General features: G+C 73.0%; 46 protein-coding genes (2 of these 46 running past the window's edge). 22 read left to right on the top strand and 24 right to left on the bottom strand.

Annotated elements, in window-relative coordinates; translation table 11 throughout:
- Window positions 1-735, bottom strand: the start of a protein-coding gene (locus OG946_RS11500; RefSeq protein ID WP_326796034.1) for a pyridoxal phosphate-dependent decarboxylase family protein. Its footprint begins 867 nt before the window's first position; the window shows 735 of its 1,602 coding nt (coding positions 1-735); the start codon lies at window positions 733-735; the stop codon falls past the left edge of the window.
- A gap of 102 nt (window positions 736-837) precedes the next feature.
- Entirely contained in the window at window positions 838-1,728 is an 891-nt protein-coding gene (locus OG946_RS11495) for a siderophore-interacting protein (RefSeq protein WP_326796033.1), read from the bottom strand.
- A gap of 476 nt (window positions 1,729-2,204) precedes the next feature.
- Here OG946_RS11495 and OG946_RS11490 point away from each other — a divergent pair, with 476 nt between their 5' ends.
- Window positions 2,205-2,825, top strand: a complete 621-nt coding sequence (locus tag OG946_RS11490) for a hypothetical protein (RefSeq protein ID WP_326796032.1) — start codon at window positions 2,205-2,207, stop codon at window positions 2,823-2,825.
- Complete coding sequence (locus tag OG946_RS11485) at window positions 2,818-4,341, top strand: ABC transporter substrate-binding protein (RefSeq protein WP_326796031.1); 1,524 nt, start codon at window positions 2,818-2,820, stop codon at window positions 4,339-4,341. Before OG946_RS11490 ends, OG946_RS11485 begins: the two co-directional genes overlap by 8 nt.
- A 30-nt stretch (window positions 4,342-4,371) precedes the next feature.
- On the opposite strand, the gene OG946_RS11480 is transcribed toward OG946_RS11485, so the two are convergent.
- From OG946_RS11480 to OG946_RS11465, 4 genes are read right to left on the bottom strand one after another with little or no spacing between them, the layout of a single operon-like run.
- A complete protein-coding gene (locus OG946_RS11480) occupies window positions 4,372-5,550 on the bottom strand; it encodes an acyl-CoA dehydrogenase family protein (RefSeq protein WP_326796030.1) in 1,179 nt (392 codons plus the stop codon).
- A 5-nt stretch (window positions 5,551-5,555) separates the two neighbouring features.
- Window positions 5,556-6,506, bottom strand: coding sequence for a hydroxymethylglutaryl-CoA lyase (locus tag OG946_RS11475; RefSeq protein ID WP_326796029.1), 951 nt, complete (start codon window positions 6,504-6,506; stop codon window positions 5,556-5,558).
- Complete coding sequence (locus tag OG946_RS11470; RefSeq protein WP_326796028.1) at window positions 6,503-8,818, bottom strand: acetyl/propionyl/methylcrotonyl-CoA carboxylase subunit alpha; 2,316 nt, start codon at window positions 8,816-8,818, stop codon at window positions 6,503-6,505. The genes OG946_RS11475 and OG946_RS11470 overlap by 4 nt, the downstream gene beginning before the upstream one ends.
- 14 nt (window positions 8,819-8,832) lie before the next feature.
- Window positions 8,833-10,473: a carboxyl transferase domain-containing protein gene (locus OG946_RS11465; RefSeq protein ID WP_326796027.1), complete on the bottom strand. Its 1,641-nt coding sequence runs from the start codon at window positions 10,471-10,473 to the stop codon at window positions 8,833-8,835.
- 122 nt (window positions 10,474-10,595) lie between these two features.
- Here OG946_RS11465 and OG946_RS11460 point away from each other — a divergent pair, with 122 nt between their 5' ends.
- The 3 genes from OG946_RS11460 (at window position 10,596) to OG946_RS11450 (ending at window position 13,423) form a co-directional block, all read left to right on the top strand.
- Window positions 10,596-11,189 (top strand): SACE_7040 family transcriptional regulator, encoded by a 594-nt coding sequence (locus OG946_RS11460; protein WP_326796026.1) that lies wholly within the window; start codon window positions 10,596-10,598, stop codon window positions 11,187-11,189.
- A gap of 158 nt (window positions 11,190-11,347) precedes the next feature.
- Entirely contained in the window at window positions 11,348-12,505 is a 1,158-nt protein-coding gene (locus tag OG946_RS11455) for an acyl-CoA dehydrogenase family protein (protein WP_326796025.1), read from the top strand.
- A gap of 27 nt (window positions 12,506-12,532) precedes the next feature.
- Window positions 12,533-13,423: an acyl-CoA thioesterase gene (locus OG946_RS11450; protein WP_326796024.1), complete on the top strand. Its 891-nt coding sequence runs from the start codon at window positions 12,533-12,535 to the stop codon at window positions 13,421-13,423.
- A gap of 85 nt (window positions 13,424-13,508) precedes the next feature.
- Here OG946_RS11450 and OG946_RS11445 read toward each other — a convergent pair whose 3' ends face one another.
- The gene (locus tag OG946_RS11445) at window positions 13,509-14,330 is read right to left on the bottom strand and encodes a phosphatase (RefSeq protein ID WP_326796023.1); all 822 of its coding nucleotides are present in this window, start codon (window positions 14,328-14,330) and stop codon (window positions 13,509-13,511) included.
- Between the two features lie 91 nt (window positions 14,331-14,421).
- Here OG946_RS11445 and speB point away from each other — a divergent pair, with 91 nt between their 5' ends.
- Window positions 14,422-15,393, top strand: a complete 972-nt coding sequence (speB, locus tag OG946_RS11440; RefSeq protein WP_326796022.1) for an agmatinase — start codon at window positions 14,422-14,424, stop codon at window positions 15,391-15,393.
- A gap of 112 nt (window positions 15,394-15,505) precedes the next feature.
- Here the strand turns inward: speB and OG946_RS11435 are convergent, their stop codons facing one another.
- Together OG946_RS11435 and OG946_RS11430 are read right to left on the bottom strand one after the other, a co-directional pair.
- A complete protein-coding gene (locus OG946_RS11435; protein ID WP_326796021.1) occupies window positions 15,506-16,408 on the bottom strand; it encodes a helix-turn-helix domain-containing protein in 903 nt (300 codons plus the stop codon).
- Between the two features lie 84 nt (window positions 16,409-16,492).
- Complete coding sequence (locus OG946_RS11430) at window positions 16,493-16,753, bottom strand: DUF397 domain-containing protein (protein WP_101424414.1); 261 nt, start codon at window positions 16,751-16,753, stop codon at window positions 16,493-16,495.
- Between the two features lie 150 nt (window positions 16,754-16,903).
- On the opposite strand from OG946_RS11430, the gene OG946_RS11425 reads away from it, so the two are divergent.
- The 3 genes from OG946_RS11425 (at window position 16,904) to OG946_RS11415 (ending at window position 23,165) form a co-directional block, all read left to right on the top strand.
- Window positions 16,904-17,452, top strand: a complete 549-nt coding sequence (locus OG946_RS11425; protein ID WP_326796020.1) for an ATP-binding protein — start codon at window positions 16,904-16,906, stop codon at window positions 17,450-17,452.
- A 277-nt stretch (window positions 17,453-17,729) separates the two neighbouring features.
- Complete coding sequence (locus OG946_RS11420) at window positions 17,730-21,494, top strand: ABC transporter ATP-binding protein (RefSeq protein ID WP_326796019.1); 3,765 nt, start codon at window positions 17,730-17,732, stop codon at window positions 21,492-21,494.
- 252 nt (window positions 21,495-21,746) lie between these two features.
- Window positions 21,747-23,165 (top strand): S28 family serine protease, encoded by a 1,419-nt coding sequence (locus OG946_RS11415; protein WP_326796018.1) that lies wholly within the window; start codon window positions 21,747-21,749, stop codon window positions 23,163-23,165.
- Between the two features lie 118 nt (window positions 23,166-23,283).
- Here OG946_RS11415 and OG946_RS11410 read toward each other — a convergent pair whose 3' ends face one another.
- Entirely contained in the window at window positions 23,284-24,189 is a 906-nt protein-coding gene (locus OG946_RS11410; RefSeq protein WP_326796017.1) for a LysR family transcriptional regulator, read from the bottom strand.
- A gap of 88 nt (window positions 24,190-24,277) precedes the next feature.
- Between OG946_RS11410 and OG946_RS11405 the strand changes: the two genes are divergently transcribed.
- On the top strand, window positions 24,278-25,234 hold the full coding sequence (locus OG946_RS11405) for an EamA family transporter (RefSeq protein WP_326796016.1): 957 nt from the start codon (window positions 24,278-24,280) through the stop codon (window positions 25,232-25,234).
- Here OG946_RS11405 and OG946_RS11400 read toward each other — a convergent pair.
- The 5 genes from OG946_RS11400 to OG946_RS11380 form a co-directional block, all read right to left on the bottom strand.
- Entirely contained in the window at window positions 25,206-26,186 is a 981-nt protein-coding gene (locus tag OG946_RS11400; protein ID WP_326796015.1) for a hypothetical protein, read from the bottom strand. The genes OG946_RS11405 and OG946_RS11400 overlap by 29 nt on opposite strands.
- Window positions 26,171-26,830: a hypothetical protein gene (locus OG946_RS11395; RefSeq protein ID WP_326796014.1), complete on the bottom strand. Its 660-nt coding sequence runs from the start codon at window positions 26,828-26,830 to the stop codon at window positions 26,171-26,173. Before OG946_RS11395 ends, OG946_RS11400 begins: the two co-directional genes overlap by 16 nt.
- A 226-nt stretch (window positions 26,831-27,056) precedes the next feature.
- The gene (locus OG946_RS11390; RefSeq protein ID WP_326796013.1) at window positions 27,057-27,854 is read right to left on the bottom strand and encodes a sugar phosphate isomerase/epimerase family protein; all 798 of its coding nucleotides are present in this window, start codon (window positions 27,852-27,854) and stop codon (window positions 27,057-27,059) included.
- Window positions 27,855-28,121: 267 nt separating this feature from the next.
- Complete coding sequence (locus OG946_RS11385) at window positions 28,122-29,042, bottom strand: bifunctional helix-turn-helix transcriptional regulator/GNAT family N-acetyltransferase (RefSeq protein ID WP_326796012.1); 921 nt, start codon at window positions 29,040-29,042, stop codon at window positions 28,122-28,124.
- A gap of 128 nt (window positions 29,043-29,170) precedes the next feature.
- Window positions 29,171-30,214 carry a LacI family DNA-binding transcriptional regulator gene (locus tag OG946_RS11380; protein ID WP_326796011.1) on the bottom strand — a complete coding sequence of 348 codons (1,044 nt, stop codon included), beginning with the start codon at window positions 30,212-30,214 and terminating at the stop codon, window positions 29,171-29,173.
- 247 nt (window positions 30,215-30,461) lie between these two features.
- On the opposite strand from OG946_RS11380, the gene OG946_RS11375 reads away from it, so the two are divergent.
- Both OG946_RS11375 and OG946_RS11370 read left to right on the top strand, forming a co-directional pair.
- Window positions 30,462-31,631, top strand: a complete 1,170-nt coding sequence (locus tag OG946_RS11375; protein WP_326796010.1) for a Gfo/Idh/MocA family protein — start codon at window positions 30,462-30,464, stop codon at window positions 31,629-31,631.
- Window positions 31,628-32,803: a dihydrodipicolinate synthase family protein gene (locus tag OG946_RS11370; protein ID WP_326796009.1), complete on the top strand. Its 1,176-nt coding sequence runs from the start codon at window positions 31,628-31,630 to the stop codon at window positions 32,801-32,803. The genes OG946_RS11375 and OG946_RS11370 overlap by 4 nt, the downstream gene beginning before the upstream one ends.
- Before the next feature lie 17 nt (window positions 32,804-32,820).
- Here OG946_RS11370 and OG946_RS11365 read toward each other — a convergent pair whose 3' ends face one another.
- The gene (locus OG946_RS11365) at window positions 32,821-34,041 is read right to left on the bottom strand and encodes an IS110 family transposase (protein ID WP_326796008.1); all 1,221 of its coding nucleotides are present in this window, start codon (window positions 34,039-34,041) and stop codon (window positions 32,821-32,823) included.
- A 239-nt stretch (window positions 34,042-34,280) separates the two neighbouring features.
- On the opposite strand from OG946_RS11365, the gene OG946_RS11360 reads away from it, so the two are divergent.
- A complete protein-coding gene (locus tag OG946_RS11360; RefSeq protein WP_326796007.1) occupies window positions 34,281-35,132 on the top strand; it encodes a sugar phosphate isomerase/epimerase family protein in 852 nt (283 codons plus the stop codon).
- Between the two features lie 99 nt (window positions 35,133-35,231).
- Here OG946_RS11360 and OG946_RS11355 read toward each other — a convergent pair whose 3' ends face one another.
- Window positions 35,232-35,828: a DUF937 domain-containing protein gene (locus OG946_RS11355; protein ID WP_326796006.1), complete on the bottom strand. Its 597-nt coding sequence runs from the start codon at window positions 35,826-35,828 to the stop codon at window positions 35,232-35,234.
- A 281-nt stretch (window positions 35,829-36,109) separates the two neighbouring features.
- On the opposite strand from OG946_RS11355, the gene recD2 reads away from it, so the two are divergent.
- A complete protein-coding gene (recD2, locus tag OG946_RS11350) occupies window positions 36,110-38,326 on the top strand; it encodes an SF1B family DNA helicase RecD2 (RefSeq protein ID WP_326796005.1) in 2,217 nt (738 codons plus the stop codon).
- A gap of 169 nt (window positions 38,327-38,495) precedes the next feature.
- Entirely contained in the window at window positions 38,496-39,785 is a 1,290-nt protein-coding gene (locus OG946_RS11345) for a citrate synthase (protein ID WP_125934910.1), read from the top strand.
- Between the two features lie 372 nt (window positions 39,786-40,157).
- Here the strand turns inward: OG946_RS11345 and OG946_RS11340 are convergent, their stop codons facing one another.
- Together OG946_RS11340 and OG946_RS11335 are read right to left on the bottom strand one after the other, a co-directional pair.
- Window positions 40,158-40,385 (bottom strand): heavy-metal-associated domain-containing protein, encoded by a 228-nt coding sequence (locus OG946_RS11340; protein ID WP_326796004.1) that lies wholly within the window; start codon window positions 40,383-40,385, stop codon window positions 40,158-40,160.
- Between the two features lie 98 nt (window positions 40,386-40,483).
- The gene (locus OG946_RS11335) at window positions 40,484-41,152 is read right to left on the bottom strand and encodes a TetR/AcrR family transcriptional regulator (RefSeq protein WP_326796003.1); all 669 of its coding nucleotides are present in this window, start codon (window positions 41,150-41,152) and stop codon (window positions 40,484-40,486) included.
- A gap of 132 nt (window positions 41,153-41,284) precedes the next feature.
- Here OG946_RS11335 and OG946_RS11330 point away from each other — a divergent pair, with 132 nt between their 5' ends.
- Window positions 41,285-43,600: an MMPL family transporter gene (locus OG946_RS11330; protein ID WP_326796002.1), complete on the top strand. Its 2,316-nt coding sequence runs from the start codon at window positions 41,285-41,287 to the stop codon at window positions 43,598-43,600.
- 148 nt (window positions 43,601-43,748) lie between these two features.
- Here the strand turns inward: OG946_RS11330 and OG946_RS11325 are convergent, their stop codons facing one another.
- A complete protein-coding gene (locus tag OG946_RS11325) occupies window positions 43,749-43,949 on the bottom strand; it encodes a helix-turn-helix transcriptional regulator (RefSeq protein WP_047015878.1) in 201 nt (66 codons plus the stop codon).
- Between the two features lie 232 nt (window positions 43,950-44,181).
- Here OG946_RS11325 and OG946_RS11320 point away from each other — a divergent pair, with 232 nt between their 5' ends.
- The 5 genes from OG946_RS11320 (at window position 44,182) to OG946_RS11300 (ending at window position 51,998) form a co-directional block, all read left to right on the top strand.
- Window positions 44,182-45,675 carry a CoA-acylating methylmalonate-semialdehyde dehydrogenase gene (locus OG946_RS11320; protein WP_326796001.1) on the top strand — a complete coding sequence of 498 codons (1,494 nt, stop codon included), beginning with the start codon at window positions 44,182-44,184 and terminating at the stop codon, window positions 45,673-45,675.
- A 296-nt stretch (window positions 45,676-45,971) separates the two neighbouring features.
- A complete protein-coding gene (locus OG946_RS11315) occupies window positions 45,972-47,561 on the top strand; it encodes a vWA domain-containing protein (RefSeq protein WP_326800212.1) in 1,590 nt (529 codons plus the stop codon).
- Window positions 47,562-47,792: 231 nt separating this feature from the next.
- Window positions 47,793-48,911, top strand: a complete 1,119-nt coding sequence (locus OG946_RS11310; RefSeq protein WP_326796000.1) for a PucR family transcriptional regulator — start codon at window positions 47,793-47,795, stop codon at window positions 48,909-48,911.
- Between the two features lie 186 nt (window positions 48,912-49,097).
- Complete coding sequence (locus OG946_RS11305) at window positions 49,098-49,829, top strand: DedA family protein (protein WP_326795999.1); 732 nt, start codon at window positions 49,098-49,100, stop codon at window positions 49,827-49,829.
- A gap of 84 nt (window positions 49,830-49,913) precedes the next feature.
- Complete coding sequence (locus OG946_RS11300) at window positions 49,914-51,998, top strand: APC family permease (RefSeq protein WP_326795998.1); 2,085 nt, start codon at window positions 49,914-49,916, stop codon at window positions 51,996-51,998.
- Between the two features lie 19 nt (window positions 51,999-52,017).
- On the opposite strand, the gene OG946_RS11295 is transcribed toward OG946_RS11300, so the two are convergent.
- The 4 genes from OG946_RS11295 to OG946_RS11280 form a co-directional block, all read right to left on the bottom strand.
- The gene (locus OG946_RS11295; RefSeq protein WP_326795997.1) at window positions 52,018-52,740 is read right to left on the bottom strand and encodes a restriction endonuclease; all 723 of its coding nucleotides are present in this window, start codon (window positions 52,738-52,740) and stop codon (window positions 52,018-52,020) included.
- A gap of 178 nt (window positions 52,741-52,918) precedes the next feature.
- Complete coding sequence (locus OG946_RS11290) at window positions 52,919-54,235, bottom strand: hypothetical protein (RefSeq protein ID WP_326795996.1); 1,317 nt, start codon at window positions 54,233-54,235, stop codon at window positions 52,919-52,921.
- A gap of 152 nt (window positions 54,236-54,387) precedes the next feature.
- Entirely contained in the window at window positions 54,388-55,116 is a 729-nt protein-coding gene (locus tag OG946_RS11285) for a cupin domain-containing protein (RefSeq protein WP_326795995.1), read from the bottom strand.
- Between the two features lie 255 nt (window positions 55,117-55,371).
- Window positions 55,372-56,232, bottom strand: a complete 861-nt coding sequence (locus tag OG946_RS11280; RefSeq protein WP_326795994.1) for a polysaccharide deacetylase family protein — start codon at window positions 56,230-56,232, stop codon at window positions 55,372-55,374.
- A gap of 396 nt (window positions 56,233-56,628) precedes the next feature.
- Here OG946_RS11280 and OG946_RS11275 point away from each other — a divergent pair, with 396 nt between their 5' ends.
- Window positions 56,629-57,514 carry the 5' portion of a site-2 protease family protein gene (locus OG946_RS11275; RefSeq protein WP_326795993.1) on the top strand. Its footprint extends 254 nt past the window's final position, so the window shows 886 of its 1,140 coding nt (coding positions 1-886); it begins with the start codon at window positions 56,629-56,631; its stop codon lies off the right edge, out of view.

Here is a 57,514-nt window from a genome sequence, read left to right as displayed (position 1 = left end):
GGTGGCGACGACGGCCATGGGGACGAGGTCGTCGCGCTGGAGCTGCGCGAGCGCCGCGGCCAGCGCGGCGGGCCGCATCCGGCGCTCCGCGTCGCACGGCACCTCGACGACGGCCTCCTCGCCGAGGCCGAGCAGCGCGGCGGCCTTGCGGACGCTGAAGTGGCCGTGCGCGGAGGCGAGGATGCGCAGCCGGGGCAGGATCTCGGCGGTGCGCAGCCCGGCGCCCCGCTGTTTGCGTACGCCGTCGCACGCCTCCTCGCGGGCGAGCAGGAGCGCGTGCAGGTTGGACTGGGTGCCCCCGGAGGTGAACACGCCGTCCGCGGCCGGGCCGAGGCCGGTGCGGGCGGCGGTCCAGTCGATCAGGCGGCGCTCGATGAGGGTGGCGCCGGCGGACTGGTCCCAGGTGTCCAGGGAGGAGTTGACGGCGGAGAGCACCGCCTCGCCGAGGACGGCGGGGATGACGACGGGGCAGTTGAGGTGGGCGAGGTAGCGCGGGTGGTGGAAGTAGACGGCGTCGCGCAGGTAGAGCCGGTCCAGCTCGGCCAGCGCGGCGCCGGCGTCACCGAGGGGGAGGTCGAGGTCGACGGCGTCGACGACCGGGGCGAGGGCGGGGGGTGTGATGCCCGTGAACGGGCGGTCTGCATGGGCCAGTCGGGCCGCGATGTGCTCGACGCCTGCGGTGACCGTACGACGGTAGGCACCGGCGGTGCGGTCGTTGAGCAGGTGGGACCTCATGGATGGTGTCCTCACGACGGGGGCCAAAAACTTAGGGAAGCCTAACCTAAGTAATTGGTCCTAGGGCCCCCGCCCCCGTCGTTTCGGCCACGTGCCGCCGGTTCATCCGTCCGCGGCCGCACCGCCGTCGGCCCCGGCCTCGGCCTCGTAGCGGAACTGGTCCTCGGAGGCGCCGCGGCGCCAGTAGCCGGTGAAGGCGACCGCCCGGCGGTCGAACTTCCGCTCCCGTACGAGCTGGCGGCGCAGCTCCCGCACCATCCCCGCCTCGCCCGCGAGCCAGGCGTACGGGCTGCCCGCGGGCAGGTCCGCGGCGCGCAGCGCGTCGACCACGCCGGCGGCGGGGCCGGTCAGCCAGGTGATCTCGGCGTCCGCGGCGGTGTGCAACGCGATCGCGTCGTCGGGGTGCGGCACCCGTATCCACGCCTTCACCGGCAGCCCGGCGGGCAGCGACTCCAGGATCGCCGCGGCGGCCGGCAGCGCGGTCTCGTCGGCGGCGACGATGACGTGATCCGCGCCCTCGGGCAGCCGGAAGCGCACGCCGGTGTTGTCCGGCACGGCCGGGCCGAGCGCGATGATCCAGTCGCCGGGCTCGGCCTCGCTCGCCCACTGCGCGGCGGGGCCCGCGGGGTCGGTGTGCAGCACGAAGTCGATGTCGACCTCGCCGGGGCGCTGCGCGCGCACCGTGTACGAGCGCAGCACCGCCCGTACGCCGGGGTCGAGCGCGCGGTACTCGTCGAACCAGGCCGGGCCCGTGGGCATCACGGGCTCCGTCTGGCCGGGCTGGGGCAGGAACAGCGACAGGCTCTGGTCCCGGCCGCCGGAGGCGAATCCTTCGAGGCTGCCGGGGCCGCCGGTGCCGTCGTCGCCGAAGGTGATGCGCAGGAGGGTGGGGCTGAGCCGCCGGGTGCGGGCGACGTCGAGGCGGAAGAAGCGGAACGGCTCGGCGGCGTCGGGCGCCGGCTCCGCCGTCTGCGTGGTCGGTTCCGTGGTCACGTCGGGCTCACCTTCCGGGCGGGTGCGGGGGTCGCGGCCGCGTCCCGCGCACGGAAGGGCCGGCAACGCAGATTAGGCTAACCTAACCTAACTCCCGTGCACAGGTACCGGAATCAGGCCAGGAACCGGGAGCGCCGCGGGCTCGCGCGTCTGCTCCGTACGGTCGGCTACGTGCGTCCGCCTCTCCCGTGAGGTGGTTCACGAACCGGATCAGTCCGACAAGAAGCCGTCGGAAAAAGGTACGTTCACATAATCTGGTGCCCCGTCGACGTGGACGGGAACGAGGAGCTGCCGCATGGCCCAGGGGTGGGAGGGGCGCTCCCGGCGCGACCGGGGCGTGACGGAGTACGTGGGCGCCGCGCTGCGCCGCCGCCACCGACCTCGCCCGCGCCGTCGCCGCCGGACCGCTGTGGGCGGAGGGCGAGACGGCGCTGCGCAACGCCGTCGGCGCCTTCTCCGGCGACGTCCTGCAGACCATGCACGTACGCACCCGCGACAGCGCCGCCGACGGCCCGCTCCAGACCCTCCACCCGCTGCTGCGGCTCCTCCTCCTGCGCCGCCTGGAGGCCACCGGCGGCTGGCGGCACGCCCACGAGGCCCTGCGCCTGGATGCCGCGGAGCGCGGGCTGCCGGAGATCGAGGCGTACCACCGGCTCGCGCTTGAGGACCTGCACGCCGCCGCCCGCTTCCTCAACGACCGCTTCGGCGGCGCGGACACCGTCCGCTGGTGCCGCCTCCTCGTCCGGCTGCGCCGCGCGCCCGTACGCGCCCGGATCCACGCGCACGCCCCGCAGGCCGACTCGCCGCAGCAGCGGTACGAGGGGCTGCTCGGCTTCCTCAGCACCGACGAGGTCGAGAGCCGCGAGCGCACCGTGACCCGGCTGCTGGTGGCGAGCTGGATGGCGCCCGAGCCCGCCGAGTCGCCCGAGACCGACCACGTCGGCGATCCGTACCGCAATCCGCTCGAAGACCTCTACGGCCAGCTCTACGGCGAGATCAACGCCCGCTTCATGACGCTGGCGTACGGGCCCTTCGGCGGCGGCACACCCGCGCTGCTGGACCAGGCGCGGCAGTATGAGGAGAAGCCCGGTGAGTGACAGGCGGCTGGGGCGCGGCGGCACGACGCCCTGGGGAGCGGTGGTGCTCGTGGCCCTCGTCGCGGTCGGCGCGCTGGCCTGGTTCCTGCCGAAGACGCTCGGCGGCGACGAGAAGTGCGCGGCCGGGGTGGTGCGGCTGGGCGGCGAGTGCGTGGGCGTCACCGACGGGGCGTACTCCTTCGACGAGGAGCTGGACGAGGTCACCCGGCGGATCCGCGAGGAGAACGAGCGCGTCGAGCGCTCCGGCGCCGCGTCCGTGAGCATCGCGTACGTCGAGTCCATGACCCACGGCGCGGACGGCCGCCGCGGCGGCGAACGGGCCGACGACCGCGACCCGAGCGTCGTCCGGCAGGCGCTGGAGGGCGCGTACCTCGCCCAGCGCGCGCACAACCGGCTCGACGCCGCGGACCCGCGCGCCGACGAGGGCCCCTCGCCCAAGGTGCGGCTGCTGCTCGCGAACACCGGGGAGGGCGGGGCGCACTACGAGCGGGTCGTACGCGACCTGGAGGGGCTGGCGCGCGGCGACGAGCACCTGGTCGCCGTCACCGGCCTCGGCCAGAGCGTCGACTCCACCGTCGCGACGGTGGAGCGGCTGCGCCGCGCCGGGATACCCATGGTCGGCGCGACCGTCGCCGCCGACGAACTCGCCCGCAAGGACCCCGACTTCTTCCGCGTCTCCCAGCCCACCGCGCAGCAGGCCGCCATCGCCGCCCGCGAGCTGGCCGGGCGGCAGCGCGAGGACCCCGGCTACCGCGTCGACATCGTCAAGGACGTCAAGGAGGGGGACACGTACAACAAGTCGCTGCGCGACGGCTTCGAGAAGGCCGTCGCCGCGCGCGGCGTGCGGCTCGCCACCGCGGACGGCTACTCCTTCGAGTCCGGCCGGACCTCGACGGCCAGCGCGCTGACGTACATCGCCGACCAGGTCTGCCGCGCCAAGGAGGAGCTGGACGCCGTCTACTTCGCCGCGCGCGGGCGCGCCCTGCGGCAGTTCGTCCAGGCCCTCGGGCAGCAGCCCGGCTGCACGCTGGCCGTGGTGTCGGGATCCAGCGCCCTCGGCCTGTACTTCGACTCGCCCGACCTGCGGCGCTGGGGTGCCCAGGGACTGCGCATCCGGTACACGGCCTACGCGCACCCGAAGGCCGGCGACCCCGCCGCCCTCGCGGACTTCGCCGACCGCTACTGCGCCGACTTCCGCCCCGGCGCCCGCCGCGGCGCCTGCGCGGCGGGCGACGGGCCGCTGCAGAGCGGGCAGGCGATCATGGGGCACGACGCGATGCTGGCGCTGGTCAAGGCAGTGGAGTTCGCCACGGGGCCGGACGGCGGCGACCCCGTGGACGCGGGCGCGGTACGGCAGATGCTGCTGCAGCTCGGCACCACGAAGGAGGTACGGGGCCTCAGCGGACCCATCGGCTTCGACGCGTACGGGAACCCGAAGGGCCGGCCGATGGCGTACGTCGAGCTGCAGTGGCGGTCCGGCTTCCGGTACGTGCACAAGGCGCGGCTCTGGCCGTGACGGCCGGGTCTCCGGCCGGCCGGCCCGCCGTCAGGCCGTGGGCGGCAGGCCCAGTTCGCGGGCGATCAGCATGCGCTGCACCTCGCTCGTGCCCTCGCCGATCTCCAGGATCTTGGAGTCCCGCCACATCCGCGCCACCGGGTACTCGTTCATGAACCCGTACCCGCCGTGGATCTGCGTCGCCTCCCGCGCGTTGTCCACCGCCACCGTCGAGGTGTGCAGCTTCGCCAGCGCCGCCGCCTTCTTGAACGGCTCGCCGTGCACCAGCCGCGACGCCGCGTCCCGCCAGGAGAGGCGGGCGGTGTGGGCGCGCAGCTCCATGTCGGCGAGCTTGAACTGGATGGCCTGGTTGGCGCCGATGGGCCGGCCGAAGGCGTGGCGCTGCTCCGCGTACGCCAGCGACTCGTCCACGCAGCCCTGCGCGAGACCGGTGGCGAGCGCGGCGATGGCGATGCGGCCCTCGTCCAGGATCCGCAGGAACTGGGCGTAACCGCGGCCGCGTTCGCCCAGCAGGTTCGCGGCCGGGACGCGGACGTCGGAGAAGGACAGTTCGCGGGTGTCGGAGGCGTTCCAGCCGACCTTCGAGTACGGGGCGGCGACCGTGAATCCCGGCGTGCCGGACGGCACGATGATCGTGGAGATCTCCGGCTTGCCCGACTCGCTCCTGCCGGTGACGGCGGTGACGGTGACCAGACCGGTGATGTCCGTACCGGAGTTGGTGATGAAGCACTTCGTCCCGTTGATCACCCACTCGCCGGCGGCCTCGTCCAGGCGGGCGGTGGTGCGCGTACCGCCCGCGTCCGAGCCGCACTCCGGCTCCGTCAGCCCGAACGCGCCCAGCATCTCGCCGGAGCACAGCTTCGGCAGCCAGGTGCGCTTCTGCTCCTCCGTACCGAAGTGGTAGAGGGGCATCGCGCCCAGCGAGCAGGCCGCCTCCAGCGTGATCGCGACCGAGGAGTCGACGCGGGCCAGCTCCTCCAGCACGACGCCGAGCGCCAGGTAGTCGCCGCCCATGCCGCCGTACTCCTCCGGGAACGGCAGCCCGAACAGGCCCATGCGGCCCATCTCGCGCACGATGTCGTACGGGAACTCGTGCCGCTCGTAGTAGTCGCCGATCTTCGGCGCCACGACGTCGTGCGCGAACTCCTCGACGGTGCGGCGGAGCTGCTCCAGCTCGGGGGAGAGGCGGTGGTCGAGGCTGGGCGTCATCGGGGTCACTCCTTGTGGGAGAGGGCGGTCACGGTGCGGGACGGGCTCGGGCGGCCGAGGCGGTCGGCCATCCAGACGCTGGTGGCGACGAGCGCGTCGAGGTCGACGCCGGTCTCGACGCCGAGCCCCTGCAGCATCCACACGAGGTCTTCGGTGGCGAGGTTGCCGGTCGCGCTCCTGGCGAACGGGCAGCCGCCGAGGCCGCCTGCGGAGGCGTCGACGGTGGTGACGCCGTGCTGCAGCGCGGCGAGGGTGTTGGCCAGGGCCTGGCCGTACGTGTCGTGGAAGTGGACGCCGAGGCGGTCGACGGGGATGCCGTCCTGTGCGAGGGCGTCGAGTAGCGCGGCGACGTGGCCGGGGGTGGCGACGCCGATGGTGTCGCCGAGGCTCAGCTCGTCGCAGCCCATGTCGGCGAGCGCGCGGGCGGTCCGTACCACCTGGGGGAGGGGGACCCGGCCCTCCCAGGGGTCGCCGAAGCACATCGAGAGATAGCCGCGGACGTGCAGACCGTCGTTCTTGGCCTGCGCGACGACGGGGGCGAACATCGCGAGGGACTCGTCGACGGTGCGGTTGAGGTTGCGGCGGGCGAAGGTCTCGGTGGCGCTGGCGAAGACGGCGACGCGGCGGGCACCGAGGGCGGTGGCGCGCTCCAGGCCGCGGATGTTGGGGACGAGGACGGGGAGGTCGACGGCGCCTTCGGCGGTCAGGTCGGCGAGGCGGGGGTACAGGTCCTCGGCGTCGGCGAGCTGGGGGACCCACTTGGGGTGCACGAAGCTGGTCGCCTCGACGGTGGTGAGACCGGCGGCGGCGAGGCGGTGCACGAACGCGGCCTTGACGTCGGTGGGGACGGTGGCCTTCTCGTTCTGGAGGCCGTCGCGGGGGCCGACTTCGTGGATACGGACCCGGGCGGGCAGGCCGGCGGCGGGCACGCGCATGGGGAGGGGCTGGGGGGTCATCGCGGGTCCTCCTGTTCGACGGCCTGTCCGTCGCTCTGGCTGTCGCCCTGTCCGTCGTCCTGGCCGTCGTCCTGGCCGTCGTCCGGTACGACCAGGGCGAGGACCTGGTCCATGGCCACGGTCCCGCCGGCGACGACGTCCAGCTCGGCGACGGTGCCGGCGTGCGGGGCGGCGATGACGTGCTCCATCTTCATCGCCTCGACGACGAGCAGACTCTGCCCGGCGGCGACCCGGTCGCCCACGGCGGCCTTGACGACGGTCACGGTCCCGGGCATGGGCGCGGTGAGCGCGTCGGCCCCGGCGACGAGGGCACCGCCGCGGAGGGCGGCGTCGACGGGGTCGTGGTCGAGGAGATGCCAGACGTCGCCGTCGCGGCCGAGCCAGATCCCGCCGGGGGAGGCGGCGAGGCTGAACCGGTGGGTGACGCCGTCGAGTTCGAAGGTGACGGAGGAGTCGTCGGCGTGCGCGAGGCGGGCGCGAAGGGGGTTTTCCCCGATCCCGCCTCTTCCCGAAACCCGGGGGCGCCGCCCCGGGGACGCCCCGCGGGGCTGCGCCCCCGCACCCCCGCGGGGCTGCGCCCCTTCACCCTCGGCGGCGGCTTCGCCGCCCGCCGGGGCGGACGCCGACGCTCCGCGCGGCGCTGCGGCCGCCGGGGCACCCGACACCTCCGGGGTCTGGGGCGCAGCCCCGTGCGGGGTCTGGGGCACAGCCCCGGTGCAGATCTCCGCCGCCGACGTCAGGCCCCTGACCCGTACCTCCACCGGGTCCCCGCCCGCCCCGCGGAACCACCGCGTGGTCCAGGCCGGGGGGCCGCCCGGGCGCCAGCCCGACGGGTCCGCGAAGGGGTCCGTCCAGCCCGCCGGACCCGTCGGGCGGCGGGATGCCGACTCCAGGGCCGACTGCGCCAGCAGGGCCGCCGCCGCGTACGCCTCCGGTGGCACCGGGGCCGCCGCCAGGCTCGCTCCCGTGCGGTCCACCAGGCCCGTGTCCAGGTCGCCCGACGCCACCGCCGGGTGCGCCAGCAGACGGCGCAGGAAGCCCGTGTTGGTGTCCAGGCCCAGCACCACCGTCTCCGCCAGCGCCGCCCGCAGCCGCCGCAGCGCCGCGTCCCGGTCCGGGCCCCACGCGACGACCTTCGCCAGCATCGGGTCGTACGCCGTGCCGACCTCCGTGCCCTCCAGCAGCCCCGAGTCGACCCGCACCCCCGGCCCCGACGGCTCGCGCAGCAGCCGGACGCGGCCCGCGGACGGCAGGAAGTCGACCCGCTCGCCGCCCTCCGCCACCCGCGCCGTCTCCGCGTAGATCCGCGCCTCGACCGCGTGCCCCTTCAGCGGCACATCCGCGGACGTGAACGTCAGTTGCTCCCCGGCGGCCACCCGGAGCTGCCACTCCACCAGGTCGAGCCCCGTCACCAGCTCCGTGACCGGATGCTCGACCTGCAGCCGCGTGTTCATCTCCATGAAGTAGTAGGCGACCGGGCCCCCGCCGCCGCCCGGCACGATGAACTCCACCGTCCCCGCGCCCGCGTACCCGCACGACCGCGCCGCCTCCACCGCCGCCGCGCCCATCGCCGCCCGCGTCGCCTCGTCCAGCAGCGGCGACGGCGCCTCCTCGACGATCTTCTGGTGCCGGCGCTGCAGCGAGCACTCCCGCTCCGCGAGGTGCACCACGTTCCCGTGGCCGTCCGCCAGCACCTGGATCTCGATGTGCCGCGGCCGGTCGACCCACCGCTCCACCAGCAGCGTGTCGTCGCCGAACGAGCCCCGCGCCTCGCGCCGCGCCCCCGCGATCTCGTCGGCCAGCGCGCCCTCGTCCCGTACGAGCCGCATGCCCTTGCCGCCGCCGCCCGCCGAGGGCTTCAGCAGCACCGGCATGCCGATCTTCCGCGCCGCCGCCGCCAGTTCCGCGTCCGACAGGCCGCTGCCCGTCGAGCCCGGCACCACCGGCACGCCCGCCGCCCGTACCGTCTCCTTCGCGCGGATCTTGTCGCCCATCAGCTCGATCGCGTCCGCCGGCGGGCCGACGAAGACCAGCCCCGCCGTCGTGCACGCCCGCGCGAACTCCGCGTTCTCGGCGAGGAACCCGTACCCCGGGTGCACCGCCTCCGCGCCCGTCTCGCGCGCCGCGCGCAGCAGTTCGGCGGCCGACAGATAGCTCTCGATCCGCACGGCCGTGTCCGCCTCGCGGACGTGCCGCGCGTCCGCGTCCGCGTCGGTGAAGACCGCCGCGGAGCGGATGCCGAGCGCCCGCAGCGTACGGATGACCCGTACCGCGATCTCACCCCGGTTGGCCAGCAGCACCGTCTCGAACATCGCCACCCTCCCCCTCACATCCGGAAGACGCCGAAGCCCTGCGCCGCGCCGTCCCTGGCGGGCAGCGGCGCGTGGGCGCAGGCGGTCAGCGCGAGCCCGAGCACCCGGCGGGTGTCGAGCGGGTCGATGACGCCGTCGTCCCAGAGGCGGGCGGTCGCGTAGTAGGCGTTGCCCTGCGTCTCGTACTGCTCGCGGATGGGCGCCTTGAACTCCGTCTCCTCCGCCGCCGACCACTCCTCGCCGCGCGCCTCCAACTGGTCGCGCTTGACGGTCGCGAGGACCGACGCGGCCTGCTCGCCGCCCATGACGGAGATCTTCGCGTTGGGCCACATCCACAGGAAGCGGGGGGAGTAGGCCCGGCCGCACATCGAGTAGTTCCCGGCGCCGTACGAGCCGCCGATGACGACGGTCAGCTTCGGCACCCGCGTGCAGGCCACGGCGGTCACCATCTTGGCGCCGTGCTTGGCGATGCCGCCGGCCTCGTAGCTGCGGCCGACCATGAAGCCCGAGATGTTCTGCAGGAACAGCAGCGGAATGCCGCGCTGGTCGCACAGCTCGATGAAGTGGGCGCCCTTCTGGGCGGACTCGGAGAACAGGATGCCGTTGTTGGCGACGATGCCGACGGCGTGGCCGTGGATGCGGGCGAAGCCGGTGACCAGCGTCGTGCCGTACTCGGCCTTGAACTCCTGGAAGCGCGAGCCGTCGACCACCCGCGCGATGACCTCGCGCACGTCGTACGGCGTCCGCGAGTCGACTGGCACCACGCCGTAGAGGCCGGCGGGGTCGTGCTTGGGTTCCTCCGCGGCGCGTACGGACCAGGGGGGCGGGCCGGGTTCGGGGAGGGTGTCGACGATGCCGCGGACGATGCGCAGCGCGTGCGGGTCGTCCTCGGCGAGGTGGTCGGTGACGCCGGAGGTGCGCGCGTGCACCTCGCCGCCGCCCAGCTCCTCGGCGGTGACGACCTCGCCGGTGGCGGCCTTCACCAGGGGCGGGCCGCCGAGGAAGATCGTGCCCTGGTTGCGGACGATGACCGCCTCGTCGCTCATCGCCGGGACGTACGCGCCGCCCGCGGTGCAGGAGCCGAGGACGGCGGCGATCTGCGGGATGCCGGCGCCGGACATGCGGGCCTGGTTGTAGAAGATCCGGCCGAAGTGCTCGCGGTCGGGGAAGACCTCGTCCTGCATGGGCAGGAAAGCGCCGCCGGAGTCGACGAGGTAGACACAGGGCAGCCGGTTCTCCAGGGCGATCTCCTGGGCGCGCAGGTGCTTCTTGACCGTCATCGGGTAGTACGTGCCGCCCTTGACGGTGGCGTCGTTGGCGATGACGACGCAGGCCCGGCCGCTGACCCGGCCGATGCCGGCGATGACGCCGGCGGCGGGCGCGGCGCCGCCGTACATCCCGTCAGCGGCGAGCGGGGCCAGCTCCAGGAACGGCGAACCGGGGTCGAGCAGGCCGTCGACGCGGTCGCGGGGGAGCAGCTTGCCGCGGGCGGTGTGCCGGGCGCGGGCCTTCTCGCCGCCGCCGGCGCGGGCGGCGGCGAGCTTGTCGTACAGCTCGCCGGCGAGCGCGCGGTGCGCCGCCTCGTTGGTGCGCCATGCGGCGCCGGCCGGGCCCGCGGGGTCCGCGGCGGTCGTCAGCACGGGTGCGTGGTCCACGGGGGCGCGCCCTTCCCTAGATGAGCCCGTACGGCCGTACGGGCCGACAAGCAGGTTAGCTGTCGTTAACCCCGTGCGCCCAAGGTTAACGCTCACTAACCGGGCTGTCTACAATGGGCCGCATGAGTACCGAGGCCCCCGCCCCCACCCGACGTGAGCAGATCCTGAAGGAGGCCGCGCGCCTCTTCGCGGACCGCGGCTTCCACGGGGTCGGCGTGGACGAGATAGGCGCGGCGGTCGGCATCAGCGGCCCGGGTCTCTACCGGCACTTCGCCGGCAAGGACGCCATGCTCGCGGAGCTGCTGGTCGGCATCAGCGAGCGGCTGCTGGAGGCAGGCCGCGAGCGGGCGGCGGTGCACGGGGCGGACCCGGACGCGCCGCTGGACGCGCTGATCAGCGGGCACATCGACTTCGCGCTGGACGACCGCCCGCTGATCATCCTGCACGACCGCGAGCTGGACCGGCTGCGCGACGAGGACCGCAAGCTGGTGCGCCAGTTGCAGCGGCAGTACGTCGAGCTGTGGGTCGACGTCGTACGGGAGGTCTACCCGGCGCTGACCGAGGGCGCGGCCCGTACCGCGGTGCACGCGGTCTTCGGCCTCCTCAACTCCACCCCCCACCTCGGCGCCCGCGGCACCCTCCCCGACCGCACCGCCACCGCCGCGCTCCTCCACCGCCTGGCCCGCGGCGCCTTCGCGGCGGCGCCGCAGCCGTAGCCGCCCGGAGCCGGACCGGAGCCGTGACCGGAGCCGTGGCAGGGGCTGTGACGGCCGCCGCAGGGGCGCGGCCTGGACAGCCGTGGTGACCCGCAGGTAACTTCGACTGCGGGGCGCTGAGCAAGCGCTTAGTCGGAGCTGGCCGGGAGGCGAGGACCATGCGGCGGACGGTGTTCAACGAGGACCACGAGGCGTTCCGCGAGACCATCCGGGACTTCATCGCCGCCGAGGTCGTGCCGTACTACCACGACTGGATGGAGGCCGGCGTCGTCCCCCGCGAGCTGTACAAGAAGCTGGGCGAGCTGGGTGTCTTCGGCATCGAGGTGCCCGAGGAGTACGGCGGGGCCGGGGAGCACAGCTTCAAGTTCAACGCCGTGATCAGCGAGGAGTGCGCCCGCGCCGGCGTCTCCTTCGGCGGCTCCTCCGTCCACACCGCGCTCTGCCTGCCGTACCTGCTCAAGTACGGCAGCGAGGAGCAGAAGCGCCGCTGGCTGCCCTCCTTCGTCTCCGGCGACATGATGACCGCCATCGCCATGACCGAGCCCGGCACCGGCTCCGACCTCGCCGGCATGAAGACCACCGCGAAGCTCTCCGACGACGGCACGCACTACGTGCTCAACGGCGCCAAGACCTTCATCACCGGCGGCGTCCAGGCCGACCGCGTCCTGGTCTGCGCCCGCACCGCGCCGCCGACGCCCGAGGACCGCCGCGGCGGCATCTCCATCCTCGTCGTCGACACCTCCTCCGCGGGCTACGCGGTCGGGCGCAAGCTCGACAAGCTGGGGCTGAAGTCCTCCGACACCGCCGAGCTGAGCTTCACCGACGTCAAGGTGCCCGTCGGCGACCTGCTGGGCGAGGAGGGCAAGGCGTTCACGTACCTGACCCACAACCTCCCGCAGGAGCGCCTCGGCATCGCCGTCGGCGCGTACGCCCAGGCCGCCGCGGCCGTGCGGTTCGCGGTGGAGTACGTCAAGGAGCGCACCGTCTTCGGCCGGCCGGTGGCGGAGTTCCAGAACACCAAGTTCGTCCTCGCCGACTGCAAGGCCGAGGCCGACGCCATGGAGGCGTACGTCGACCGCGCGCTGGACGCGCACGACGCGGGCGACCTGAGCGTCGCCGACGCCGCCGCCGTCAAGCTCTTCTGCACCGAGCGCGCAGCCGTCGTCATCGACAAGTGCCTGCAACTGCACGGCGGCTACGGCTACATGCACGAGTACCCCATCTCCCGCCTCTACGCCGACACCCGCGTCACCCGCATCTACGGCGGCACCAGCGAGGTCATGCGCTCCATCGTCGCCAAGTCGATGGGCCTGTAGGGCCGCGGGCTCTGCGAGACTCGCACCATGGACGACGCCGCGCTCACCGCACTGGTCGACCTGCTGGACCTGGAGCAGATCGAGCAGGACATCTACCGCGGCCACTCCCGCGCCGCCGTCGTCCCGCGCGTCTTCGGCGGGCAGGTCGCCGCGCAGGCGCTGGTCGCCGCAGGCCGCACCGTGCCCGCCGACCGGCCGCCGCACTCGCTGCACGCCTACTTCCTGCGCCCCGGCGACCCCGGCGCGCCCCTCGTCTACACCGTCGACCGCATCCGCGACGGCCGCTCCTTCACCACCCGCCGCGTGGTCGCCGTCCAGCACGGCCAGCCGATCTTCAACCTTTCGGCGTCGTTCCAGCTCCACGAGGAGGGCCTGGAGCACCAGGTGCCCATGCCGGCGGCGCCCGACCCCGAGACGCTGCCCACCGCCGAGGAGGCGATGCCGCGCTACGCCGTCAACTTCCTCGACCCCGCCCTCGCGCGCCGGCTGCTGGAGGCGCGCGCCGCGGTCGACCTGCGGTACGCGGAGCCGCCGCCGTGGGGCGGCGAGGCCGGGGTGCCGCGGGAGCCGCGCTCGCAGGTGTGGTTCCGTACGAACGGCAAGCTCGCCGGCGCCATCGACACCCCGCTGCTGCACGTCTGCCTGATGACGTACGTCTCGGACATGACCCTGCTCGACTCCGTGCTGCTCGCGCACGGCCGCGGCGGCTGGGCCGTCGGCGACGTCGTGGGCGCGAGCCTGGACCACGCGATGTGGTTCCACCGGCCGTTCCGGGCGGACGAGTGGCTGCTGTACGACCAGGAGTCGCCGACGTCGCAGGGCGGGCGCGGGCTGAGCACGGGGCGGATCTTCACCCGCGACGGGCGGCTGGCGGCGTCGGTGATCCAGGAGGGCGTGATCCGCGTCCCGCGGACCTGACGGGCGCAGGGACCTGACGCCGTACGGACCGGGTTTGCCCGTAAGGACCGGGCGCCGCGGCGCTACGCGGCCGAGACCGACCCCGCTACGGCAGCTCCAGCCCCGCCGCCGCCAGCAGGTACGCCGTCATCGGCGCGTACGCCCCCGGATCCGTGACGTGGTCGTCCAGCGGCACCGCCACCGCGAGCGTGCCCTCCGCCTCGCCGAGGAACAGCGCCGGGTCGTTGCAGTCCGCGTACCCCACCGCGTGCACGCCGCGCTGAGCTGCGCCGCCCGCCCAGCCGTGATCGGCGATCACCAGGTCCGGCAGCGGCTCGCCGGCGCGCTCCAGCGCGTCGAGGATCTGCCGCACCGGCTGCGGCGCGTGCGTGTGCCACAGCGTCGCGCCCCGCTCCAGCACGGCCACGTCGCAGAACTGCTGGACGTTGCCGTACGTCCCGTCGTCGCCTTCGCCCGTCCGCAGCCCCGGCGGCACGGTGACGATGTCGCAGCCCGCCGCGCGCAGCGCCGCCGCCGTCCTGCTGTGCACCTCCAGCAGCCCGCCGGGGTGGCCCGTCGCCAGCAGCACCCGGCGCCGGCCCTCGGCGGCCTTGCGCAGCTCGGCCGCCATCCGGTCCAGGCCGTCCACGGTCAGCTCGGGGTCGATCCGGTCCTGGCCCTGGGTGTGCGCGGGGTCGGCGACGACGCCGACGCGCTCGGCCATGACGGCCAGCACGTCGCGCTCGTCGGTCCAGCGGTCGCCGAGGTCGAGGCCGAGCCAGAAGCGCAGGTTGCCCTGGCTGAGCTCGCGGTAGTGGCGCAGGTTTCCCTCGCGGGGCGTGGCGACATCGCCCGCGATCCGGGTGCGTACGAGGTGGTCGACGAGGGCGGGGCGGCTGGGTGCGTCAGGCAGGGACATGAGGGCCATGGTGTCATTGTCACCCGGACACATGTGCGGGGGAGTAAGTGTCCACTCTGTACAGCGGTCGCGGGGCTGCCCTGCGCTTATCGTCGGAGGCATGAGCAGCACCGGCACCCCTCGTGGCCCCGTCGACTCCTCCCGCGTCCCGCGCTACGCGGGCCCGGCCACGTTCGCCCGGCTGCCCCGCCTGGACGAGGTGGGGCGTACGGACGTCGCCGTCGTCGGCGTCCCCTTCGACAGCGGCGTCTCCTACCGCCCCGGCGCCCGCTTCGGCGGCAACGCGATCCGCGAGGCGTCCCGGCTGCTGCGCCCGTACAACCCGGCGCAGGACGCCGCGCCCTTCGCGCTGGCCCAGGTCGCGGACGCGGGGGACATCGCCGTCAACCCGTTCGACATCGGCGAGGCGGTGGCCACCGTCGAGGGCGCGGCCGACGAGCTGCTGGCCACCGGCGCCCGGCTGATGACCCTCGGCGGCGACCACACCATCGCGCTGCCGCTGCTGCGGGCCGTCGCCCGCCGGCACGGGCCGGTCGCGCTGCTGCACTTCGACGCGCACCTGGACACCTGGGACACCTACTTCGGCGCCGCGTACACCCACGGCACGCCGTTCCGGCGCGCGGTGGAGGAGGGCGTGGTCGACACCGCGGCGCTCTCGCACGTCGGCATCCGCGGGCCGCTCTACGGGCGCAAGGACCTGGACGACGACGAGAAGATGGGCTTCGGCATCGTCACCTCGGCGGACGTGATGCGGCGCGGCGTGGACGAGGTCACCGACCAGTTGCGGCAGCGGCTCGGGGACCGGCCGCTGTACGTGTCCGTCGACATCGACGTCCTGGACCCGGCGCACGCGCCGGGCACGGGCACCCCGGAGGCCGGCGGGCTCACCTCGCGCGAGCTGCTGGAGATCCTCCGCGGGCTGGCGGACTGCCGGCTGGTCTCCGCGGACCTGGTGGAGGTGGCGCCGGCGTACGACCACGCCGAGATCACGTCGGTGGCGGCGTCGCACACGGCGTACGAGCTGACGACGCTGATGGCGCGGCAGATCGCCGGTGAGCGGGACGCGGGCTAGGCACGACGCGGGCTGGAGCACCACGGACCAGGCGCCGCCGCGCCTGATCTCCTGATGCTGTGCGCGCAACCCTGCCGGGCGGGCCGTGGGTGCCTTACGTGCCGGGAGTCCGTCAGAACTCGTCGACCAGGCGCTCCAGTATCCGCATGCTGCCCGCGTGCGTCTCGGCAGTGGCGCAGAGCCGGTCCATGACCAGCTTGTAGTTCTCCACCTCGTCCGGCTTGTCCAGGTAGAGCGCGCTGGTGAGCTGCTCCAGATAGACGACGTCGGGCAGGTCGGGCTCGGTGAAGCGCATGATGTGTATCGGCCCGCCGGCCGCCGCGAGGCCACCGATGTCGAAGGGCGCGATCTGGATGGTGATGTTCTTCCGGGTGCCCATCTCCAGCAGGTGCCTGACCTGGCCCCGCATGACGTCCGCCCCGCCGAGCGGACGGCGCAGCGCGGCCTCGTCGACGACGACCCACAGCTTCGGCGCGTCCGGCCGGTCCAGCACCTGCTGGCGGCGCAGCCGCACGTCGACCTTGCGCTGGATCTCCTGCTCGGGCGCGCCCGCGTTGGCCAGCAGCGTGACGGCGCGGGCGTAGTCCGCGGTCTGCAGCAGCCCGGGGACGAACTGGACCTGGTAGTTACGGATCAGCCCCGCGGCCTCTTCGAGGCCGAGCAGCGTCTCGAACCAGCCCGGCAGCACGTCGCCGTACTTCTGCCACCAGCCGGGGGAGCTGGCGCGGCGGGCGAGGGCCAGGAACTCGGAGCGCTCCTGCTCGTCCGTGACGCCGTAGAGGCTGAGGAGGTCGGAGACGTCGCGCTCCTTGTACCCCACGCGGCCGAGCTCCAGGCGGCTGATCTTGGCGTGCGACGCCCGGATCGCATCACCGGCCGCCTCACGGGAGACGCCGGCGGCCTCCCGGAGCCGACGCAGGTGTGTGCCCAGCAGGATCCGAAGAACCGTGGGCCCTCCGTGCTGCTGAGAGAGTGCCCTGCGTACCGATGACGTCTGCTCCGGCGACGCTGACATCTGGCCTGCCCCTGTCCCGCGGTGTGGTGAATCGACCGCTCAGTCTCTCACTGTGGAGGGTTTGGTGTACAGCTACTACGGAGTTCAACCAGGACCCCTCGCCGCGCTGTTGACGATCAGATCGTCGAACTGGCCGTCCTTCGCGCCGAGCAGGAAGGCGGTGATCTCCGCCTGTGTGTAGATGAGGGCCGGTCCGCCCGGATCGCGCGAGTTGCGCATCGCGATGTCCCCGCCGGGGAGCCCGGCGACCTCCACACACTCGCCGTTCGGATTGCTGAAGCGGCTCTTCCGCCAGGTGATTCCGGCCAGTTGATCCGCCGGTACACCGTTCATGACCTGCTGCATCCTGTCTCCTTCTATGATCGCGACTCCAATGTACGTGCACCTGTTCTTGCGAATGAAATTGCATCCGTACTTGCAGCGGCAAGTGCACATCGATCACTATGGCATCGCAACCTGTTTCATCAACGTGCACGTGAGACTGGGGAGTTGGAGATGACCGCACCGGCTGAAGGGTGGGTGACCGCCTCCGAGTTCGCGGCGTGCACGCTCGAGGACGACCCCCGGTCGATATCCATCGCCCGCAACGTCGCCAGGGCGACACTCCGCGGGTGGGAGTTGGAGGACCTGGTCGACGACGTCGCCTCGGTCGCCTCCGAGCTGGTGGCCAACGCGCTGCGGCACGGTCTCTGCGAACCGTCCTGGAGCCAGGCCCCCCACCCGGTCGTCCTCAGCCTGCTGCGCCGCGGCTCGGAGGTCGTGTGCGCGGTCTTCGACCCCGGGACCGGCGTCCCGCGGGTGTGCGTCGCCGACCCCTTCGCGGAGTCCGGCCGCGGGATGCAGATCGTGGAGTCCCTCAGTGACAGTTGGGGCTGGAGCGAGCCGGGCCCCTACGGCAAGGCCGTCTGGGCCCGCTTCTCCGAGGGCGGCAGAGCCGCGGCCCCGGCGGAGGAACACGGCGTCGAGCAGCCCCTCACCCGGTTACTGGTACTCGTCGAGGTGCTCACGGGCAGTAGCCCGCCTCAATTGCAGGCAGTGGCCTGACCTGCGCCCGAGCGCCCGCGGCCGGCCGCGGGCAACATTCCGTACGCACCCGAGAAACAAAATCCGGCGCCCGTAGGTTGTGGATCCTGGACCAGGACCATCGACACTGAGGCGGAGGCGGCCGGTGGCGGAACCATCGGGGAAGATCCCTGCGGCACGGACCCCATCGGACGAGACCCCCTCGAACGGGAACACAGCCGGGCGGAAGCCTTCGCGGAACGCACCCGAGGGCTGGGCCCGGCGGCTCCTCCGGCACACTCTGCGCTATCGCCGCAACGTGCTGCTCTCCCTCGGCGCCTCCCTCGCCGGGATGGGCATCATGGCCCTCGTCCCGCTCATCCCCAAGCTGATCATCGACGACGTCATCGTCTCCGGCGACCGGCCGCTCGCGCCCCTGGCCGCCCTCATGGTCCTCGCCGCACTCGCCGTCTACGGCCTCACCTATGTCCGGCGCTACTACGGCGGCCGGCTCGCCCTCGACGTGCAGCACGACCTGCGCACCGAGATGTACGACGCGATCGTCCGGCTCGACGGCCGCCGCCAGGACGAGCTGTCCACCGGCCAGGTCGTCGGCCGCGGCACCACCGACCTGCAGCTCGTCCAGGGCCTGCTCTTCATGGTCCCGATGATGATCGGTAACGTGCTGCTCTTCGCGGTCTCCCTGGTCGTCATGATCGTGCTGTCCCCGACGCTGACCCTCGTCGCCCTGGGCGTCGCCCCCGCCCTGTGGTGGATAGCCAACCGCAGCCGCACCCGCCTTTTCCCCGCCACCTGGTACGCCCAGCAGCAGGCCGGCACCGTCGCCTCCGTCGTGGACGGCGCCGTCGGCGGCGTCCGCGTCGTCAAGGGCTTCGGCCAGGAGCGGCAGGAGACCGGCAAGCTCCGCGCCATCAGCCGGAAGCTCTACGCCGCCCGGCTGCGCACCGTCCGCATGAACGCCCGCTACACCCCCGCCCTCCAGGCCGTGCCCTCCCTCGGCCAGGTCGGGATGCTCGCGCTCGGCGGCTGGATGGCCACCCGCGGGCAGATCACCCTCGGCACCTTCGTCGCCTTCTCCACCTATCTCGCGCAGCTCGTCGGCCCGGTCCGGATGCTCGCGATGATGCTCACCGTAGGGCAGCAGGCCCGCGCGGGCGTGGAGCGGGTCTACGAACTGATCGACACCGAGCCGGAGCTGTCCGACGGGCCCGGCGCCCACGAGCTGCCGGCCGACGCCCCAGCCGACGTCGAGTTCGACGCCGTGACCTTCGGCTACGACCCCGACCACCCGGTCCTCGACGGGCTGACGCTGCGCGTCGAGCCCGGCGAGACGATGGCCGTCGTCGGCGCGTCCGGCAGCGGCAAGTCGACGCTGTCGATGCTGATACCCCGCTACTACGACGTCGCACCGGGCGGCGGCGCCGTCCGCATCGGCGGCCACGACGTACGCGACCTCACGTTGCCCTCCCTGCGGGCGGCCATCGGGCTCGTCCCCGAGAACAGCTTCCTGTTCTCCGAGTCCATCCGGGACAACATCGCCTACGGCAAGCCCGACGCCACCGACGAGGAGATCCGCGCCGCCGCCCGCGCCGCGCAGGCCGACGGCTTCATCACCGCGCTGGGCAACGGCGCCGCTGCCGCCCCCGGCGATGCCGCCCCCGGCGCCGCCGACGGCGGCCCCGGCACCGGCCTGCCGGAGGGTTACGACACCGTCGTCGGCGAGCAGGGAATGACCCTCTCCGGCGGCCAGCGCCAGCGCATCGCGCTGGCCCGCGCAATCCTCACCGACCCCCGGCTGCTGCTCCTGGACGACGCCACCTCCGCGGTCGACGCCCGCGTCGAGCACGAGATCCACGAGGCGCTCCGCAGCGTCATGGCAGGCCGCACCACCCTGCTCATCGCCCACCGCCAGTCCACCCTGGCGCTCGCCGACCGCATCGCCGTCCTCGACGGCGGCCGGCTGGTCGACGTCGGCACCCACGAGGAACTGCAGGGCCGCTGCCCGCTCTACCGGCGGCTGCTGACCGACCCGGACGAGCTGGCGGACCGCGAGCGCGACCCCGCGGGACAGGTCGCCGCCGACACCCACGCCAGCGTCGACGGGGTCACCCCCGACCTGTGGGTGCGCAAGGAGACCGGCGAGAAGAGCGCCGAAGGGGGCGGCAACTCCACGGCCTCCGCCGGCGACCCCTCCGGCTTCGCCGGCATGCTCGCCGGCTCGCCCGGCAGCCCGGAACTGCTGGCCAAGGTCGCCGCCCTGCCGCCCGCCACCGACACCCCCGACGTGGACGAGGACCAGGCCGAGGCGCCGGAGGTCTCGTACGGCCTGCGCCGGCTGCTGCGCGGCTTCGGCGGGCCGCTCGCCATCGCCCTGCTCTTCGTCGCCGGCGACGCGGTCGCCGGGCTGCTGCTGCCCGTCCTCATCCGGCACGGCATCGACGACGGCGTCCAGCGGCTCTCCCTCGGCGCCGTGTGGACGGCCGCGGGCCTCGCGCTCGCCGTCGTGCTCGGCCAGTGGGCGGCCCAGGTCGGCGCCACCCGGCTCACCGGCCGCACCGGCGAGCGGGTGCTCTACGCCCTGCGCGTCAAGATCTTCGCCCAGCTCCAGCGGCTCGGGCTCGACTACTACGAGCGCCATCTGACCGGCAAGATCATGACCCGGATGACCACGGACGTGGACGCCCTGTCCACGTTCCTGCAGACCGGCCTGGTCACCGCCGTCGTCTCGCTGCTCACCTTCTTCGGCATCCTGGTCGCGCTGCTGGTCATCGACCTCCAGCTCGCCCTGATCGTCTTCGCCACCCTGCCGCCGCTGATCGTCGGCACGTTCTTCTTCCGGCGGCAGAGCGTCAAGGCGTACGAGCTGGCGCGCGAGCGCGTCAGCGTCGTCAACGGCGACCTCCAGGAGTCGGTCGCCGGGCTGCGCATCGTGCAGGCGTTCCGGCGCGAGGACGGCGGCGCCGCCCGGTTCGCCGAGCGCAGCGACGGCTACCGCCAGGCCCGCGTACGCGGCCAGTGGCTCATCTCCGTCTACTTCCCGTTCGTGCAGCTCCTCGCCTCCTTTGCCACCGTCGGCGTGCTGTGGGCCGGTTCCGACCGGGTGGCCGCGGGGACCCTCACCGCGGGCGCGCTCGTCGCGTACCTGCTGTACATCGATCTTTTCTTCGCCCCCGTGCAGCAGCTCTCCCAGGTCTTCGACGGCTACCAGCAGGCGGCCGTCGCGCTCGGCCGCATCCAGGAACTGCTGCACGAGAAGCCGTCCACGCCGCTGCCCGCGAAGCCGCGGCCGGTCGCGCAATTGAGCGGCGAGATCGCCTTCGACGACGTGCACTTCGCGTACGACGGACAGACCGAGGGTGCCGCCGAGGCGGCGCTGACCGGGCTCGACCTGACGATCCCGGCCGGGCAGACCGTCGCGTTCGTCGGCGAGACCGGCGCCGGCAAGTCGACCCTGGTCAAGCTCGCCGCCCGGTTCTACGACCCGACCCGCGGCGCCGTCCGCGTCGACGGCACCGACCTGCGCGAACTCGACCTCACCGGCTACCGCCACCGCCTCGGCGTCGTCCCCCAGGAGTCGTACCTCTTCTCCGGCACCGTGCGCGACGCCATCGCCTACGGCCGCCCCGACGCCTCCGACGCCGAGGTAGAGGCCGCCGCGCGGGCCGTCGGCGCGCACGACATGATCGCCTCGCTGCCCGGCGGCTACCTCCACGACGTCGCCGAGCGGGGCCGCAACCTCTCCGCGGGCCAGCGCCAGCTCATCGCCCTGGCCCGCGCCGAGCTGGTCGACCCCGACATCCTGCTCCTCGACGAGGCCACCGCCGCGCTCGACCTCGCCACCGAGGCCGCGGTCAACAGCGCCACGGACCGGCTCGCCGGCCGCCGCACGACCCTTGTCGTCGCCCACCGCCTGACGACGGCGGCCCGCGCCGACCGCGTCGTGGTCCTCGACCACGGGCGCGTCGCCGAGGACGGGACACACGAGGAACTGCTCGCGCGCGGCGGCCGGTACGCGGAACTGTGGCGGACCTACGCGGGCTCGGTGGAACCCGCGGCGGCGTAGCCGGAGCCGGTGGAGCCGATCACGCAGCCGTCGCAGCCGGCGAAACCGTCGGCGTAGCTCGCGGAATCCCCCCGGGCGGTCCTGCACCATCGCTCGGCCCTGCCTTCCCTGTCCCAGACCCCTCATTCCGCTACTCAGCGTAATCGAAGCAGCGCAATGCGTGGAAAGTTATCCACAGGGGGCTCGGCGTTCTTCTTATGCGTGGCCAACGCGGCTAGGTTCCGAGGGTCATTGTGAATCCGGGGAGGGAAGATGCGCAGGAAGCTCGGATGGCTGCTGAGTCTGGCCGTGCTCACCGGCACGGCGGGGCTGGGCAGTTCGCCGGTCGGTGCCGCCACCGCGGACGAGGCCGACATCAAGGACCGGCTCCTCTCGATCAAGGGCATGAGCCTGATCGAGGAGAAGCCGGTCGACGGCTACCGCTACTTCGTTCTGAACTACACACAGCCGGTGGACCACCGGAAGCCGCACGGCCAGACCTTCCAGCAGCGGATCACCGTGCTGCACAAGGACACCGACCGGCCCACGGTCTTCTCCACCGGCGGCTACAACGTGTCCACGACGCCGTCGCGCAGCGAGCCCACGCAGATCATCGACGGCAACCAGGTCTCGATGGAGTACCGGTTCTTCACCCCGTCCCGGCCCGACCCCGCGGACTGGAAGAAGCTCGACATCTGGCAGGCCGCCAGCGACCAGCACCGCATCTTCCGGGCGCTGAACGACATCTACGACGAGAACTGGCTGGCCACCGGCGGCAGCAAGGGCGGCATGACCGCCACGTACTACGAGCGCTTCTACCCGCGCGACATGGACGGCGTCGTCGCCTACGTGGCGCCGAACGACGTGGTGAACCAGGAGGACTCGGCCTACGACCGGTTCTTCGAGCGGGTCGGGACCGAGGAGTGCCGCGACGCGCTCAACGCCGTGCAGCGCGAGGCGCTGGTGCGGCGGGACGCGCTGTCGGAGAAGTACGCGGCGTGGGCCGCGGAGTCGGGCGCGACGTTCACCACGATCGGCAGCCTGGACAAGGCGTTCGAGGCGACCGTCCTCGACCTCGTGTGGGGCTTCTGGCAGTACAGCTCGGCCGCCGACTGCGCCGACGTGCCGGACGCCGCCACCGTCTCCGACCAGGAGCTGTACGACTACGTCGACGCCATCGCCGGCTGGTCCTTCTACACCGACCAGGGACTCGCGCCGTACACGCCGTACTACTACCAGGCGGGCACCGAGCTGGGCGCGCCCACCATCCAGTTGCCGCACCTGAAGGACCTGAGCCGCTACGGCTACCAGCCGCCGCGGAACTTCGTCCCGCGCGACATCGACATGCGCTTCAAGCCGTCGGTGATGAACGACGTCGACAAGTGGGTGCGCAAGAACGCCGACCGGATGCTCTTCGTCTACGGCGAGAACGATCCGTGGGGCGCCGAGCCGTTCCGCCTCGGGAAGGGCGCGCACGACTCGTACGTCTACACCGCGCCCGGTGCCAACCACGGCGCCCGGGTCAGCCAGCTCCCGGAGGCGCAGCGCGCCAAGGCCACCGAGCGGATCCTCGACTGGGCCGGTGTCGAGGCCGAGGCCGGCACCACGAAGGCGAAGCGGCTGGCCACGTACGACAGCGGGCTGGACAAGGTGACGAAGAAGGAGCTGCGGGAGCAGTCGCTCCGGCCGTGATCCCGGGCCACTGAGCCGCACGAAGCCGCGCCCGCGGGTGTCACGGCCCGCGGGCGCGGCCGTGCGGCCCGGGGCGTGCGGGAGCGTGCAGGCGTACGGGACCGGTGGCCCCGTACCGTCAGCCGACCCGTTCCTTCCACTCCCGCTGCAGCAGCCGCACCGCCTCCCGGATCGCCGGCCGGCGCGCGGCGCCCGTACGCCACAGCGCGTACACCCGCCGCACCGGCACCGGCTCCAGCGGCACCGCGACCACCCCCGCGGGCAGCGGACCGCGGCCCAGCCGCGGCACCAGCGCGATGCCCAGACCGGCCGCGACCAGCGCGAGCTGCGAGGCGTACTCGGCGACCTGGTAGGCGAGATCCGGCTCGTGGCCGGAGGTACGCAGGGTGCGTACGAGCCAGTCGTGGCACGTCGAGCCCGGCGGCTGGCAGATCCAGCGCTCGCCCACGAGATCCGCCCGGACGAGCGCGTCGCGCCCGGCGAAGGGGTGGCCGGCCGGGACGCAGATGTCGCACAGGTCGTCGCCGACGGGCGCCAGCTCCATCCCCTCGGGGGTGGGCAGCGGGGCGCTGTCCCAGTCGTGCGCGACGGCGAGGTCGGCCACCCCGCGGGTGACCATGCCGGGGGAGAGATGCGGGTCGGCCTCCAGCATGCGGGTGTCGAGCGCGGGGTGCTCCGCGGAGAGCGCGGCGAGCGCCGCGGGCAGCAGTCCGCGGGCTGCGGTCGCGAAGCAGGCCACCGTCAGCCGCCCCATGGGCCGGCCGCGGCGCTCCTCCAGCGAGGTCTCGGCCTCCTCGACGATGGCGAGCAACTGCTCCGCCGTGGCGGCGAGGTGCTGGGCGGCGTCGGTGAGCGTCACCCCGCGGCCGCGGCGCTCCAGCAGCGGTGTGCGGGTCTCGCGCTCCAGCTTGGCGATCTGCTGGGAGACGGCGGACGGGGTGTAGCCGAGGGCGGCCGCGGCGGAGCCGACGGAGCCGTGGACGGCGACGGCGTGCAGCGCCCGGAGCCGGGACAGATCGAGCATGGCCACTCCCAGGTTTCAGCGTTACTACATCCAATCATGAAGTAATACATGCTGGTGCTTCACGGTCGTCCGGCCCGATCCTGGGTGCATGCGTCCGCTGCACATCGCACTCGCCGTCCTCGTCGCCTTCTTCTGGGGGCTGAACTTCGTCGTCATCGAGGTGGGCCTCGACCACTTCCCACCGCTGCTCTTCACCGCCCTGCGCTTCCTGGTGGCGGCGCTGCCCGCGGTGTTCCTCATCGGCCGGCCGCAGGTCGCGTTCAAGTGGATCCTGGCGGTCGGGCTGGTGCTGGGGGTGGCGAAGTTCGGGCTGCTGTTCGTCGGCATGGAGCGGGGGATGCCGCCGGGGCTGTCGTCGCTGGTGCTGCAGATCCAGGCGGTGTTCACGGCGTGCATCGCGGCGGTGGTGCTGGGGGAGCGGCCGGGGCGGGTGCGGCTGGCCGGCATGGGGGTGGCGCTGTGCGGGGTGGCGCTGGCCGCGGTGGACGAGGGCGGCTCCGGGCCGCTGGGGGCGTTCGCGATCGTGCTGGCGGCGGCGTTCTGCTGGGGCATCTCGAACGTCATCATGCGCAAGGCCGCGCCGCCGGACGGGCTGCGCTTCATGGTGTGGGTGTCCTGCGTGCCCGTGCTGCCGCTGCTCGCGCTGTCGCTGGTGTTCGAGGGGCCGGAGCGGGACTGGGAGGCGCTGCGGTCGCTGGACTGGGCAGGCGCCGGCGCGGTCGTCTACATCGCGTGGATCGTCACGATATTCGGCTTCGGGGTGTGGGGGTACCTGCTGCGTACGTACGACGCCTCGACGGTGGCGCCGTTCTCGCTGCTGGTGCCGGTCGCGGGGATGTCCTCGGCGGCGCTGTTCCTGGGCGAGGAGATCACGGGGCTGCGCTGGGTGGCGGCGCTGCTGCTGGTCGGCGGGGTGGCCGTGACGTCGCTGGGCGGCCGGCGGGCCGGCCGGAAGGGCGGCCCGCGGGACGGTGCCGTGCCGCACCGCCCCGCCGTACCGGCGCAGTCGGGCGGCGCTAGCGCACCACCGTCTGGATCTCCTTGACGGTCACCGGGATCTCGGTGGTGGACTGGCCGTCGGGGAAGTCCTCGTGCACGGGCGTCCCGTCCGGGCTCTCGGTCGGGTTCCAGTTGACGTTCCAGGTGAGCGAGGCTTCCAGCTCGTACGTCCCCTCGCCGGAGGACTTGCGGTACGTGATGTTGCAGCCGGCGTCCTCGGTGTCCACGGCGAAGCCGCCGCCCTTGCGCACGAGGTCGTACTCGCAGACGTTCGGGTCCGCGTACTCCGTGCCGGCCTCCAGCCGCAGCCGCTGCGGGGTGGCGACGGTGGTGGCGGCGATCCGGCCCATGCCCGGCGGGTCGATGGAGGCGGTGACCCAGACGCGCTGCAACTCGGCCGGGTCGAGCACGGCGAGGGTCTCCAGGTTCACCACCTGGCGGTCGGCGTTGGGCTTCAGGTCCACCGGCGGGGCGGGCAGTTCGGTCTCGTTGTACGCGAGCGCCGCCAGGGTCTCCGGGTCGATCACCCGGGTGTTCGGCTCCGCGGGCTCCTCGGGGCCGACGAACATGAAGGACTTCGTCGCCGGGCAGGCCTCGGCCGTCACCCCGTCGTCCTGGTAGACGAGCTGCCACCACAGCCCTTCCTTGTCCTTGCGGAGGTCGAAGGTGCTGTCGTCGGTGACGAGTTCGGAGATGGCCGCGGTGGCGTTGTGCTCGGCGTTGTAGTTCTCGTGGACGTAGTCGTCCATCTGGTCCGGCGTGTAACGCGGCTCGTACCAGCACACCGGCGGGGACCAACTGCCGCCGATCGGCGTCATGGGCGAGGTCTCGCCGGAGCCCGGGCTGCTGTGGTTGAAATCCACCCGGGAGCCGATCTGGTCGGAGCCGCCCTGGCCCGTCCCGTCGCCCGCCGTCGCGGGCCCGGTCGCCGCGAGGGCGAGGGCCGCGCCGGCTATGGACACCGCCGCCGTATGCCGGGTGCTCAGGAGGTTCCGCACTGCGCTGCTCCCTGTTCGTCGGACTCGTGGACCATCTGCCAGAGGCCGTCCGCCGTCTTGCGCATCGTCGAGACGTGCCGGATGAAGTCGTCGGCGCTCGGCTCGGTCTTCAGCACCTTGCCGGAGTCGGCGATCTTCGCGTACGAGTTCGTCTGGTCCTCGCAGTACACGACGGACGCCACGTCGCCCTTCTGCGAGGTGACTTCGCGGTCGTAGTAGCGCACGGTGCCGGAGACCGTCTTGCCGTCCGCGACGAACTCGTCGATGCCCGCGCGCCAGCCCAGCAGGGCGTCGCCGCCGAGGTACTGCTCCAGGACGTCCAGGCGCGGGTCCTGCTTCGCGTAGCCGAGGCGGATCGACTGCACGGCGTAGCCGTGGTCGCGCAGGATCGCGTCCTCGGCGGCGTCGCCCGTCGGCTCGCTCTCCACCTCCACCTTGACGTCTTCGGGGAAGTCGAACTCCGGTGCGCCGGCGCCGCCGTCGGCGGCCGGGGACGGCGAGGCGGAGGAGGATTCCTCCGACTCCGTCGCGGTTTCCTTCGCGCCCGTGATCCGGTCCGGTTTGTCGTCCGACGACCCGCACGCCGTCAGCAGCGTGATCGCCGCGGCCAGTGCCACGGCACTCGCCGGTGCGCTGAGCTTCATCACGGATCGAACCCCCGTTTCCCCGTGTGCATGTGCAAGTCGCGCCTCAGCGTAGGCAGCGGCGCAAGGATTAGGCCAGTCGGCCCCTTGGTTTCACAACCGTCCTGTGACACAAGGCCGTCGGAGCCACGGCTCCGACATCCGTGCCGAGGTGCGGAGTTGCGCGATCACCCGGGGTAGCGGGCCGCCCGCCGGTGCCCGGCGCGCGCCGCGGAGGGCCGCGTATTCAGGCCACGTCGGCCAGCAGCCGGAGCAGATGCTCGCGGCCTCCGGCCAGCAGCGGCGCGAGCTCCCGGGCCTCGGGGAACCAGCGCTTCTCGTACTCCCAGCACAGCCAGCCGTCCCAGCCCGCCTCCGTGAGCACCGCCAGGCACTCCGCCAGCGGCACCGTCCCCTCGCCCAGCGCCAGCGGCGCCAGCTCCTCCCGTGACGCCGCGTCCTTGACCTGCACGTAGCCGAGGTACGGGGAGAGGGCCGCGAACGACTCCTGCGGCTCCTCGCCGCCGAGCCAGGTCAGCATCACGTCCCACAGCGCGCCGGTGCTCTTGTGCCCGACGCGGTCCAGGATGCGGGCCACGTCCGCGCCGGTGCGGTGCGAGTCGTGCGTCTCCAGCAGCACGCGCACGCCGAGGTCCGCGGCGTACGGGGCCACGGCGGCGAGCCGCCGCGCGGCGGTGGGGTCCGCCTCCACGGCCGGCTGGTCCCCGCCGCGCGGGAAGACCCGGACGTGGGCGGCACCCAAGTCCCGGGCGAGTGCCAGCAACTCGCGCATCTCGGTGACCACCGGCTCGTCGTCCCCGGCCGTGGCGACGCCCGCGTAGCTCGCCAGCGTCAGGATCTCCACCCCGGCCGCGGTGAACTCCTCGACCACGTCGGCCCGCTCCCCGATCCCGAGCCCGGTGTGCACGGGCTCCTCGGGGTGGCACCGCAGCTCCACGCCCTGGTAGCCGCCGTCGCGGGCGAGCCGAGCTACCTCGGCGACGGGGAGCTGAGGCATGCCGAGGGTGGAAAAGGCGAGTCGCATGCCGTGAGTCGATCAGACCCCACCGCACCTGGCAACCCCGCAGCCACCTCCCCCGGAGCCCCGTCCGCACCCCCGTCGCACGCCGGGCCGCGCACGCCCGCAACGGGCCGCCGCGGGGACCGCCTCCGGAAGTTCAGCCGCCCGGCGGAAGCACCCGCGGTACGCCCTCGCCGGCCCTCGGAGCCGGACGGCCCCGCCCGCCCCGCCCCGATCCGCCCGACCGCCATGGCCGCCGCCGCGCCCGCGGCGGCCATCCGGCCGAATGCGTCAGAGCGTCAGCCGCCAGTCCTGGCCCACCAGGTCCGCCCCGTAGCTGTGGTGCGGCTTCTCGGCCGCCAGCTCGAATCCCGCCCGCTCGTAGAGGCGGCGGGCCGACTCCAGCACCGAGTTCGTCCACAGCACCAGCTGGCGGTATCCCGCCTCACGGGCGAAGCGGACGCACTCGTCGACCAGCCGCGCACCCAGCCGGTGCCCCCGCACCTCCGGGTCCACCAGCAGCAGCCGCAGCCGCGCGGTCTCCGGAGCGTCGTCCCGCACGCACATGACCGTGCCGACCGGGCGGCCGCCCAGGTCCGCTATCCAGGTGCGCTCGCACGACGGGTCCCGCTGCGCGGCGTGGTCCGCGACGATCCGGGCCACCAGCGCCTCGAAGTCCGCGTCCCACCCGTACTCCTGCGCATACAGCTCGCCGTGGCGCTTGACGATCCAGCCCAGCTCGCCGGGGCCCGGCTCGCGCAGCTCGGCCTCCTCGACCGGGCTCGGCACGGCCGACTCCGACAGCAGCTCCCGCACCGTGCTCATCGCGGCGGCCAGCCGGGCGCGCCGTTCCAGCGGGACCTGCGCCAGCAGCGTCCCCACCTGCTCGCGCGAGCGCTCCTCCAGCAGATGCGCCGCCTCCCGCCCGCGCGGCGTCAGCTCCACCCGCTGCCGCCGCGCGTCGGCGGCCGACGGCCCGCGCGTGATCAAGCCGTCCTTCTCGAACTTGCCGAGCAGCCTGCTGAGATACCCCGCGTCCAGCGTGAGCGCCCCGCGCAGGTCCGCGGCGTCGGCCTGCCGGGCATAACTCAGCTCGTAGAGCACGCGGGCCTCGGTGAGCGTGTACGGCGTGTGGAGCTGGCGGCTGTAATCGAGGGCGCCGATCAGATTCGTATAGAAGCGGTTGAACGAGCGGATGTCCTCGATGGTCACGGAACCCCACCTCCTGGCGCACGCTTTCCTTTGACTGAGTCAAAGATACCGGCACACGCCGACCCTGTGCAGAGTTATCCACAGACCGTGTCGTCCGGTCGGATGATCGACCTGACCCCCGGCTTCCGCTACGCCCGCGGCGCCGCCGTCGACGCCCGCGCCACCAGCTCCGCCGGCACCATGTAGCGCCCGTCCGCGGGCGACTCCTCCCGCCCCAGCGCCAGCCGCGCCGCCCGCGCCGCCGCCTCCTGCAGCGGCAGCCGCACCGTCGTCAGCGCCGGCGTCGCGTCCGCGCTGAACGGCAGGTCGTCGAAGCCCGCCACGGAGATGTCGCCGGGAACGTCGAGACCCTTCTCGCGCAGCGCCGCGCAGATGCCCAGCGCCACCGCGTCGTTCGAGCCGACGATGGCCGTCAGCCCCGGCTCCCGGTCCAGCAGTTCGAGCGCGCCGTCGTAGCCGGACTGCCGGGAGTACGGGCCGTGCACCGTCAGCCTGCCGAGTTCGCCGGCGTCGCCGCCGAGGTCGTGGGCGGCCAGCGCGGCGCGGTGGCCTTCGAGGCGGTGCCGGGTGGTGGTGCGGTCGGCGGGGCCCGCGACGTAGCCGATGCGGCGGTGGCCGAGGGAGATCAGGTGCTCGGTGAGCCGGCGCCCGCCCTCGCGGTTGCCGAACTCGACGGCGAACGCGGAGCCCTCGGGCGCGGCGCTCGCCGGCCGGCCGAGGAGGACGACCTGCGTGCCGTTCGCCGCGAGCCGCCCCACCTTCGCCGCGCTGGCCGCGGCGTACTCGGGCGTCTCGACGGCGCTTCCGGTGATCACGACGGCGGCGGCGCGCTGGCGCAGCAGGAGCGTGAGGTAGGTCAGTTCGCGCTCAGGGGAGCCGCCGGTGTTGCAGACGACGGCCAGCTTCTCGCTGCCCAGTTCGGACTGCACGGCGCTGGCCATGATGCCGAAGAAGGGGTCGGCGACGTCGTTGACGAGGACGCCGACGAGGTCGGAGGTGGCGGCGGCGAGCGCGCTCGCGGGGCCGTTGATGACGTAGTCCAGCTCGTCCACGGCGGCGAGCACGCGCGCGCGGGTGGCCTCGGCCACCGGGTAGTTGCCGCTCAGTACCCGGGAGACGGTCGCGGCGGAGACGCGTGCGCGTGCCGCGACGTCCGCGAGGGTGACTGCCATCGCTCTGCCTCCCGTTGGGTACGACGTCCCGGCCCGGTGGCCGGAATCCCCGGGGCCCGCGCGGGCCCCGCCCGGCGCCGGTCGCCGGTCCGAACTGTGAGCGGAAGTCTTGCACGTCGCGGCGCCCGCGTCGCGAGGGTGGCAGGAGTGTGCACGCCATTGTCCGTACCCGGCCGGGCTCTTGCGCTGCAGGCCGGGCGGGGATAGCTTTCTCCCGGGGGAGAAAGCGCTTACTATGGGAGACCAGATGCCACGTAGGACGCTGCGTATCGCCATGAACGGCGTCACCGGCCGGATGGGGTATCGGCAGCACCTCGTCCGTTCGATTCTTGCCATTCGCGAGGAGGGCGGGCTGGATCTCGGCGGTGGCGACGTGCTGTGGCCCGAGCCGGTCCTGGTGGGTCGCAGGGAGCACGCGCTGGAGGACATCGCCCGCCGGCACGACCTGCCGGAGTACACCACCGACCTCGACGCCGTCCTCGCGGACGACTCCGTGGAGCTGTACTTCGACGCCCAGGTCACCTCCGCCCGCGAGGAAGCGGTGAAGAAGGCCGTCGCGGCCGGCAAGCACATCTATGTGGAGAAGCCGACCGCCACCTCCGCCTCCGCCGCCCTCGAACTCGCCCGGATGGCCCAGGACGCGGGCATCAAGCACGGCGTGGTCCAGGACAAGCTGTTCCTGCCGGGGCTGCTGAAGCTCAAGCGCCTCATCGACGGCGGCTTCTTCGGCCGCATCCTGTCGGTCCGCGGCGAGTTCGGCTACTGGGTCTTCGAGGGCGACTGGCAGCCCGCCCAGCGGCCCTCCTGGAACTACCGCGCGCAGGACGGCGGCGGAATGGTGCTGGACATGTTCCCGCACTGGGAATACATCCTGCACGAGCTGTTCGGCCCGGTACGCAGCGTGCAGGCCCACGTCACCACGCACGTGCCGCGCCGCTGGGACGAGCACGGCGAGGCGTACGAGGCGACCGCGGACGACGCGGCGTACGGCATCTTCGAACTCGCCGCGCCCAGCGGCACCGTCGTGGCGCAGATCAACTCCTCCTGGACGGTCCGCGTCCACCGCGACGAGCTGGTCGAGTTCCAGGTCGACGGCACCGAGGGCTCCGCTGTCGCGGGCCTGCGCGGCTGCCGCGTACAGCACCGGGCGGCCACGCCCAAGCCGGTCTGGAACCCGGACCTGCCGGTCTCGGAGACGTTCCGCGACCAGTGGCAGGACGTGCCGGACAACGCCGGGCCCGCCGGGTTCCCCAACGGCTTCCGCGCGCAGTGGGAGCTGTTCCTGCGGCACCTGATGCTCGACGAGCCGTACCACTGGGACCTGCTCGCGGGCGCGCGCGGGGTGCAGCTCGCCGAGCTGGGCCTCAAGGCCGCCGCGGAGGGGCGGCGCGTCGAGGTGCCGGAGCTGGCCCGATGACGGCGATCCGGCTGCCCAGGCCGGGGGGCGTGCTGGAGGTGTACGAACCGCGCGCGGAGCCCGCTCCGGCGCTCGCGACCGGCGGCCCGCGCCCCCTCTCCCGTACGGTCTTCGCCGCCGCGCACGTCGTCGCCGACCCGTACGCGGACTCCAGTCCCGGCGACCCGGACAGCCCCGCCGCGGTCGACTGGGACGCCACCCTCGCCTTCCGCCGCCACCTGTGGTCCCACGGTCTCGCCGTCGCCGAGGCAATGGACACGGCGCAGCGCGGCATGGGTCTGGACTGGACCCGCGCCGCCGAGCTGATGCGCCGCTCCGCCGCCGAGGCCAGGGCCCACGGCGGCCGCGTCGCCTGCGGCGCCGGCACCGATCAGCTCGCGCCGCAGGGCGCGACGCTCGACGGCGTGCGCGCCGCGTACGAGGAGCAGCTCACCCTCGTCGAGGACGCGGGCGCGCAGGCGGTGCTCATGGCCTCCCGCGCGCTGGCGGCGTGCGCCCGCGGGCCCGAGGACTACGTGGAGACGTACGGCGCACTGCTGCGCCAGGCGCGCGAGCCGGTGATCCTGCACTGGCTGGGCGACATGTTCGACCCGGCGCTCGCCGGGTACTGGGGCAGCTCCGATCTCGACGCCGCCACCGACACGTTCCTCGACGTCATCGCCCAGCACCCGGACAAGGTCGACGGCGTCAAGGTCTCCCTCCTCGACGCCTCCCGCGAAGTGGACCTGCGCCGCAGGCTGCCGCGCGGGGTGCGCTGCTACACGGGTGACGACTTCCACTACCCCGAGCTGATCGAGGGTGACGAGCACGGTTTCAGCCACGCTCTGCTCGGTGTCTTCGACCCGCTCGCCCCGCTGGCCGCCGAGGCGGTACGGACCCTCGACACCGGCGACGCGGCCGGCTTCCGCAAGGTCATGGACCCGACCGTGCCGCTGGCCCGCCACCTCTTCCAGGCCCCGACGCGCTTCTACAAGACGGGCGTGGTGTTCCTGGCCTGGCTCGGCGGCCACCAGAGCCACTTCACGATGGTCGGCGGGCAGCAGTCGGCCCGCTCCCTGCCGCACCTCGCGCGCGCGTACGAACTGGCCGACGCCCTCGGCCTGTTCCCCGACCCGCAGCTCGCGGCACAGCGCATGACCTCCTTCCTCGCCGTCCACGGAGTCGCCCTGTGAGTTCCCTGAGTCAACCTCTATGCCGCCAGATTCGCCTCGGGATCGGGTTTGATCTTGTTGTTGGCTCGGTGGGTGTCGGGGTCGTAGCAGGTTCCGTCGCGCCAGCAGGCCCAGATCACACGCAGCCAGGCGCGGGCGAGGATGCGGGCGGCGTGGGGATGGCGCTTGCGGTCCGCTCGCGCGTCGTTGTAGATCTTCGCTGCCCAGTCGCTGGCGTGCCGGCTGTTGTCGGCGTAGCCGACGATGGCCAGTCGGGCACGGCGGTTGGCCGCGTGGCGGAAGCTCACCACGCGGGACTTGCCCGACGCCCGGGTCACGGGAACGACGCCGGTCTCGGCGATGAACTGTTCGCTGGTGCGGGAGCGTTCCAGGATCGGGCCGATCTCGCCGATGATCTGCCCGAGATTGATCGTGCCGATGCGGGGCATGGTCGCGAGGAGCGGCGCGTAGGGGTGCGAGGAGACGGCGTCGGCGATGGCCGTATCCAGCACCCGGATCGTCGCCCGGATGCTCCTGACCAGCTGGACCTGGACCCGGACGAGCTGCTCGATCACGCTCTCGCCGAGCCGGGATGCGGGCTGGGGAGCCGAGCGAAGGCGTTCGATCAGGACACTGCCGGGCCGCTTGCCGCTGTAGCTGTGGCGCTTGCACCAGGCTTCCAGCCGCCCGGCGGTGAGCCTGGCGGCCGAGGCCGGGGTCGGGTAGCGGTCCAGGAACGCCAGGGCGATGTCGCTGTCGAGGCTGGAGAAGACGGCCCTGCCGCCGGGCCAGTGCGCGTCCAGCAGGGCGGCGAGCTGGTTGACGGCCGCGATGCGGGCCGCGACATGGTCGGCCCGCTGCCGGGTCAGGGCCTGCAACTCCATCGTTGCCTGCCCGGTCGGCTCCAGACGGGGCAGGAAGTGCCCGTCGGTGCGCAGGTAGTCGGCGAGCTTGAGGCTGTCGCCCGCGTCGGTCTTGGCCTTGGAGGCGCCCCAGCGCGGGCGCATCGCGTGGAAGGCGTTCGGGTGCACCGGAACGACCGGGTGGCCGGCCTCGAGCAGCCGGTCCACGACCAGGCCGCGGGTGGTCTCGATGGCCACCGGCAGGTCCGCCGGGCTGCCGTACTTCGCGAGCTTGGCCAGCGTCCTGGCGATGCCTTCCTCGGTGTGCGTGAACTCCCAACGGGCCACCCGGGCACCGGTGTTGTCCATGACGGTCACGTCGTGGGTCTCGGTCGCCCAGTCCCATCCGATGTACACGAAAGACGTACTCCTGTGTCATGCGCGGAGCACCTGCCCGGTGGTGAGACCGTCTGCCGGGAGCTCATTAATCGGCCCTCTGCGGGGCGTGTCCCTGATGCCGATCAGACGGCCTCGGCCCGACGGGGCTGGCACAACTCACAGTGGCCATCGAATGGCTCGCGCCACAAGCCATGCACCCGCCGGGACCGAGAGGTCACAACCCTACCTGTGAGGGCTGCAGAAGGGATGGTCCTCTAATGAGCACCGGACAGCCGGCCGGCGGGCCGGCCCGCCTCAGCCTCAACCAGGAGACCATCAGGCAGTGGTCGCTCCCCGAACTCGCGGACGGCTGCACCGCGGCCGGGGTGCGCGGCGTGGGGCTGTGGCGCGCGCCCGTCCAGGAGTTCGGGGTGGAGGCCGCGGCCAAGCTCTTCCGCGACGCCGGGCTGACGGTGACGAGCCTGTGCCGCGGCGGGTTCTTCACCACCGGGGACCCGGGGGAGCGGGCCGCCGCCCTCGACGACAACCGCCGCGCCATCGACGAGGCCGCCACGCTGGGCACGGACACGCTCGTGCTCGTCTCCGGCGGCCTGCCGTCGGGCAGTCGCGATCTGCACGGCGCACGGGAGCGCATCGCGGATGCGCTGGGCGCCCTCGCGCCGTACGCGGCGGAGCGCGCCGTGCGGCTCGCGATCGAGCCGCTGCACCCGATGTACGCCGCGGACCGGTGCGTGGTCTCCACGCTGGCCCAGTCGCTGGACCTGGCCGAGCGCTTCCCGGCGGACCGGGTGGGCGTGGTGGTGGACACGTACCACCTGTGGTGGGACGACACGGTCGCGGCGCAGATCACGCGCGCGGGGGAGTCCGGCCGGATCGCGGCCTTCCAACTGGCGGACTGGGTGACGCCGCTGCCGGAGGGGGTGCTGCTGGGGCGGGGCCAACTGGGCGAAGGGAGCGTCGACCTGCGCTGGTTCCGGGAGCGGGTGGACGAGGCGGGGTACGCGGGCTTCGTCGAGGTCGAGATCTTCAACCCGGGGCTGTGGGCGCGCGATGGCGCGGAGGTGCTGGCGGAGATCGTCGAACGGTACGCGCGGCTGGTCGTGCGCTGAGCGGCCAGCCGGTGCGCCGTTGAGCCGTGGCGGCGGTGGGTCAGGGCGGTGGCGAGTCCCGGGAAGTTCGTCGGGTACGGGCCGGTCCCGGCCGTGCCGTCAGGCGCGGTGGCGCCCGCCGCCGTAGGAGTGCCCGCCGCCGAACAGCCGCGCCAGCGCGCCGAGCGCGCCGCCCGGCCTGCGGGTCGCCTCCTGCTCCTCCTTGAGCATTTCGGCCAGCCCGTCTGCCCCGACGTTGCGGTTCTGCGCGGCCCGGGAGACGGCGGCCATGGCGACCGGCGTGAGGATCTTCAGCGCCCGGGACACCTGCGCCACGGGGATGCCCGTGCGCTGCGAGACCGCGCGGGCCACGGGCATGCTCGTCCTGCCGACGATCGTCGCCAGCATCCCGCCGCCGAGGGCGCTCCCGGCGAACGTCCCGGCGCCCGCCGGCGCGGCTGCCCACTTCGCCGGGCGCGCGGCCGCTGCCGCGCCCGCGGGCGTCGCCCCCTGAGCCTCGTCGAGCGCCTGCTCGACCTCGTGCGCTCCGTGCGGGGAGGCGGCCTCCTCGGCGAGCGAGCCGGTGAGGGCGGCGACCGTCTCGCCGACGACCCGCTTCGCGCCCCGGCTGCCGGTGCCCAGCTCGGTGGCCACCTGGTGCAACTGCTCCGTACCGAGGTCGTCCAGGACGGCTTTGTGTATTGGTTTGTCCCTCATGCCGGAAACGTTACGGCCGATCACCGATGTCGGCACGTCGGGTTACAGATCGATAAAGTGCCGAAGCCGTGCAACCCTTCGCCGTCGATCGGGGTCGTATAGGGCATCAGGCTTCCCGGGGGGAGTACCAGGGGGGTGGGGGAGCCTTCGGAGGGGGACACGCGAGGGGGCCCGGCCGCAAAGGCCGGGCCCCCTCGCTGCGCCCGTCATGGGTTGTCCACAACCGGTGAGTAATCCACAGGCCGCCCGCGATGTCGGGGCCCGGCGATAGCGTCTTTCCCATGACGCAACTGGCGGTGGTGGAGGGGGTCCTCGAGCGGATCACGTACGCCAACGAGGACAACGGGTACACGGTCGCCCGCGTCGACACCGGCCGCGGCGGCGGCGATCTGCTCACGGTCGTCGGCGCCCTCCTCGGCGCCCAGCCCGGCGAGTCGCTGCGCATGGAGGGCCGCTGGGGCTCCCACCCGCAGTACGGCAAACAGTTCACCGTCGAGAATTACCGAACAGTCCTCCCCGCCACCGTCCAGGGCATCCGCCGCTATCTCGGCTCCGGGCTGATCAAAGGCATCGGCCCCCGCATCGCCGAGCGCATCGTCGACCACTTCGGCGTCGGCACCCTCGACGTCATCGAGCAGGATCCCGCCCGGCTCGTCGAGGTCCCCGGCCTCGGCCCCAAGCGGACGAAGCTGATCGGCGCCGCCTGGGAGGAGCAGAAGGCCATCAAGGAGGTCATGCTCTTCCTCCAGGGCGTCGGCGTCTCCACGTCCATCGCCGTGCGGATCTACAAGTCGTACGGGGACGCCTCCATCTCCGTGGTGAAGAACGAGCCGTACCGGCTGGCGGCCGACGTCTGGGGCATCGGCTTCCTCACCGCCGACCGGATCGCCCGCTCCGTCGGCATCCCGCACGACAGCCCGGAGCGGGTCAAGGCCGGCCTTCAGTACGCGCTGTCGCAGTCCTCCGACCAGGGCAACTGCTTCCTGCCCGAGCAGCAGCTCATCACCGAGGCGGTCAAGCTGCTCCAGGTCGACACGGGCCTGGTCATCGAGTGCCTGGACGAGCTGGTGAAGGAGGAGGGCGTCGTCCGGGAGACGGTGCCCGGGCCGGCCGGGGAGGAGGCCGTGCAGGGGATCTATCTCGTGCCGTTCCACCGCGCGGAGGTCTCCCTGGCCGCCCAGTTGCTGCGCCTGCTGCGCACCGAGCGGGACCGGATGCCCGCCTTCCAGGACGTTGACTGGGACCGGGCGCTGAGCTGGCTCGGCGGTCGCACCGGGGCGGAGCTGGCGCCCGAGCAGGAGCAGGCGGTCCGGCTGGCGCTGACGGAGAAGGTCGCGGTGCTGACCGGCGGCCCGGGCTGCGGCAAGTCGTTCACGGTCCGCTCGATCGTGGAGCTGGCCCGGGCCAAGCGGGCGAAGGTGGTGATGGCGGCGCCCACGGGCCGTGCGGCCAAACGGCTTGCGGAGCTGACCGGAGCCGAGGCGTCCACGGTCCACCGGCTGCTGGAGCTCAAGCCGGGCGGCGACGCCGCGTACGACAGGGACCGCCCGCTCGACGCCGACCTGGTCGTGGTCGACGAAGCCTCGATGCTCGACCTGCTGCTGGCGAACAAGCTGGCCAAGGCCGTGCCGCCGGGGGCGCACCTGCTGCTTGTCGGCGACGTCGACCAACTGCCGTCCGTCGGTGCCGGGGAGGTGCTGCGCGACCTGCTGGCCGACGGCGGCCCGGTGCCCGCGGTCCGGCTGACCCGGATCTTCCGCCAGGCCCGGCAGTCCGGCGTGGTGACGAACGCGCACCGCATCAACTCCGGGGTGCAGCCCCTCACCCAGGGCCTCGCCGACTTCTTCCTCTTCGCCGAGGACGACACGGAGGCCGCCGGCCGGCTCACGGTGGATGTGGCGGCACGTCGGGTTCCGGCCAAGTTCGGCCTCGACCCGCGCCGCGACGTGCAGGTCCTCGCTCCCATGCACCGCGGCCCCGCGGGCGCCGGCGCGCTCAACGGGCTGCTCCAGGAGGCCGTCACCCCCGGCCGCCCCGGGCTGGCCGAGAAGCGCTTCGGCGGCCGTACGTTCCGCGTCGGCGACAAGGTCACGCAGATACGGAACAACTACGAGAAGGGCAGCAACGGGGTCTTCAACGGCACCGTCGGCGTCGTCACCGCCCTGGACGCCGACGAGCAGCGGCTGACGGTGCTCACGGACGAGGACGAGGAGGTGCCGTACGACTTCGACGAGCTGGACGAGCTGACGCACGCGTACGCCGTCACCATCCACCGTTCGCAGGGCAGCGAGTATCCGGCGGTGGTGATCCCCGTCACCACCGGCGCCTGGATGATGCTCCAACGGAACCTGCTGTACACGGCCGTCACCCGGGCCAAGAAGCTGGTCGTGCTGGTCGGCTCCCGCAAGGCCCTGGGTCAGGCGGTGCGGACCGTTTCCGCAGGCCGGCGTTGTACGGCGCTGGATCATCGGCTGCGTGGGCGAGTGGGTCTCCCATAACGCGCTCCGACAGGGCACGATGGTCCGTATGTGGCACGCAGTGCCGTATGTTGATCCGGCAGCCGACCCCGAGTGCACGGAAGAGCTCCGCATGGGGGAAGCTGGAGGGTAGTCAGGGCACCTCAAGCACACCTCAAAGAAGAGGCACGATACGTCGGGTGAGGACAGAGTGAGCGACAAATCTGCAGTACTTCGGTACGGCGACGGCGAGTACACCTTCCCGATCGTCGACAGCACCGTCGGTGACACCGGCGTCGACATCGGAAAGCTGCGCTCCCAGACCGGGCTGGTGACCCTGGACAGCGGCTACGGCAACACCGCGGCGTACAAGTCGGCCATCACCTATCTGGACGGCGAGCAGGGGATTCTGCGTTACCGCGGCTACCCCATCGAACAGCTCGCCGAGCGCAGCACGTTCCTGGAAGTCGCGTACCTGCTGATCAACGGTGAGCTGCCCAGCGTCGACGAGCTGTCGGTGTTCAAGGGCGAGATCACCCGCCACACCCTCCTGCACGAGGACGTCAAGCGCTTCTACGACGGCTTCCCGCGGGACGCACACCCGATGGCGATGCTGTCCTCCGTGGTCAGCGCGCTGTCGACCTTCTACCAGGACAGCCACAACCCGTTCGACGAGCAGCAGCGGCACCTGTCGACGATCCGGCTGCTGGCCAAGCTGCCGACGATCGCGGCGTACGCGTACAAGAAGTCCGTCGGCCATCCGGTGGTCTACCCGCGCAACGACCTCGGGTACGTCGAGAACTTCCTGCGCATGACGTTCTCGGTGCCCGCCGCCGAGTATGACCTGGACCCGGTCGTGGTCAGCGCGCTCGACAAGCTGCTGATCCTGCACGCCGACCACGAGCAGAACTGTTCGACCTCCACCGTGCGGCTGGTCGGCTCCTCGCAGGCCAACCTGTTCGCCTCCATCTCGGCGGGCATCAGCGCGCTGTGGGGACCCCTGCACGGCGGCGCCAACCAGAGCGTGCTGGAGATGCTGGAGGGCATCCAGGCCACGGGCGGCGACGTCGACACCTTCATCCGCAAGGTGAAGAACAAGGAAGACGGCGTGAAGCTCATGGGCTTCGGGCACCGCGTCTACAAGAACTTCGACCCCCGGGCGAAGATCATCAAGGCGGCGGCGCACGATGTCCTCTCCGCGCTGGGCAAGTCCGACGAGCTGCTGGACATCGCCCTCAAGCTGGAGGAGCACGCGCTCGCCGACGACTACTTCGTCGAGCGCAAGCTGTACCCGAACGTCGACTTCTACACCGGCCTGATCTACCGCGCGATGGGCTTCCCGACCGAGATGTTCACGGTGCTCTTCGCGCTCGGGCGGCTGCCGGGCTGGGTCGCCCAGTGGCACGAGATGATCAAGGAGCCTGGCTCCCGCATCGGCCGTCCCCGGCAGATCTACACCGGTGAGGTGCTGCGGGACTTCGTCCCGGTCGAAGAGCGCTGAGCTGCCGGCCACCCGCACGCCGGCAACGACGCGCAAGAACGCGAAGGCGCCCCGTCTGCGATCCCCCCACGGATCAGTCGACGGGGCGCTTCGCTCTCCCGGCCCCGGTAGGGGCCGGGCGCCTTCATGCCGCCGGGACGCCGCCGCGGGAGGGGCCGCTCAATGCTCCTCGCACGTGCCGTCCCGGCCTCGTGCACGTCGACTCCGCCGGGTGTCGACGTCACCCGAATAGACACGCGAATGGCGCCGATGGTTACCCCCTGATCAGTGTGATCTGGGTCACTCTCCCGGCCGTGCAACCGGCGGCGTCACGCGCCGACGCCGCCCCCGTGTCGCGTGTGCGGGGGCGGCGTCGGCTGTGGACCGTACGGGTCAGGCCTCGCCGACGAGCTCGTACCCGGCCTCGTCGACCGCGGCGCGCACCTTCTCCTCGTCGAGCGGGGCGGTGGAGGTGACGGTCACCTCGCCGGTGGCGGCCGCGGCCTTGACCGAGGAGACGCCGTCGAGTTCGGAGATCTCGGCGCTCACGGCACCCTCGCAGTGGCCGCAGGTCATGCCGGTGACCTTGTAGACGGTGGTGACGGAGGTCTGGGTGCTCATGGGAGTCTCCCTTGTCGACGGTGGGCGCAGCCGTGTCCTGCTCCCTGCACTCCACAGTATACCCCCTGGGGGTATTTTCCTCCGTGCTGATCCCGCGGTCAGCCCGGTGGGGTTATGGCGTCGGTGCCGACGACCGGCGCGAGGTAGCCGAAGAGGGCCCGCTTGATCTCCCTGCGGTACGTCTCCCGTTCGGCGTCTCCGGCGCTCATGAACAGCTCCAGTCCGGCCTTGAAGATGCTGAACGACATGGTGGTGGTGAGAGCGATCTCGGTGCCCGAGAGCTCCGGGGCGCGGAGGGTGAGCATGCCCTCGACGGCGGCCACGATCGTCGTGTGCACCGCCTCGTGCTCCTCCGCGACCAGGCCGGGGGCGTCCGCGCTCTGAAGCAGCACCTCGAAGCCGGGGTTGGCCGCGCAGAAGTCGATCACCGGGTCGAGGGCGGCGTCGAGCAGCGCGTCGAGCGGGAGTGCGGCGTTGGCGGCGGTGAACGCCTCGCTGTTCGTCTCGTGGAGCTCGTGGTTGTAGCGGCGGCCCAACTCGACGGCCACCGCCTCCTTGTTCGGGAAGAACTGGTACAGCGTGCCGGGGGAGACGCCGGCCTCGCGGGCGATGGCGTTCGTGGACGCGGCGGCGTACCCGCTTCGGGCGAACACGGCCGCGGCGGCGTCGAGCAACTGCTGCACGCGCCGCTCGCCGCGCGCCTGCCGGCGGCGGGGCGGCCGGTCGGCGGGGGTGTGCCCGCCGGCGGCCGGTGCTGGATTCGACACGGCTATCCACAGCCTCCGGGTAGGAGTTGACAAATGCGAGTGGCCGCTCGCATTCTGAGGAAACGCGAGCGCGGACTCGTATTCCGGCTCGTGTCTCATTCTATTGCGCTGTGCAACGAGAGGGCGGGACCGATGGCCGAGGGCACGAACGGGGGGACGGCCGGGGTGAGCCGCTGGACGCGGATCGTCACGGCGCGGCCCAGGCTGTCGCTGCTGCTCGCGCTGGTCTTCACGGCACTGGCCGTGGTGGCCGGGAGCGGGGTGGCGGACCGCATGAGCGGCGGGGGGTGGCAGGATCCTGCGTCCGAGTCGGCGTACGCGGCGGACGCGCTGGACGAGCAGTTCCCCGGCGCCCGGCCGAACCTGCTGCTGCTCGTGGACAGCGGCCGGCCGGACGGGGTGGACGATCCCGCGGTCGCCGCCGAGGCGGAGCGGCTGGCCGGGCGGCTGGCGGCGGTGGACTCGGTCGAAGGGGTGACGTCGTACTGGGCGGCGGCCCAGGCCGCCGGGCAGGCGGAGGCCGGCCCGGCCGGGGGCGCGGAAGGCGCGGGGGAGGCGCGGGGCGCGGCGGCCGCTGCCGCAGGACTGCGGTCCGAGGACGGCAGCGAGGCGCTGATCGCCGCGCGGATCACCGGGGACGAGACGCGCAACAGCGAGGTCTTCGACGAGCTGGCGCCGGACTTCCGCGGTGAGCACGGCCCGGTCGAGGTGCGCCTCGGCGGGCAGGCCGCGATCTACGACGAGTTGCAGGGCACCATCCAGGAGGACCTGCTGCGGGCCGAGATCATCGCCCTGCCGGTGACGCTCCTGCTGCTCATCGTGGTCTTCGGCAGCGCGGTCGCCGCGCTGCTGCCGCTGGCCGTGGGCATCATCGCCATCCTGGGGACGAACGCGGTGCTGCGCGGGATCACCGAGTTCGCGGACGTGTCGGTCTTCGCGCAGAACCTGACCACGGCCCTCGGCCTCGGACTCGCCATCGACTACGCGCTGTTCATCGTCCGGCGCTACCGGGAGGAGCTGGCGGCGGGCGCGGATCCGCTCGGCGCGGTGGGCACGACCCTGCGGACCGCCGGCCGCACGGTGCTGTTCTCGGCGCTGACGGTCGCGGTGTCGCTCTCGGCGATGCTGCTCTTCCCGCAGTACTTCCTGCGCTCGTTCGCGTACGCCGGGATAGCGGTGGTGCTGCTGGCCGCGGTGGCGGCGCTGACGGTGCTGCCCGCCGCGCTGGTGCTGCTCGGCCCGCGGGTCAACGCCTGGCGCATTCTGCCCAAGCGGGGCGGCGGGATGCCCGGCGGTGCCGAGAGCGGGCGCGGCTGGGCGCGGCTGGCGAAGGTCGTGATGCGCCGGGCGCCGGTTTTCGCGGTGCTCACGACCGGGGGGCTGATGCTGCTCGGACTGCCGTTCCTGGGAGTGCAGTTCGGTACGGCGGACGACCGGCAGCTTCCGGGGTCGGCCGAGTCCCACGTGGTGCAGGAGCACATCAGGGACGGCTTCCCCGGCACTCCCGGCGGGACGATCGAGATCTACGTCGAGGGCGAGCCGGCCGCCGCGGAGCTGGCCGCGTACCAGGAGCGGATCGCCGCGCTGGACGGGGTGGAGCGGGTCGACGGCTCCGCGATGAACGCCGGCGCCGGCTATCTGACCGTGACCGCAGAAGGCGAGGCGGTGGAGGCCTCCAGCCAGGATCTGGTGCGCGACATCCGTGACCTCGGAGCGCCGTTCGAGGCGTCGGTCGCGGGCTCGGCCGCCGATCTGGTGGACGCCAAGGACTCCATCCAGTCCGTTCTGCCCTGGGCAGCCCTCATGATCGTGCTGGCCACGCTGATCCTGCTCTTCCTGCTCACCGGCAGCGTGCTCATACCGTTCGTGGCCGTCGTGCTCAACGCGCTGAGCCTCACCGCGATGTTCGGCGCGATCGTGTGGGTCTTCCAGGACGGCAACCTGTCCGGGGTGCTGAACTTCACCGCCACCGGCGACATCGAGACGACGCTGCCGGTGCTGATGTTCTGCGTCGCCTTCGGCCTGTCCATGGACTACGGCGTCTTCCTGCTCTCCCGCATCAAGGAGGAGTACGACCGCACCGGGGACCGGGACGGGGCCGTGGTCTTCGGGCTGCGGCGGACCGGCGGGCTCATCACCGCCGCCGCGGTGATCCTCGCGGTGGTGATGTTCGCGATAGGCACCTCCCGGGTCACCAACACCAAGATGCTGGGCATCGGCCTCGCGCTCGCGGTGCTGATGGACGCGATGGTGGTGCGCGGGCTGCTGGTGCCCGCGGTGCTGAAGCTGACCGGGGCCGCCACGTGGTGGGCGCCCGGGCCGCTGCGCCGGTTCCACGAGCGCGTCGAGCGCAGCGGATTCGGCGAAGGCGCGCCCCGGGCGACCGGTCAGGAGCAGGAGCGGCCGGCGGACAAGTCCGACGACCTCACGCCTATCGGCGGGCGGTGACACCCGGGGGCCAGGGGAACCGGCCCGGCCGCGGGGGCGGCCGGGCGGGGGCCTCGCCCGGGGGCGTACGGCGACTCCCGCCCGCCGGAGGGTGGGAGTCGCCGCGCGCGGGCCGGCCGTGGTGTCCGCCCGGCCGCGGGGCGGGGCGTCACCGGCGGCCGCGGCGGGTGCGGCTGCTGGGCCGCTGGGCGACCCAGGCGCGCACCGTGTCCGGGTACCAGTAGGGCTTGCCGTGCTCGACGACGTCGGGCGCCGGCAGCATCCCGTGCTTCCGGTACGACCGCACGGTCTCGGTCTGCACGCCGATGTGTGCCGCGATCTCCTTGTACGACCACAGACTGTCCGTCATCTCTGTACCTCCCGGCGGGGCGCCGGGGCAGCGCCCCTGGTGATCAGTGACCCTGTGCCCGCCGGGACACCCCGGCCGACCCTTGCCGAGGGGTTGTCGAGCAGATGTGGTGGGGAACCGACGTAACGGTGACATTGGTGACGAGACACGCACGCGGCGTGATCGACGCATGATTGACACGGCTCCTCGGCGGCGGTTAGACCGAAACCGTTGCTGGACGAAGGGATTGCCCATGAAGACCATCGGCCACTGGATCGGCGGCAAGGCAGTCGAGGGCGCCTCGGGACGGTCGGGGCCGGTCTACGACCCCGCCACCGGGGCGCAGGCCGCCGAGGTCGCGTTCGCCTCCGCCGCCGAGGTGGACGCCGCCGTCGCCGCCGCCCGCGAGGCGTTCGCGGAGTGGGGCGTGTCGTCGCTCGCGCGGCGCACCGCCGTGCTGTTCCGCTTCCGCGAACTGCTCGCCGCCCGCCGCGAGGACGTCGCCCGGCTGATCACCGCCGAGCACGGCAAGGTGCACTCCGACGCCCTCGGGGAGGTGGCCCGAGGGCTGGAGATCGTCGAGGTCGCCTGCGGCATCCCGCAGTTGCTCAAGGGCGAGCTGTCCACGCAGGTCTCCACCCGTATCGACGTCGCCTCGATCCGGCAGCCCGTCGGCGTGGTCGCGGGCATCACGCCGTTCAACTTCCCCGCCATGGTGCCGATGTGGATGTTCCCGCTGGCCATCGCCTGCGGCAACACCTTCGTGCTGAAGCCCAGCGAGAAGGACCCGTCGGCGTCCGGGCTGCTCGCGGAGCTGCTCGCCGAGGCGGGGCTGCCGGAGGGGGTGTTCAACGTCGTCCACGGCGACAAGGAGGCCGTCGACCGGCTGCTGGAGCACCCCGACGTCGCCGCGCTCAGCTTCGTCGGCTCCACCCCGATCGCCCGGTACGTCTTCACCACCGGCACCTCCCACGGCAAGCGCGTCCAGGCGCTCGGCGGCGCGAAGAACCACATGCTGGTGCTGCCCGACGCCGATCTGGACGCGGCCGCGGACGCCGCGGTCTCGGCGGCGTACGGGTCGGCGGGGGAGCGCTGCATGGCGGTCTCCGCGGTGGTCGCGGTCGGGGACACCGGCGACGAGCTGGTGACGAAGATCGCCGAGCGGGCGCGCAAAGTCCGTATCGGCCCCGGCGACGACCCGGACTCGGAGATGGGCCCCCTCATCACCCGCGAGCACCGCGACAAGGTCGCCGGATATGTGCGGGGGGCCGCGGCGCAGGGCGCCGAGGTGGTCGTGGACGGCACGGGCTACACCGTTCCCGGCCGCGAGGACGGCCACTGGATCGGGGTCAGCCTGCTGGACCGGGTGCCGGTGGAGTCCGACGCGTACCGGGACGAGATCTTCGGGCCGGTGCTGTGCGTGGTGCGGGCGGAGACGTACGAGGAGGGGGTGCGGCTCGTCAACGGCTCGCCGTGGGGCAACGGCACCGCCGTCTTCACCCGCGACGGCGGCGCCGCGCGCCGCTTCCAGCTCGAGGCCACGGCCGGGATGGTCGGCGTGAACGTGCCGATCCCCGTGCCCGTGGGCTACCACTCCTTCGGCGGCTGGAAGGACTCCCTCTTCGGCGACCACCACATCTACGGCGAGGATGGCGTCCGCTTCTACACCCGGGCGAAGGTCGTCACGACCCGCTGGCCCGACCCCGCGGACGGCGGCGTCGACCTGGGCTTCCCGACGTCCCGCTGAGCCCGGTGCCGCCGCTGGGGAGGCAGATCGTGCGGTCGGCGGGTACGTTGCGAAGTAACGGTGCGACATGTCTGCGGCATCGGGATCCGGACGGTCCCGGTGTTCCGCACCGCCTCCACCATCAACCGTCGTGTGTGCGAGGAGCTGATGCCGTGTCACTGATGCCCCGGGCCGGGATCCGCGAGTCGACGGAGTAACGGCACCGAATCGCCCCCTCCTTCGTCACAGTCCCGATGAGGACGGTGCGAGGGAGGGGCGCGATGAGACGCGTGGTGCTCACGGGACTGGCAGGACTGATGACGGTGCCGCTGCTGCTGACAGGCTGCAGCGGGGGCGGGGGCGATACGGCGAACAAGCAGCTTGCCAATGACGGCGCGGGCGGCGGAAGCGCGCCGCTGCCGGCCCCCGCGGCGCCCTCCGTGGCCCCGGAGGGCGCGTACGACGCCGCCCCGGAGGCCGCGGGCAAGGAGCGGGCGGACTCCTTCGTACCGGAGCCCGACATGGTCTCCACCTTCGCGCTCGACGTGGACACCGCCTCGTACAGCTACGCACGCCGCACCATCGACACCGGGGCGCTGCCGCAGCCGGACACCGTGCGCCACGAGGAGTTCATCAACAGCTTCCGCCAGGACTATCCCGCGCCCGAGGACGACGGTTTCTCCGTCACCACCGACGGCGCCCGCGCGGCGGACGACGGCTGGTCGCTGATGCGCGTGGGGCTGGCGACCCGCCCGGAGAGCAACGAGTACGGCACGCAGGCGCGGCGGCCCGCCGCGCTGACCTTCGTCGTGGACGTCTCCGGCTCGATGGCGGAGCCCGGGCGGCTCAGCCTCGTACGGGAGGCCCTGCACACGGCGGTCGACGAGCTGCGCGACGACGACGCACTGGCGCTCGTGGCGTTCAGCGACGAGGCCCGCACGGTGCTGCCGATGACGGCCGTCGGCGGGGCGGAGGACCGTATCCACGACGCGGTCGAGGAGTTGCAGCCCACCGAGAGCACCAACCTCGAGGCCGGCGTGGCCCGCGGCTACGACGAGGCGGTCGACGGCCACCGCAAGGGCGCCACCAACCGCGTCGTCCTGCTCTCCGACGCCCTCGCCAACACCGGCGCCACCGACGCCGAGACGATCCTCGACCGCATCGCCGCGGCCCGGGAGGACTACGGCATCACGCTGTTCGGCGTCGGCGTCGGCAGCGAGTACGGCGACGCCCTGATGGAGCGGCTGACCAACCAGGGCGACGGCCACACCGCCTATGTCTCCGGGACCGGCGAGGCCCGCAAGGTCTTCGTCGAGGATCTGCCGCGCAACGTCGACCTGCGCGCCAGGGACGCCAAGGCGCAGGTCGTCTTCGACGCGGACGCCGTCTCCGACTACCGGCTGATCGGCTACGACAACCGCCAGGTCGCCGACGAGGACTTCCGCAACGACGCCGTCGACGGCGGCGAGGTCGGCCCCGGTCACACCGTCACCGCGCTCTACGCCGTCCGGCTCGCCGAGGGTGCCTCGGGCAGCGTCGCGACGGCCACCGTGCGCTGGCTCGACCCCGACACCCGCGCCCCGTACGAGGAGTCCAGCACCGTCGACGCGGGCGCCCTGACCGGCGACCTGTGGGGCGCGGCCCCGCCCCGGCTGCAGCTCACCGCCCTGGCCGCCTACTTCGCCGACGCCCTGCGCGGCGGCTCCGGCGCCGGTACCACCCCTGAGCCGTCCGTGGACGGCAAGGAAGGCACCGGTACCACCGGCGCCGGGTACCTGCCGCTGCCCGGTGCGCCCACGGTCGACGAACTCGCCGGTCACGCCGAGGACCTGGCCGCCGAGACCGAGGACCCGGCCGTGGGCGACCTGGCCGAGACCGTCCGGCAGGCGGTCGAGCTGACGGGCTGAAGGACCGGCTCCGCGGAGGCGCCGACAGGCTGAAGGACCGGCTCCGCGGACGAGCCGGCCGGCGGACGCGCCGGCCGGCCGGGGGCGGCGGGAAGCGGGTTCCCGCCGCCCCCGGGCCCGTACAGGCTGCGCTTTCCCGCCCGAACCCGCGTGCCGTACTCTTGGCGCCACATTTCCGGGACCCGGCAGCGACCGCGGTGTCCCGTATCCAGGATCCGGCAACCGGGAGCGGTGGTGGCGCGAACGCGCGTAGCGGGGTCACCCCCCGACGTCCTCGTCGGCTACGCGGACCTGCTGGCCGACGTGTCCGCCACCGGCCGGCTGCTGCGCCGCCCCGAGCTGGACGCGCTGCGCGAGCTGGGCGAGCAGGCCGCCGAGTCAGGGCGCAGCCTGCGCGAGCTGGTCGCGGAACACCTCGCCGAGACCCGCCGCACCTGGGCCACCCTGCCCGGCGTGGCCAGGGCCGCGAGCGCCACCGAGCGCGCCCGCAGCGGCGACGCCGTGCTGGCCGCGGTCGAGGCGGCCGTCAGCGCGCTCGGCGAGGGCCACGAGCGCGCCCAGCGGCTCGCGGTCCGGCAGGAGGAGGCCGAGCGCCGCGAGTTCGTCGACGACCTGCTCTACGGCCGCAGCGACCTCGGCCGGCTCGCCGAGCGCGCGGAGCGCTTCGGGCTGCGGCTGGCCCGCGCCCACGCCGTCGCGGTCGCCGCGGGCGAGGAGCCCTTCGCCGACGTCCACCCCCTGGTGCGGCGCATCGAGCGGGAGCTGCTGGGCCGCTTCGTCGAGCGCGACGTGCTGCTGACCACCAAGGAGGGGCAGCTCGTCTGCGTCGCCGGCAGCAGCGAGCGCGCGCTGCTCGACGCCTTCGCCAAGGTGGCCCTGGAGCCGGGCAGCGGCTACGCCGGCGCCACCCGCGTCGCCATGGGCCGCGAGCACGCGGGTCCCGGCGGGGTCGTACGCAGCTACGAGGAGGCGCTCGGCGCGCTCGACATGGCCGCCGTGCTCGGCCTTGAGCAGCCCGTGCTGCGGGCCGCCGAGCTGCTGGTCTTCCCCGTGCTGCTGCGCGACCGGGCCGCGATGGCCGATCTGGTACGGACCGTCCTCGGCCCGCTGACGCAGGCCCGCGGCGGCGCCGAGCCGCTGCTCGCCACGCTGCAGACGTGCGCCGACGCCGGCTACGTCAACGCCGAGGCGGCCCGGCGGCTGGGCGTGAGCGTGCGGACGCTGTCGTACCGGCTGGACCGGATACGTACCCTGACCGGCTACGACGTGGCGGACTCCCTGCACCGCTACACCCTGGAGACCGCCGCCATGGGCGCCCGTCTCCTCGGCTGGCCGGAGGAGCCGATCTAGCCACGCGCCGCCGGCGAGCGCGCCGCCCTCCCGCCAGCCCCCGCGGCCCCGCGCACCTCCGTACCCGCCCGCCCTCCACCCGTACGCGCCGCGTCCGGAACCGCACGCACCCGGCTTGCGTTCTCCCCCGTAGGTGGCCCACTCTTCTCCCTGCCGCCTGTCCCGGATGTCTGGAGTCCCGAACTCATGAACACGCTCGCGCTCGGTCCGGGATGGCTGGATCCCGACTTCCTGATCGACAGGTTCGGCGTGCTCGGCGTGCTTGCGATCGTCTTCGCCGAGTCCGGGCTCCTCATCGGGTTCTTCCTGCCGGGCGACTCGCTGCTGTTCACCACCGGCCTGCTGATCACCTCGGACGTGCTCGACTTCCCGCTGTGGCTGATGTGCGTGCTCATCGCCCTCGCGGCCATCGTCGGCGACCAGGTCGGCTATCTCTTCGGCCGCAAGGTCGGCCCGGCCCTCTTCAACCGCCCGGACTCCAAGCTCTTCAAACAGGAGAACGTGCAGAAGGCGCACGAGTTCTTCGAGAAACACGGCCCGAAGTCGCTGGTCCTCGCCCGCTTCGTGCCCATTGTGCGCACCTTCACCCCGATCATCGCCGGCGTCAGCCGGATGAACTACCGGCAGTTCGTCGTCTTCAACGTCATCGGCGGCATCCTCTGGGGCGTAGGCGTCACTCTTCTGGGCGCCGCCCTGGGCCAGATCGACTTCGTGCACCAGAACATCGAGGCGATCCTCATCGGCATCGTGCTGCTGTCGGTGCTGCCGATCGTCATCGAGTACCTGCGCGCCCGCAGCCGCGCCAAGAACGCGCCCCCGGCGGCCCCTTCCTCGGATGAGCAGGAGGGCCACCCGGCGGCCCCCGCCGCCGACGGCGGCGACGGCGGTCCGCAGCGCGGGCGGCATGCCCGGCGTTAGGGTCGCGTCAAAACATAGGCGTCGCCTTGGACAAAGCGCACTTCGCTGCCCAGAGCGGTATTTCGGATCACTTACGATCGCCCCGTGCCCAAGCTGACCGAACTGCCGAAGCGCATACTGATCGGCCGCGCGCTTCGCAGCGACCGGCTGGGCGAGACGCTGCTCCCCAAGCGCGTCGCGCTCCCGGTCTTCGCCTCCGACCCGCTGTCCTCGGTCGCGTACGCCCCGGGCGAGGTGCTGATCGTCCTGTCGATCGCCGGCGTCGGCGCGTACACGTACAGCCCCTGGATCACCGGGGCCATCGTCGTGCTGATGGTCGTCGTCGTCGCCTCGTACCGCAAGACGGTGCACGCCTACCCCAGCGGCGGCGGCGACTACGAGGTCGCCACCACCAACCTCGGCCGCCGCGCCGGCCAGGTGGTGGCCAGCGCGCTCCTCGTCGACTACGTGCTGACCGTCGCGGTGTCGGTCTCCGCGGGGGTGGAGAACCTGGGCTCGGCCTGGGGGTTCGTCGCGGACAACAAGGTGCTGTGCGCGCTGATCGTCATCGGCCTGCTGACCACCATGAACCTGCGCGGCGTGAAGGAGTCGGGGACGCTCTTCGCGATCCCCACCTACGTCTTCGTCGGCAGCGTCCTCATCATGATCGCCTGGGGCGCCTTCCGCGCCCTCGCCCTCGACGACACGATGCGCGCCCCCACCGCCGACCTGGAGGTCCACAGCGAGCACGCGGGCGGTCTCGCCGGCTTCGCGCTGGTCTTCCTGCTGCTACGGGCCTTCTCCTCCGGCTGCGCCGCGCTGACCGGCGTCGAGGCGATCAGCAACGGCGTGCCCGCCTTCCGCAAGCCCAAGAGCCGCAACGCGGCGACGACGCTGTCGATGATGGGGCTGCTGGCGATCGTCATGTTCGTCGGCATCATCATCCTCGCGCTCCACACCGACGTGCGGATGGCGGAGCGGCCCGCCGAGGACCTGCTGCGGAACGGCGAGGCGGTCGGCTCCGGCTTCATCCAGAACCCGGTGATCGCGCAGGTCGGCGCGGCGGTCTTCGGCGACGGCTCGCTGCCGTTCGTCATCCTGGCGGCGGCCACGGCGCTCGTGCTGTTCCTGGCCGCCAACACCGCGTACAACGGCTTCCCCGTGCTCGGCTCGATCCTCGCCCACGACCGCTTCCTGCCGCGCCAGTTGCACACCCGCGGCGACCGGCTGGCGTTCAGCAACGGCATCCTCTTCGTCGCCCTGCTCGCCGGGGCCCTCGTCTACGCGTTCGAGGCCGACTCCACCCGGCTGATCCAGCTCTACATCGTCGGCGTCTTCGTCTCCTTCACCTTCAGCCAGATCGGCATGGTGCGGCACTGGAACCGCGCGCTGACCACCGAGCACCGGCCCGAAGAGCGCCGCCGCATCCTGCGGTCGCGGGCGATGAACGGCTTCGGCGCGGTGTTCTGCGCGCTGGTGCTGGTGGTCGTGCTGATCACCAAGTTCAGCCACGGCGCGTGGATCGCGCTGGCCGGGATGCTCTTCTTCTACGTGCTGATGGCGGTCATCCGCCGCCACTACGACCGGGTCGCGCAGGAGGTCGCGGTCGCCGAGGGCGAGGAGGACGACGCGATGCCGCGTCCCGGGCACATGCACTCGATCGTGCTCGTCTCCCAGTTGCACCGCCCGACGATGCGCGCGCTGGCGTACGCGAAGCTCGTACGTTCCGACAAGCTGGAGGCGCTGACCATCGGTGTCGACGCCGAGGAGACCAGGCAGCTTCAGCAGCAGTGGGTGGACAGTGAGCTGGACGTGCCGCTGACCGTCATCGAGTCGCCGTACCGCGAGATCACCAGGCCGCTGATCGAGTACGTCAAGCGGCTGCGCCAGGAGAAGCCGGACACGGTGATCAGCGTCTACATCCCGGAGTACGTCGTCGGGCACTGGTACGAGCACCTGCTGCACAACCAGAGTGCGCTGCGGCTGAAGGCGCGGCTGCTGTTCACGCCGGGTGTGATGGTGACGTCGGTGCCGTACCAGCTCGGCTCCAGCGAGCGCGCCAGGCGGCGGGCGCGGCGCAGCGCGGAGTGGCAGGCGCCGGGTGCGGTACGGGGTCCGGCGCCGGCGGGGGCGCGGAAGCGGCGGGAGCCGGCGGGGCGGGAGCCTTCAGGGCGGGAGCCGGGGCGGTAGCGGCGCGGGCCGGCCGGGGTCAGGGGCCGTAGGTGTGCTTCCAGCGGCGGCGGTGCCGGCGGTCGCCCTGGCCGGCGCCGTTGACGCGGCCGAGGGCTTCGAGGGTGGCGCCGTTGTTCCAGGTGCCCAGGTAGTCGCGGTGGACGGCGATCAGGCCGTTCTGCCGCGCGTACGCCAGGGAGGGCCCGCTGAAGCCGGCGGTGGTGACGAAGACGGCGACGTCGGCGCGGGTGTGGGTCCTGGCGCCGAGCAGGTCGCGCATGTCGCGTTCGGCGATCCGGCGGCTGGGCGCGTACCGCTTGCACTGCGTGATGAGCAGCCGGCCGTCGGGGAGGCGCGCCGTCACGTCGACGCCGTGGTCACCGGACCGGCCGACGCGGCGGACGTCGGTGCAGCCGTCCCGGCGGAGCAGGCGTGCGACGTGCTCTTCGAACTCCTCGCCGGACATGGCGTCGATCTCGGGGAGGGTGCGGCGGCCGGCGCTGATCCGGTCGTGGGCGCGCCACTGGCGATCGCGGCGCCGGAGGCCGCGGTCGGTGCGCCGGAGCCAGACGGCCGTTGCCGCGAGCGCGGTGGCGGCGAGCGTGCCGAGGACGTACGGCCAGAGCGCGGACCAGTACAGGACGAACAACGCCAGCAGGAGCGCGCCGCCGGATAAGGCGGCCTTGAGGCGGGCCGCGCGTCGCCGCCGGGCCGCCGTGCGTCGCCGTGCGGCCGTGCGCCGTGGTCGTCGTGCCGCCATCGCCCGCCCCAGGTCGGTTGTCGGTGCTGTGACGTAGTGTGAGGAATGCGGCACCGGTCGTGAAGGGCGCGACTCGGCCAGTCCAGGCGGCAGACGTTTGCCCGCCTCGGGTACGGGCCGTCCGGCCGTGTCCGGAGGGCCGGACCTGCCGTCCTGCTGTCCTGCCGCCGCGCCGTGCTCAGAAGCCGCCGAAGCCGCCGTCTCCGAAGCCCCCGTCCCCGAAGTGGCCCCCGCCGAAGCCGCCCCCGAAGTCGCCGGGATCGAAGTCGGCGCCGGTGTGGTCCCCGCCCGCGTAGCCGCCCTCGCCCGTGCCGTCCGTCGCCGCCCAGCCGCCCGCGGCGTACACCGCCTGCCCCAGCAACGTGCCCACCAGCAGCCCCGGGAGGAGGCCGCCGCCGAAGTAGCCGCCCGCCCAGGGCGCGTACGCCGGGCCGGCGTTCCAGTACGGCTGCGGGCCGCGGGCGGTGTCGACCGTGCGGATCATCGGCTCCTCGCCGGCGGCCAGCAGGTTCGCGTCCGCCGTGCACGCGGGTACCGTGCGCGGCGCGGAGCCCGGCGGAGTCCACTCCACGTCGGCGGCCGAAGGCCCGTGGCGGGGGTCGAAGAAGCACGGGGGGCGGCGCTCGGGGAGGGCGGCGCCGGTGCGGCGGGCCTCCAGGGTCGTCAGCGCGAACCGCCCCTCCTCAAGGGCTTCCGTCACGCCGCGCACGTCGACGGGGGCGCCGGCCGCGTCCATCCGGGACTTGGCCTTCTCGTACGCGTCGAGCGCCTTCTGGTAGTCCGCGCGCATCGCGTCGTCGGCGGCCGGGTCGGCGGGGTCGAAGGCGATACGGGTCATCTCCTCGCCGTACGCGGTGATGTCCTCGTCGACGACGGTGCGCAGCCGCGCCAGCTCCACCCTGGCCCGCTCCGCGTTCCGCAGCCCGGCGCGCTGCCGGACGAGCAGGACGCCGCCGACGAGCAGCAGGAGCACGACGCCGACGGTGATGGCCCCGGTACCGCCGATGCCGGTGCTGTCGCCCCAGCCGGAGGGCGCGCTGCCGCCGGCCTGTCCGGCGGCGTCGCCGGCGAAGGTGACGAGCTGGTCGGTGGCGTCGCCGGGGTGTGCGCCGATGGCGGCGCGGCGAAGGTTGTCGACGGCACGGGCGGACAGCACGCGGGCGTCGGCGGCGGCGCCGAAGCCGTTGCCGAGGCGGACGGCGTAGACGCCGGCGATGCCGGTACGGGAGCGGAGGTTCGGCAGTACGTCGCGGGCGGCGACGCCCGGGTCGGCGGGGAGCACGGCGACGAAGACGGGGCTGTCCTCGCCCTTGATCCGTGCGGCGAGCGCGTTGGCCCGGTCGACGGACATCTCGCCCCGGACGTCGGGGTGCACGTACACGGGCCGATCGCGCAGCGCCTTGGCGGCGTCGCCTACGGGGTCCCGGGCGTGCGCGGGGGACGCCGTGAGGAGCGCGGCGAGCAGGGCGAGGAGCGGTGCCAGGAACCGGTGCATACCTGACATTCTTCTCGCGGTGTGGGCGGGCGCCACCCGGGGTTCCGGCCGTTGCCGCAGTGTCAGAGGGGGCGCCTACCCTGGGGCGGGGTGTGCGGGGGACGTGAGGCGGGGGACGGCGGCGTTGTGCCGGCGGCGGTTTCGGTCCGCTGCTACGTGCCGACCGTCACCGCGCCGTCCAGGTCGCACGCCTGGAGCCGGCCGCACATCCCGTACCGCGGCTCCGCCCCCGTCCGCTGCACCGACGCCGACCGCAGGTGGGCGCCGTCCGTGCGGAGCGCGGTCAGGTGCGCGTCCGTCGCCGCCGCGGCGGCGGCCGGGCCCCGTTCCCAGCGCTCGCGCCAGTTGTCCAGGTGTGGCCGTACCAGCTCCACCGCGCGCGCGTGGAACGCCTCCAGTGGCGCCGGGTCGCCCGCCCGCGCGGCCCCGGCCAGTTCGGCGAAGCCGGCCAGCGCCAGGTCGCGGCGCGCCTGCGCGGACTTCTCCGGCTCCGCCGGGTCGAGCGCGGCGGCGCGGGCGTAGGCGGCGTCGTCGTAGAGGACGTCGGACGGGAAGGGGAAGGCGGCGTCGCCGGCCTCGGGGAGGCCGGCGTTCTGCATGAGGACGAGGATGTCGAGCCGGCCGTCGGCGTTGACGAGCCGGTGGATGGTGCCGGGCGTGAACCAGACGACGGCGTCCTCGACCAGCTCGGTCTCGGCGTATCCGGAGGCGGTCAGGGTCTGCACGGCGCCGTGGCCGCCGAGGACGACGTACGCCTCGGTGCACGCGAGGTGCAGATGCGGGGTGCCGCCGCGGAGGCCGTCGGGGGCCTGCCAGTCGTAGACGCGGAGCCGGGAGACGCTGACGCCGCCGGGGAGGGGCGGGAGTGCGGGATCGGCCATGGCACCAGCATGACGCAAGCGCTTTCTGCGGACCAGCCCCCGAACCGCCGGATCTGTCGCCCAGTCGCGCCACGCCACGGGAGGCGGGTTCGCGGGCGCTCCGCCGGCGGGCAGTTCTGCCGTGGGGCGACCTACCCTTGGGCGGGTGTGCGGGGGATACGCAGGGGATGTGCCGGGTGTTCTCTGTGTGATGTGCGTGGCGAGTGTGCCGGGTGTGCGGGATTTCGGGAGGGCTGGGGGCGGGCTTTCGTAGGACTACGCCGGCTGCACCAGCGTGTATCCCTCGTCCAGCAGCCGCGGCAGGTAGTACTCCAACGCCCGTACCGTCGCCCACCTGTTGCCCCCGCCGTCGTGCGCCAGCACGATCGCGCCCGCGTGCGCCTTCCTGAGCACGGTCCTCTCGATGAACGCCTGGTCGCGGTGGTCCCAGTCGAGCGTGTCGATGTCCCACTGGAAGGGCTCCATCTGCAGTTGCGCGCAGATCTCCAGGCTCGGCCCGTGCCACATCCCGTACGGCGCCCGCGCCACCCGCGGCGGCGCACCCAGCTCCTTCGCCACCAGCTCGCAGGTCTGCTCCAGTTCGTCGCGCACCCGCGGCGTGCTGATCAGGTCGAGCTGCGGGTGGGTGTACGAGTGGTTGCCGACGACGTGCCCGTCCGCGGCGATCCGGCGCAGCACGTCGCGGTTCCAGGGGATGTTCTCGCCGATGACGAAGAACGTCGCGCGCGCCCCGTGGCGGCGCAGGATCCGCAGGATCTCCGGCGTCTGCGTCGCGTGCGGGCCGTCGTCGAAGGTGAGCGCGATCTTCTTGCCGGTCTCCCGGAGCGTGGTGTGCGGCGCCGCGTGCACCGCGACCGGCCGGGTGGGTCCCACGATACGGGCCGTGCCGCCCGACGTCGTCATCGGCGCGGTGCCGGTGCGGTCGGCGGCCGGGCGCAGCCCGTACGAGGCGCGGCCGAGCGGCTTGCCGTCCGCCAGGCCCGTCCGGGCGGCCGCCGTCCCCGACCTGGGGGCGTGCGCGTCGGGGGCGAGGGCGAGCTGGTACGCGCCGAGCAGGCCCAGGCAGAGCGCGGCGCGCCGGGGCACCCCTCGCGTGGGGTATTTGTCGTATTTCATGACCAACTGCTCTCACGAGGTGGAGTCAGGGCCGGTCAGTGACACGGGGCGCCGCGGCGAAGCACCGGATCGGGCCCCGGCGAGTGGCGAGGAGATCCGGAATGCGGTAGGAACGGGGCGTCTTGTGCGTTTCGTCCCCCCCGGCAGGGGCCGCCCGAGCGAGCGTCGTTCGACGACGGCCGCCGGGCCGCGACCGGGCCCCTGACGGCGGCCCGCCGCAGGCGATGCGGGCCGCCCGCTAAGCCGAATGGCCCAGGCCGCGCCCCTTCGACAGCGTGCCGGGGCCAGGACCGGGCTTCACTGGAAGCGTCGATAACGGAGCCGGAGCCGGAGCGTGGCCGTCACGAGGGCCCGCCGGACCGTCCCCGCGCCGAATGCGAGCTGAGGAGAGACGCCGTGCGGGCGACGTTCACGCTGGGGCGCATCGCCGGGATCCGGGTCGGGGTCCACTGGAGCGTGGTCCTGATCTTCGGCATCATCCTGGTCGGCCTCGCGCAGGGCCAGCTCCCGGACTCCGATCCGGGCCGTCCCCGGGCGCTGTACTGGGCGGCGGGCCTGGTGGCCGCCGTGGTCTTCTTCATCTCCCTCCTCGCCCACGAACTGGCGCACGCCGTGGTCGCGCGGCGCAACGGCGTCGACGCGGACGACATCGTGCTGTGGCTGCTCGGCGGGGTGGCCCGGCTGAAGTCGGAGGCGTCGAGCCCCGGGGCGGAACTGCGGATCGCGGGGATCGGCCCCCTGGTCAGCCTCGTGCTGGGCGGACTCTTCGCGCTGGGCACCTGGCTGCTCCACTACGCGTCCGCGCCGGAGCTCGTGGTGCAGGTGACGGGCTGGCTGGCGGGCATCAACCTGCTGCTCGCCGTCTTCAACTCCCTGCCGGCCGCGCCGCTGGACGGCGGGCGGCTGCTGCGCGCGCTGCTGTGGTGGCGTACCGGAGACCGGCTGCGGGCGATCGCGGGGGCCACCGCGGCGGGCCGCGCGCTGGGCTGGCTGCTCATCGTGCTGGGGTTCGTGTGGTTCCTGAGAGGCGGCGGGTTCAGCGGCCTCTGGCTGGCGCTGATCGGCTGGTTCCTCATCGGGGCGGCCACCGCCGAGAGCCGGCAGGCGCAGTTGCGCGGTGTGCTCTCCGGTGTTCCCGTACGGAACGCCATGACACCGGATCCGGTCGTGGTGCCCGCGGCCCTGGACGTCGCGCACCTGCTGGACAACCCGATGTACCGGCATTCGGCGTTCCCGGTCCTCGGCGAGGACGGGGAGCCGGTCGGTCTGGTGACGCTGCGCG

The organism is Streptomyces sp. NBC_01808, assembly GCF_035917395.1.
Classification (GTDB): Bacteria; Actinomycetota; Actinomycetes; order Streptomycetales; family Streptomycetaceae; genus Streptomyces.
The sequence above is the reverse complement of the archived record's forward strand: the minus strand, read 5'-3'. Positions and strand labels throughout refer to the sequence as shown.

Coding starts and splice junctions, on each gene's coding strand:
- OG946_RS11490 (WP_326796032.1), top strand. CDS start 2,205: ATGCACGTACGCACCCGCGACAGCGCCGCCGACGGCCCGCTCCAGACC.
- OG946_RS11480 (WP_326796030.1), bottom strand. CDS start 5,550: ATGACGCCCAGCCTCGACCACCGCCTCTCCCCCGAGCTGGAGCAGCTC.
- OG946_RS11475 (WP_326796029.1), bottom strand. CDS start 6,506: ATGACCCCCCAGCCCCTCCCCATGCGCGTGCCCGCCGCCGGCCTGCCC.
- OG946_RS11470 (WP_326796028.1), bottom strand. CDS start 8,818: ATGTTCGAGACGGTGCTGCTGGCCAACCGGGGTGAGATCGCGGTACGG.
- OG946_RS11460 (WP_326796026.1), top strand. CDS start 10,596: ATGAGTACCGAGGCCCCCGCCCCCACCCGACGTGAGCAGATCCTGAAG.
- OG946_RS11455 (WP_326796025.1), top strand. CDS start 11,348: ATGCGGCGGACGGTGTTCAACGAGGACCACGAGGCGTTCCGCGAGACC.
- OG946_RS11450 (WP_326796024.1), top strand. CDS start 12,533: ATGGACGACGCCGCGCTCACCGCACTGGTCGACCTGCTGGACCTGGAG.
- OG946_RS11445 (WP_326796023.1), bottom strand. CDS start 14,330: ATGGCCCTCATGTCCCTGCCTGACGCACCCAGCCGCCCCGCCCTCGTC.
- speB (WP_326796022.1), top strand. CDS start 14,422: ATGAGCAGCACCGGCACCCCTCGTGGCCCCGTCGACTCCTCCCGCGTC.
- OG946_RS11435 (WP_326796021.1), bottom strand. CDS start 16,408: ATGTCAGCGTCGCCGGAGCAGACGTCATCGGTACGCAGGGCACTCTCT.
- OG946_RS11430 (WP_101424414.1), bottom strand. CDS start 16,753: ATGCAGCAGGTCATGAACGGTGTACCGGCGGATCAACTGGCCGGAATC.
- OG946_RS11425 (WP_326796020.1), top strand. CDS start 16,904: ATGACCGCACCGGCTGAAGGGTGGGTGACCGCCTCCGAGTTCGCGGCG.
- OG946_RS11415 (WP_326796018.1), top strand. CDS start 21,747: ATGCGCAGGAAGCTCGGATGGCTGCTGAGTCTGGCCGTGCTCACCGGC.
- OG946_RS11410 (WP_326796017.1), bottom strand. CDS start 24,189: ATGCTCGATCTGTCCCGGCTCCGGGCGCTGCACGCCGTCGCCGTCCAC.
- OG946_RS11405 (WP_326796016.1), top strand. CDS start 24,278: ATGCGTCCGCTGCACATCGCACTCGCCGTCCTCGTCGCCTTCTTCTGG.
- OG946_RS11395 (WP_326796014.1), bottom strand. CDS start 26,830: ATGAAGCTCAGCGCACCGGCGAGTGCCGTGGCACTGGCCGCGGCGATC.
- OG946_RS11390 (WP_326796013.1), bottom strand. CDS start 27,854: ATGCGACTCGCCTTTTCCACCCTCGGCATGCCTCAGCTCCCCGTCGCC.
- OG946_RS11380 (WP_326796011.1), bottom strand. CDS start 30,214: ATGGCAGTCACCCTCGCGGACGTCGCGGCACGCGCACGCGTCTCCGCC.
- OG946_RS11375 (WP_326796010.1), top strand. CDS start 30,462: ATGCCACGTAGGACGCTGCGTATCGCCATGAACGGCGTCACCGGCCGG.
- OG946_RS11370 (WP_326796009.1), top strand. CDS start 31,628: ATGACGGCGATCCGGCTGCCCAGGCCGGGGGGCGTGCTGGAGGTGTAC.
- OG946_RS11360 (WP_326796007.1), top strand. CDS start 34,281: ATGAGCACCGGACAGCCGGCCGGCGGGCCGGCCCGCCTCAGCCTCAAC.
- OG946_RS11355 (WP_326796006.1), bottom strand. CDS start 35,828: ATGAGGGACAAACCAATACACAAAGCCGTCCTGGACGACCTCGGTACG.
- recD2 (WP_326796005.1), top strand. CDS start 36,110: ATGACGCAACTGGCGGTGGTGGAGGGGGTCCTCGAGCGGATCACGTAC.
- OG946_RS11340 (WP_326796004.1), bottom strand. CDS start 40,385: ATGAGCACCCAGACCTCCGTCACCACCGTCTACAAGGTCACCGGCATG.
- OG946_RS11330 (WP_326796002.1), top strand. CDS start 41,285: ATGGCCGAGGGCACGAACGGGGGGACGGCCGGGGTGAGCCGCTGGACG.
- OG946_RS11325 (WP_047015878.1), bottom strand. CDS start 43,949: ATGACGGACAGTCTGTGGTCGTACAAGGAGATCGCGGCACACATCGGC.
- OG946_RS11320 (WP_326796001.1), top strand. CDS start 44,182: ATGAAGACCATCGGCCACTGGATCGGCGGCAAGGCAGTCGAGGGCGCC.
- OG946_RS11315 (WP_326800212.1), top strand. CDS start 45,972: ATGACGGTGCCGCTGCTGCTGACAGGCTGCAGCGGGGGCGGGGGCGAT.
- OG946_RS11305 (WP_326795999.1), top strand. CDS start 49,098: ATGAACACGCTCGCGCTCGGTCCGGGATGGCTGGATCCCGACTTCCTG.
- OG946_RS11295 (WP_326795997.1), bottom strand. CDS start 52,740: ATGGCGGCACGACGACCACGGCGCACGGCCGCACGGCGACGCACGGCG.
- OG946_RS11290 (WP_326795996.1), bottom strand. CDS start 54,235: ATGCACCGGTTCCTGGCACCGCTCCTCGCCCTGCTCGCCGCGCTCCTC.
- OG946_RS11285 (WP_326795995.1), bottom strand. CDS start 55,116: ATGGCCGATCCCGCACTCCCGCCCCTCCCCGGCGGCGTCAGCGTCTCC.
- OG946_RS11280 (WP_326795994.1), bottom strand. CDS start 56,232: ATGAAATACGACAAATACCCCACGCGAGGGGTGCCCCGGCGCGCCGCG.